General features: G+C 54.4%; 36 protein-coding genes, 5 tRNA genes, 2 pseudogenes and 1 other annotated feature. Of the genes and pseudogenes, 33 read left to right on the top strand and 10 right to left on the bottom strand.

The window, feature by feature from the left end:
- On the top strand, window positions 1–151 hold a 151-nt coding region (locus tag HA41_RS12740), incomplete at its 5' end, for a sigma factor-like helix-turn-helix DNA-binding protein (protein ID WP_143807328.1).
- 171 nt (window positions 152–322) lie between these two features.
- Here the strand turns inward: HA41_RS12740 and mutS are convergent.
- Both mutS and narL read right to left on the bottom strand, forming a co-directional pair.
- Window positions 323–2,884 (bottom strand): DNA mismatch repair protein MutS, encoded by a 2,562-nt coding sequence (mutS, locus tag HA41_RS12735; RefSeq protein ID WP_094121097.1) that lies wholly within the window; start codon window positions 2,882–2,884, stop codon window positions 323–325.
- Between the two features lie 292 nt (window positions 2,885–3,176).
- Window positions 3,177–3,824: a two-component system response regulator NarL gene (gene narL, locus HA41_RS12730; protein WP_094121096.1), complete on the bottom strand. Its 648-nt coding sequence runs from the start codon at window positions 3,822–3,824 to the stop codon at window positions 3,177–3,179.
- A gap of 315 nt (window positions 3,825–4,139) precedes the next feature.
- Between narL and HA41_RS12725 the strand changes: the two genes are divergently transcribed.
- The 7 genes and pseudogenes from HA41_RS12725 to HA41_RS12695 all read left to right on the top strand — a co-directional run bounded on the left by HA41_RS12725 (window position 4,140) and on the right by HA41_RS12695 (window position 13,979).
- Window positions 4,140–5,531, top strand: coding sequence for a NarK family nitrate/nitrite MFS transporter (locus HA41_RS12725; protein ID WP_094121095.1), 1,392 nt, complete (start codon window positions 4,140–4,142; stop codon window positions 5,529–5,531).
- Between the two features lie 101 nt (window positions 5,532–5,632).
- Window positions 5,633–9,394, top strand: a complete 3,762-nt coding sequence (locus HA41_RS12720; protein WP_094121094.1) for a nitrate reductase subunit alpha — start codon at window positions 5,633–5,635, stop codon at window positions 9,392–9,394.
- On the top strand, window positions 9,391–10,977 hold the full coding sequence (narH, locus tag HA41_RS12715; RefSeq protein WP_143807327.1) for a nitrate reductase subunit beta: 1,587 nt from the start codon (window positions 9,391–9,393) through the stop codon (window positions 10,975–10,977). The genes HA41_RS12720 and narH overlap by 4 nt, the downstream gene beginning before the upstream one ends.
- Window positions 10,931–11,659, top strand: coding sequence for a nitrate reductase molybdenum cofactor assembly chaperone (gene narJ, locus HA41_RS12710; protein ID WP_094121093.1), 729 nt, complete (start codon window positions 10,931–10,933; stop codon window positions 11,657–11,659). Before narH ends, narJ begins: the two co-directional genes overlap by 47 nt.
- A pseudogene (narI, locus tag HA41_RS12705) lies at window positions 11,656–12,332 on the top strand (respiratory nitrate reductase subunit gamma). The gene narJ and the pseudogene narI overlap by 4 nt, the downstream one beginning before the upstream one ends.
- A 148-nt stretch (window positions 12,333–12,480) precedes the next feature.
- On the top strand, window positions 12,481–13,563 hold the full coding sequence (gene mltB / locus HA41_RS12700) for a lytic murein transglycosylase B (protein WP_094121092.1): 1,083 nt from the start codon (window positions 12,481–12,483) through the stop codon (window positions 13,561–13,563).
- An 80-nt stretch (window positions 13,564–13,643) separates the two neighbouring features.
- Window positions 13,644–13,979 carry a zinc ribbon domain-containing protein YjdM gene (locus HA41_RS12695; RefSeq protein WP_094121091.1) on the top strand — a complete coding sequence of 112 codons (336 nt, stop codon included), beginning with the start codon at window positions 13,644–13,646 and terminating at the stop codon, window positions 13,977–13,979.
- Between the two features lie 34 nt (window positions 13,980–14,013).
- Here HA41_RS12695 and HA41_RS12690 read toward each other — a convergent pair whose 3' ends face one another.
- Entirely contained in the window at window positions 14,014–14,901 is an 888-nt protein-coding gene (locus HA41_RS12690; protein WP_094121090.1) for a dihydrodipicolinate synthase family protein, read from the bottom strand.
- A gap of 166 nt (window positions 14,902–15,067) precedes the next feature.
- Between HA41_RS12690 and tam the strand changes: the two genes are divergently transcribed.
- The 15 genes from tam (at window position 15,068) to luxS (ending at window position 26,533) form a co-directional block, all read left to right on the top strand.
- The gene (tam, locus tag HA41_RS12685; RefSeq protein ID WP_094121089.1) at window positions 15,068–15,844 is read left to right on the top strand and encodes a trans-aconitate 2-methyltransferase; all 777 of its coding nucleotides are present in this window, start codon (window positions 15,068–15,070) and stop codon (window positions 15,842–15,844) included.
- Window positions 15,845–15,949: 105 nt separating this feature from the next.
- Window positions 15,950–16,444: a nicotinamide-nucleotide amidase gene (pncC, locus tag HA41_RS12680; protein ID WP_094121088.1), complete on the top strand. Its 495-nt coding sequence runs from the start codon at window positions 15,950–15,952 to the stop codon at window positions 16,442–16,444.
- Between the two features lie 96 nt (window positions 16,445–16,540).
- Entirely contained in the window at window positions 16,541–17,611 is a 1,071-nt protein-coding gene (gene recA / locus HA41_RS12675; protein ID WP_094121087.1) for a recombinase RecA, read from the top strand.
- Window positions 17,612–17,738: 127 nt separating this feature from the next.
- Window positions 17,739–18,257: a regulatory protein RecX gene (locus HA41_RS12670; RefSeq protein WP_094121086.1), complete on the top strand. Its 519-nt coding sequence runs from the start codon at window positions 17,739–17,741 to the stop codon at window positions 18,255–18,257.
- Between the two features lie 133 nt (window positions 18,258–18,390).
- Window positions 18,391–21,018, top strand: coding sequence for an alanine--tRNA ligase (gene alaS / locus HA41_RS12665; RefSeq protein ID WP_094121085.1), 2,628 nt, complete (start codon window positions 18,391–18,393; stop codon window positions 21,016–21,018).
- A 250-nt stretch (window positions 21,019–21,268) separates the two neighbouring features.
- On the top strand, window positions 21,269–21,454 hold the full coding sequence (gene csrA / locus HA41_RS12660; RefSeq protein WP_008927091.1) for a carbon storage regulator CsrA: 186 nt from the start codon (window positions 21,269–21,271) through the stop codon (window positions 21,452–21,454).
- A gap of 284 nt (window positions 21,455–21,738) precedes the next feature.
- A tRNA-Ser gene (locus tag HA41_RS12655) sits at window positions 21,739–21,831 on the top strand.
- Between the two features lie 8 nt (window positions 21,832–21,839).
- Window positions 21,840–21,916 (top strand) — tRNA-Arg (locus HA41_RS12650).
- A gap of 217 nt (window positions 21,917–22,133) precedes the next feature.
- Window positions 22,134–22,210, top strand: a tRNA-Arg gene (locus tag HA41_RS12645).
- A 192-nt stretch (window positions 22,211–22,402) separates the two neighbouring features.
- Window positions 22,403–22,479: transfer RNA gene (locus HA41_RS12640), tRNA-Arg, on the top strand.
- A gap of 193 nt (window positions 22,480–22,672) precedes the next feature.
- Window positions 22,673–22,749, top strand: a tRNA-Arg gene (locus HA41_RS12635).
- Between the two features lie 487 nt (window positions 22,750–23,236).
- Entirely contained in the window at window positions 23,237–23,803 is a 567-nt protein-coding gene (gene yqaB / locus HA41_RS12630; protein ID WP_094121084.1) for a fructose-1-phosphate/6-phosphogluconate phosphatase, read from the top strand.
- On the top strand, window positions 23,800–24,228 hold the full coding sequence (locus HA41_RS12625; protein ID WP_094121083.1) for a YqaA family protein: 429 nt from the start codon (window positions 23,800–23,802) through the stop codon (window positions 24,226–24,228). The genes yqaB and HA41_RS12625 overlap by 4 nt, the downstream gene beginning before the upstream one ends.
- 31 nt (window positions 24,229–24,259) lie before the next feature.
- The gene (gene gshA, locus HA41_RS12620; RefSeq protein ID WP_094121082.1) at window positions 24,260–25,867 is read left to right on the top strand and encodes a glutamate--cysteine ligase; all 1,608 of its coding nucleotides are present in this window, start codon (window positions 24,260–24,262) and stop codon (window positions 25,865–25,867) included.
- 150 nt (window positions 25,868–26,017) lie between these two features.
- Entirely contained in the window at window positions 26,018–26,533 is a 516-nt protein-coding gene (luxS, locus tag HA41_RS12615) for an S-ribosylhomocysteine lyase (protein WP_094121081.1), read from the top strand.
- A gap of 54 nt (window positions 26,534–26,587) precedes the next feature.
- Here the strand turns inward: luxS and HA41_RS12610 are convergent, their stop codons facing one another.
- Window positions 26,588–27,874, bottom strand: a complete 1,287-nt coding sequence (locus HA41_RS12610) for an HlyC/CorC family transporter (protein ID WP_094121080.1) — start codon at window positions 27,872–27,874, stop codon at window positions 26,588–26,590.
- Window positions 27,875–27,889: 15 nt separating this feature from the next.
- Window positions 27,890–28,690, bottom strand: a complete 801-nt coding sequence (locus HA41_RS12605) for a cytochrome C assembly family protein (protein WP_094121079.1) — start codon at window positions 28,688–28,690, stop codon at window positions 27,890–27,892.
- A 165-nt stretch (window positions 28,691–28,855) separates the two neighbouring features.
- Here HA41_RS12605 and ffh point away from each other — a divergent pair, with 165 nt between their 5' ends.
- The 5 genes from ffh (at window position 28,856) to rplS (ending at window position 32,364) form a co-directional block, all read left to right on the top strand.
- Window positions 28,856–30,217, top strand: a complete 1,362-nt coding sequence (gene ffh / locus HA41_RS12600; protein ID WP_094121078.1) for a signal recognition particle protein — start codon at window positions 28,856–28,858, stop codon at window positions 30,215–30,217.
- Between the two features lie 141 nt (window positions 30,218–30,358).
- Window positions 30,359–30,607, top strand: coding sequence for a 30S ribosomal protein S16 (gene rpsP / locus HA41_RS12595; RefSeq protein WP_003849041.1), 249 nt, complete (start codon window positions 30,359–30,361; stop codon window positions 30,605–30,607).
- Window positions 30,608–30,625: 18 nt separating this feature from the next.
- The gene (gene rimM, locus HA41_RS12590) at window positions 30,626–31,174 is read left to right on the top strand and encodes a ribosome maturation factor RimM (protein WP_094121077.1); all 549 of its coding nucleotides are present in this window, start codon (window positions 30,626–30,628) and stop codon (window positions 31,172–31,174) included.
- Window positions 31,175–31,209: 35 nt separating this feature from the next.
- Entirely contained in the window at window positions 31,210–31,974 is a 765-nt protein-coding gene (gene trmD / locus HA41_RS12585) for a tRNA (guanosine(37)-N1)-methyltransferase TrmD (RefSeq protein WP_094121076.1), read from the top strand.
- A gap of 42 nt (window positions 31,975–32,016) precedes the next feature.
- Window positions 32,017–32,364: a 50S ribosomal protein L19 gene (gene rplS, locus HA41_RS12580; protein ID WP_031374778.1), complete on the top strand. Its 348-nt coding sequence runs from the start codon at window positions 32,017–32,019 to the stop codon at window positions 32,362–32,364.
- 76 nt (window positions 32,365–32,440) lie between these two features.
- Here rplS and HA41_RS12575 read toward each other — a convergent pair whose 3' ends face one another.
- Entirely contained in the window at window positions 32,441–32,998 is a 558-nt protein-coding gene (locus HA41_RS12575) for a GNAT family N-acetyltransferase (RefSeq protein ID WP_094121075.1), read from the bottom strand.
- Window positions 32,999–33,286: 288 nt separating this feature from the next.
- Here HA41_RS12575 and HA41_RS12570 point away from each other — a divergent pair, with 288 nt between their 5' ends.
- Complete coding sequence (locus tag HA41_RS12570) at window positions 33,287–34,366, top strand: 3-deoxy-7-phosphoheptulonate synthase (RefSeq protein ID WP_031374780.1); 1,080 nt, start codon at window positions 33,287–33,289, stop codon at window positions 34,364–34,366.
- Window positions 34,367–34,371: 5 nt separating this feature from the next.
- Window positions 34,372–35,493, top strand: a complete 1,122-nt coding sequence (gene tyrA / locus HA41_RS12565; RefSeq protein WP_094121074.1) for a bifunctional chorismate mutase/prephenate dehydrogenase — start codon at window positions 34,372–34,374, stop codon at window positions 35,491–35,493.
- A 51-nt stretch (window positions 35,494–35,544) separates the two neighbouring features.
- Here tyrA and pheA read toward each other — a convergent pair whose 3' ends face one another.
- The 4 genes from pheA to bamD form a co-directional block, all read right to left on the bottom strand.
- Entirely contained in the window at window positions 35,545–36,708 is a 1,164-nt protein-coding gene (gene pheA, locus HA41_RS12560; protein ID WP_094121073.1) for a bifunctional chorismate mutase/prephenate dehydratase, read from the bottom strand.
- A gap of 22 nt (window positions 36,709–36,730) precedes the next feature.
- Window positions 36,731–36,855: a sequence feature (Phe leader region), on the bottom strand.
- A complete protein-coding gene (pheL, locus tag HA41_RS21205) occupies window positions 36,807–36,854 on the bottom strand; it encodes a pheA operon leader peptide PheL (RefSeq protein WP_193387678.1) in 48 nt (15 codons plus the stop codon). (Overlaps the previous feature by 48 nt.)
- Before the next feature lie 87 nt (window positions 36,856–36,942).
- Window positions 36,943–37,278, bottom strand: a complete 336-nt coding sequence (raiA, locus tag HA41_RS12555; RefSeq protein WP_094121072.1) for a ribosome-associated translation inhibitor RaiA — start codon at window positions 37,276–37,278, stop codon at window positions 36,943–36,945.
- Window positions 37,279–37,557: 279 nt separating this feature from the next.
- The gene (gene bamD / locus HA41_RS12550; protein ID WP_094121071.1) at window positions 37,558–38,289 is read right to left on the bottom strand and encodes an outer membrane protein assembly factor BamD; all 732 of its coding nucleotides are present in this window, start codon (window positions 38,287–38,289) and stop codon (window positions 37,558–37,560) included.
- 130 nt (window positions 38,290–38,419) lie between these two features.
- On the opposite strand from bamD, the gene rluD reads away from it, so the two are divergent.
- The 3 genes and pseudogenes from rluD (at window position 38,420) to clpB (ending at window position 42,822) form a co-directional block, all read left to right on the top strand.
- Window positions 38,420–39,397 carry a 23S rRNA pseudouridine(1911/1915/1917) synthase RluD gene (gene rluD / locus HA41_RS12545; RefSeq protein ID WP_094121070.1) on the top strand — a complete coding sequence of 326 codons (978 nt, stop codon included), beginning with the start codon at window positions 38,420–38,422 and terminating at the stop codon, window positions 39,395–39,397.
- A complete protein-coding gene (gene yfiH / locus HA41_RS12540) occupies window positions 39,397–40,125 on the top strand; it encodes a purine nucleoside phosphorylase YfiH (protein WP_094121069.1) in 729 nt (242 codons plus the stop codon). The genes rluD and yfiH overlap by 1 nt, the downstream gene beginning before the upstream one ends.
- Before the next feature lie 112 nt (window positions 40,126–40,237).
- Window positions 40,238–42,822: pseudogene (gene clpB, locus HA41_RS12535) on the top strand (ATP-dependent chaperone ClpB).
- Window positions 42,823–42,960: the final 138 nt, after the last annotated feature.

Here is a 42,960-nt window from a genome sequence, read left to right as displayed (position 1 = left end):
GATTTATTCAACAAAGCCGCTTGAAGATGTAGGCCGTGAAATTGGTTTAACCCGTGAGCGTGTCCGTCAGATTCAGGTTGAAGGTTTGCGCCGTCTGCGCGAAATCCTGCAGGCGCAGGGCCTCAACATTGAAGCTCTGTTTCGGGAATAATAGCTTCGTGAATAACTGATTTAAGTGCGAAAAGCGGTGGTGAAAACCACCGCTTTTTTTATGCCTGCCGTTCAGGGAAGGCGCAGCAGAGAGCCCGCGCATCGCTGTGGCTGACAACGGCACAGGCAAAGCTCCGGCGTGCATCAGGAACTGACCCGATGCACGCGCTGTTTACACCAGCGATTTAAGACGGTAGATCCACTCCAGCGCCTGACGTGGGGTCAGGGTGTCCGGGTCCAGGGCTTCAAGCGCTTCGACCGCCGGTGAGGTCTCTTCAACCAGCAGCGGCAGTTGCGAACCATCAACCGTTGAAGTGGCGGTATGGCTGGAAACCGTCTCCAGCTCCTTCAGCTTGTTACGCGCCCGCTTGATCACTTCCTTTGGCACCCCCGCCAGTGCGGCGACGGCAAGACCATAACTCTTGCTGGCTGCGCCATCCTGTACGCTGTGCATAAAGGCGATGGTGTCGCCATGCTCCACCGCATCCAGATGAACATTGACCACGCCCTCCATTTTTTCCGGCAGGGTGGTCAGCTCAAAGTAGTGGGTGGCGAACAGCGTCATCGCCTTGATGCGGTTTGCCAGATTCTCGGCACAGGCCCAGGCCAGCGATAAGCCATCGTAGGTTGAGGTGCCGCGGCCAATTTCATCCATCAGCACCAGGCTGTTTTCGGTGGCGTTGTGCAGAATGTTGGCGGTTTCAGTCATCTCCACCATAAAGGTCGAACGGCCGGAGGCCAGATCGTCAGCCGCGCCGACGCGGGTGAAGATACGATCAAGCGGACCGATCAGCGTCTCATCCGCCGGTACAAAGCTGCCAATCCATGCCATCAGCGCAATCAGCGCGGTTTGTCGCATATAGGTACTTTTACCGCCCATATTGGGTCCGGTAATGATCAGCATCCGGCGCTGCGGTGCCAGCGAAAGCGGGTTAGCGATGAACGGCTCTTTCAGCACCTGTTCAACCACCGGATGGCGTCCACCACTGATTTTGATACCTGGCTTGTCCTGCAGTACCGGACGGCAGTAGTTCAGTGACCAGGCGCGTTCCGCCAGGTTGCTCAGTACATCCAGCTCGGCCAGCGCCGCGGCGCTCAGCTGCAAAGCTTCAAGGTGCGGTAACAGCTGGTCAAACAGCGCCTCATACAGACTTTTTTCCAGCGCCAGCGCCTTGCCTTTCGAGGTGAGGACTTTATCTTCGTACTCTTTCAGCTCCGGAATAATGTAGCGCTCGGCATTTTTCAGTGTCTGGCGGCGAACATAGTGCATTGGCACCTGATGGCTCTGACCACGGCTGACCTGAATGTAGTAGCCATGTACCGCATTAAAGCCGACCTTCAGCGTATCCAGCCCCAGCTTTTCACGCTCGCGGATCTCCAGCTTGTCGAGATAGTCGGTGGCACCGTCAGCGAGGGCGCGCCACTCATCCAGTTCCGCGTTGTAGCCGGGGGCGATCACGCCACCATCACGGATCAGCACCGGTGGCGATTCAATTACCGCCTGCTCCAGCAGCTCGCGCAGTTCGGTAAATTCGCCCATCCGGGTCCGCAGCTGTTTCAGCTGTTCCGACTCCACCTCAGCCAGCAACTGGTTCAGCTCGGGCAACTGCTGAAACGCATGGCGCATCCGGGCCAGATCGCGTGGACGTGCAGTACGCAGAGCTAAACGTGCCAGAATACGCTCCAGGTCACCGACCTGGCGCAGCACCGGTTGCAGGGTTTCACTGAGATTTTGCAGCTCGGCAATTGACGCCTGACGCTGGTTGATGATGCGGGCATCGCGCAGCGGCATATGCAGCCAGCGCTTCAGCATCCGGCTGCCCATCGGCGTGACGGTTTTATCCAGCACCGCCGCCAGGGTGTTTTCAGTTCCACCCGCCAGGTTCTGGGTAATCTCCAGGTTACGGCGGGTGGCCGCATCCATAATGATGCTGTCCTGCTGCCGCTCCATGCTCAGTGAGCGAATATGGGGCAAGGTAGTGCGCTGGGTATCTTTGACATACTGCAGCAGACAACCGGCGGCACTCAGGCCGAGGTGGGCATTTTCGACGCCGAAACCGTTGAGATCGCGGGTGCCAAACTGCAGGTTCAGCTGCTGACGTGCGGTATCAATCTCAAATTCCCACAGCGGACGACGGCGCAGGCCGCGGCGCTGATCGATCAGCGACATCGCCTGAAAATCTTCCGGATAGAGCAGCTCGGCGGGATTGGTGCGCTGTAATTCTGCCGCCATGGTTTCCGTATCGCCGGGTTCAGTCAGACGAAAACGGCCAGAACTGATATCCAGCGTGGCGTAGCCAAAGCCGCGCGGGCCCTGAACAATCGCCGCCAGCAGGTTATCATGACGCTCCTGCAGCAGCGCCTCGTCGCTGATGGTGCCGGGCGTGACGATGCGCACCACTTTGCGTTCAACCGGCCCTTTGCTCAGCGCGGGATCGCCGATCTGTTCACAAATGGCAACGGATTCGCCCAGCTGTACCAGCTTCGCCAGATAACTTTCGACAGCGTGGTAAGGTACGCCCGCCATCGGAATCGGTTCACCAGCCGACGCGCCGCGTTTTGTGAGCGAAATCTCCAGCAACTGCGAGGCGCGCTTTGCGTCGTCATAAAACAGCTCATAGAAATCGCCCATACGGTAAAACAGCAGGATGTCAGGATGTTCCGCCTTGAGTCGCAGGTACTGCTGCATCATCGGCGTATGGGATGGAAAATCCTTTTCGGTTGGCTCTTGCATAGGGTTTTAACTCATTTTCAAGGCGGTAAGATTCTGACTGCCGATGCTGGAAGAATCGAAGCGATTCAGCGTCAACGCGCAGGATAAGCTGATGATAACGAATAGGGTGGTGGATATACCAGCCTGATGCATCGCTGTGACCGTCAGCCGTTGTGACCTGAGCGGAACCCTATCAAACAGAAGACGCAACTGGCGACAGAAAAAAGCCGGTTTTTCCGCTGTTGTGCTGCGGCTGCGAGCCTGCTCGCGGATTCTGCCGCACCGGCCTGACGCCACGCGTCTCACGCCGGCGCTAGACGTGTCCGTTCTGCAGCGCCCAGACCGCCGCTTCCAGCCGTGATTTCAGGTTCATCTTCTTCAGCAGGTATTTGACATGCACTTTGACCGTGCTTTCACTGATGGCCAGTTTGCGGGCAATCGCTTTATTGGTCATTCCGGCGCTGATCAGTTGCAGAATATCGCGCTCGCGGCGCGTGAGCTGATTAATATCCCGTGCTGGTGCAGGGCGGTCTTCACGTAACCGGGCGACCAGAATCGGGGTTAAGGCTTCGCTGAGAACAGTCTGACCGGCCGCCGCCTGATGCAGTGCTTTCAGCAGGGCTTCCGGCTCCATATCTTTCAGCAGATAACCGTCGGCGCCGCGTTTCAGGGCGCTGACCACATCCTCTTCGTGATCGGAAACACTAAATACGACCACCCGGCCGGAGAGCGAAATCTCGCGCAGCCGGCTTAGGGTATCCAGACCGTTCAGGCCCGGCATATTAAGATCGAGCAGGATCAGGTCAGGATCGTGCTGCTCTGCCAGCGCCACGCCATCAAATCCGTTACCCGCTTCGGCGACCACCTGCAGCGTTTCATCCAGCGCGATCAGCTGTTTTAACCCGTTACGCAGCATGGGATGGTCGTCGATAAGTAACAGCGTAAATTTTTCCGGCGTCACGTCACTGCTCCGTTGGTTCGCGCGCAGGGCGCAATCAGATAAAGGCCTATCTTACCGGGGAAGCCGGGTCGCTATATACCCCTTCTGGACTACTTCTTTATTTCCTCTGACCGACTCGCCGATCACCCTCGTTCATCGGTTGCTTTAAAAGCCTCTGATAATTAAAGGTTATTTGCTGATTCTTCACCTACTTAACCGGGATAAACCGGCGCCAGCGGCGCAAAACTACCTGCTGCGCGGTTGATTTGTATCAAGCTGCCCGCCAGGCCGGATGCGCAGGATATGCACAATTATTATCCTGTTAATGAGAGAGTTATGACCCAATCCGCCCCACTGCAAACCGAAACGCGACGCGCGTTAATTCAGGACTGGCAGCCGGAAAATGAGGCTTTCTGGCAGGCGCAAGGTAAACGTATCGCCAGCCGTAACCTGTGGATCTCCGTCTTCTGTCTGCTGCTCGCCTTCTGCGTCTGGATGTTATTCAGTGCTGTTGCTGTCAATCTGAATAAAGTCGGATTCAACTTCACTACCGATCAACTGTTCCTGCTGACTGCGCTGCCTTCGGTTTCCGGCGCGTTGCTGCGTGTCCCTTACTCTTTTGTTATCCCGCTGGTGGGCGGCCGTCGCTGGACCGCTTTCAGTACCGGCATTCTGATGATCCCCTGCCTGTGGCTGGGTTTTGCGGTGCAGGATAGCCAGACGCCGTTCAGCACCTTTGTGATTATCTCTCTGCTGTGCGGTTTCGCCGGTGCCAATTTCGCTTCCAGCATGGGCAACATCAGCTTTTTCTTCCCGAAAGCCCGTCAGGGCGGCGCGCTTGGTATTAATGGCGGCCTGGGTAACCTTGGCGTCAGCGTGATGCAGTTTGTTGCACCGCTGGCGATCTCCTGCGCCATCTTTGGTTTTTCCGATGCCGGTCAGACCACGGTGAATGGTGAAGCGATCTGGCTGGAAAATGCCGCCTGGATCTGGCTGCCGTTGCTGGCGGTCGCCACGCTGGCCGCCTGGCTGGGAATGAACGACCTGGCGGCGGCGAAATCTTCGCTGCGCGAACAGCTCCCGGTGCTGAAACGCCCGCATCTGTGGGTGATGGCGCTGCTCTATCTGGCAACGTTTGGTTCGTTTATCGGCTTTTCTGCTGGTTTCGCCATGCTGACCAAAACCCAGTTTCCGGAGGTGGTGATCCTGCACTACGCCTTCTTTGGTCCGTTTATTGGCGCCCTGGCCCGTTCGGCGGGCGGCATTATCTCTGACCGCTTCGGTGGCACCCGCGTGACGCTGATTAACTTCGTGCTGATGGCGCTGTTTGCGGCGCTGCTGTTCCTCACCTTGCCGGGAACAGGCCACAGCGGCTCGTTTATCGCCTTCTTCGCCATCTTCATGGGGCTGTTCTTTACTGCTGGCCTGGGTAGCGGCTCAACCTATCAGATGATTGCGGTGATTTTCCGCAAGCTCACACTGGATCGTATTAAAGCAGAAGGCGGCGATGATGCGCTGGCCCTGCGCGAAGCGGGTACCGAAACCTCCGCTGCGCTGGGCTTTATCTCTGCGATAGGCGCGCTGGGCGGCTTCTTCATTCCGCAGACCTTTGGCCTGTCGCTCTCGATGACCGGTTCGCCAGCCGGTGCGATGAAGATCTTCCTGGTGTTCTACCTCTGCTGTATTGCCATTACCTGGCTGGTGTACGCACGCAAGTCCCGCGCCTGATAACGACAATGCCGGCGTGGCGCGCCGGCAATTATTCACTTTCTGCGTCATGACAGACGCAGGGTTAGCAATGTCACACTAAGCCTTCAGGAGTATTCCGGATGAGCAAGTTTCTTGATCGGTTTCGCTATTTCAAACAGCTGGCAGAGCCGTTTTCCGGCCAGCATGGCCAGACCCTGAACAGTAATCGCGACTGGGAAGATGGTTACCGCAGCCGCTGGCAGCACGATAAAATTGTTCGCTCGACCCACGGCGTTAACTGCACCGGCTCATGCAGCTGGAAAATCTATGTGAAAAACGGCCTGGTGACCTGGGAGACGCAGCAGACTGACTATCCGCGCACCCGTCCCGATCTGCCGAATCATGAACCCCGCGGCTGCCCGCGCGGCGCCAGCTACTCCTGGTATCTCTACAGCGCGAACCGGCTGAAATATCCCTTGATGCGTAAGAAGCTGATTCAGCTCTGGCGCGAGGCGAAAACGCAGCACAGCGATCCGGTCGATGCCTGGGCTTCAATCATCAGCAATCCGGAAAAAGCCAAAAGCTACAAGCAGGCACGCGGCCGCGGTGGGTTTGTGCGTTCCAGCTGGCAGGAGGTCAACGAGATGATCGCCGCCGCCAACATCTGCACCGCGAAAACCTACGGCCCGGACCGGGTGATGGGCTTCTCACCCATCCCGGCGATGTCGATGGTTTCTTATGCCGCTGGCGCGCGTTATCTGTCGCTGATTGGCGGTACCTGCCTGAGCTTCTACGACTGGTACTGCGATCTGCCACCGGCATCGCCGATGACCTGGGGTGAGCAGACCGACGTGCCGGAATCGGCCGACTGGTATAACTCCTCTTACATCATCGCCTGGGGCTCAAACGTGCCGCAGACGCGCACCCCGGATGCGCACTTCTTTACCGAAGTGCGTTACAAAGGCACCAAAACCGTGGCGGTGACGCCGGACTATGCTGAGGTTGCCAAGCTGTGCGACCAGTGGCTGAACCCGAAACAGGGCACCGACAGCGCGATGGCGCTGGCGATGGGCCACGTGATGCTGAAGGAGTTTCATCTCGATCGCGAAGTCAGCTATTTCAGTGACTACGTGCGTCGTTATACCGATATGCCAATGCTGGTGTTGCTGGAACCGCGTGAAGGTGGCTTTTACGCCGCCGGACGCCAGCTGCGCGCCAGCGATCTGATCGATGGTCTCGGTCAGGATAATAACCCTGAATGGAAAACGGTGGCGATCAACGAGGCGACCGGCCAACTGGTGGCACCGCAGGGTTCAATCGGCTTCCGCTGGGGCGAAAAGGGCAAATGGAACCTTGAGCAGCGTGACGGTGCATCACAGCAGGAAGTTGACCTGCAGCTCAGCCTGCTGGGCAGCCATGACGAGGTGGTTGAGGTCGGTTTCCCTTACTTTGGCGGGATCACCAGTGAGCATTTCAACAGCGTGGCGCTGGATGAGATCCTGCTGCATAAGCTGCCGGTAAAACGTCTGCAACTGGCCGATGGCAGCGAAGCGCTGGTCACCAGCGTCTACGATCTGACGCTGGCTAACTATGGGCTGGAGCGCGGGCTGAATGATGCCAACTGCGCGCAAACTTACGACGAGATCAAAGCATATAGCCCCGCCTGGGCGGAGCAGATTACCGGCGTATCGCGTCAGAACATCATCCGCATTGCCCGTGAGTTTGCCGAAAACGCCGAGAAGACCCGGGGTCGTTCGATGATCATCGTTGGTGCCGGTATGAACCACTGGTATCACATGGATATGAACTACCGCGGCCTGATGAACATGCTGATCTTCTGCGGCTGCGTCGGGCAGAGCGGTGGTGGCTGGGCGCACTATGTGGGCCAGGAAAAGCTGCGTCCGCAGACCGGCTGGGCACCGCTGGCGTTTGGTCTCGACTGGCAACGTCCACCACGTCAGATGAACAGCACCTCCTTTTTCTACAATCACTCCAGCCAGTGGCGTTATGAAACGCTGTCCACCAGCGAGCTGCTGTCGCCGCTGGCCGATAAAAGCCGCTACAGCGGTAGCCTGATCGATCTCAATGTGCGTTCCGAGCGTATGGGCTGGCTGCCGTCTGCGCCTCAGCTTAACGTCAACCCGTTACGCATCGCCGCCCAGGCGAAAGCCGCCGGCCAGTCGCCGCTGGATTACACCGTGGAGAGCCTGAAAAACGGCACGATGCGTTTCGCGGCAGAACAGCCAGACGATCCGCAAAACTTTCCGCGCAACTTGTTTGTCTGGCGCTCCAACCTGCTCGGCTCATCCGGTAAAGGGCATGAATACATGCTGAAGTATCTGCTGGGGACCGAAAACGGTATTCAGGGCAAAGATTTAGGTAAGCAGGGCGGCGTGAAACCGGAAGAGGTGGAGTGGCAGGATCAGGGAGCAGAAGGCAAGCTCGATCTGGTCGTTACGCTCGATTTCCGGATGTCGAGCACCTGTCTTTATTCCGATGTGGTACTGCCTACCGCCACCTGGTATGAAAAAGACGATATGAATACCTCGGATATGCATCCGTTTATTCATCCGCTCTCGGCTGCCGTTGATCCCGCCTGGGATTCAAAAAGCGACTGGGAGATTTATAAGGGCATCGCGAAAGCCTTTTCCGATCTCTGCCCTGGCCATTTAGGGAGAGAAACCGATGTGGTCACGCTGCCGGTACTGCACGATTCGCCAGCCGAACTGGCGCAGCCGTTTGACGCCAGAGACTGGAAAAAAGGCGAATGTGAGCTGATTCCGGGTAAAACCGCACCGCATATCATGGTGGTGGAACGTGATTATCCCGCCACCTGGGCGCGCTTTACCTCGCTGGGCCCGCTGCTCGATACCCTGGGTAACGGCGGCAAGGGCATCGGCTGGAATACCCAGAAAGAGGTCGATTTCCTCAGGCAGCTTAACTATGTCAAAGCGGATGGCCCGGCGGCGGGACGGCCGAATATCGATACAGCCATCGACGCGGCAGAGGTGATTCTGGCGCTGGCACCGGAAACCAACGGTCAGGTGGCGGTTAAAGCCTGGCAGGCGCTGGGTGAGATTACCGGTAGAGACCATACCCATCTGGCGCTGAACAAGGAAGATGAAAAAATTCGCTTCCGCGATATCCAGGCGCAGCCGCGCAAAATCATCTCCAGCCCAACCTGGTCCGGCCTGGAAGATGAACATGTTTCGTATAACGCCTGCTACACCAACGTGCATGAGCTGATCCCGTGGCGCACCCTGAGTGGTCGTCAGCAGCTCTATCAGGATCATGAGTGGATGCGCGCCTTTGGCGAAAGCCTGCTGGTCTATCGTCCGCCAATCGATACCCGTGCGGCGAAGCCGTTGCTGAACAGCAAACCCAACGGGAATCCGGAGAAGGCGCTGAACTTCCTGACGCCACATCAGAAGTGGGGCATCCACTCCACCTACAGCGATAACCTGCTGATGCTGACACTGTCGCGCGGCGGCCCGATTGTCTGGATGAGCGAAGAGGATGCTCGCGAACTGGGCATTGTCGATAACGACTGGATTGAGGCGTTTAACGCTAACGGTGCGCTGACTGCGCGTGCGGTGGTGAGCCAGCGTATTCCGGCTGGCATGACCATGATGTATCACGCCCAGGAGCGCATCGTGAATATCCCGGGTTCCGAGATCACCAGCCAGCGCGGCGGTATCCATAACTCCGTTACCCGTACCTGTCCGAAACCGACCCACATGATCGGCGGCTACGCGCAGCTCTCCTGGGGTTTTAACTACTACGGCACCGTCGGTTCAAACCGTGATGAGTTCGTGGTAGTGAGAAAAATGAACAACGTTAACTGGTTAGACGGGGAAGGCAACGATGCCTGTCAGGGCAGCCAGCAGGAGGTAAAACCATGAAAATTCGTTCACAGGTCGGCATGGTGCTGAATCTCGACAAATGTATTGGTTGCCACACCTGCTCGGTGACCTGCAAAAACGTCTGGACCAGCCGTGAAGGGATGGAGTACGCCTGGTTCAATAACGTCGAAAGTAAACCGGGCGTTGGCTATCCCCACGCCTGGGAAGATCAGCAGAAGTGGAAGGGCGGCTGGATTCGGAAAATCAACGGTAAGCTGGAACCGCGCATGGGTAACCGTGTTGGCCTGCTGTCAAAAATCTTCGCCAACCCGGACGTGCCGGCGCTGGATGATTACTACGAGCCGTTCGATTTTGATTATCAGCATCTGCATAACGCACCGGCCGGTAAGCACCAGCCGATCGCGCGTCCGCGTTCGCTGATCACCGGTCAGCGGATGAAGAAAATTGAAAATGGCCCGAACTGGGAAGAGATCCTCGGCGGTGAATTTGCCAAACGCTCGCAGGATAAGAACTTCGATAATATCCAGAAGGATATTTACGGCCAGTTCGAACACACCTTCATGATGTACCTGCCGCGCCTGTGTGAGCATTGCCTCAACCCGGCTTGCGTGGCGACTTGCCCGAGTGGCGCCATCTACAAACGTGGCGAAGATGGCATCGTACTGATTGATCAGGATAAATGCCGTGGCTGGCGTATGTGCCTCACCGGCTGTCCTTACAAAAAGATCTACTTCAACTGGAAGAGCGGCAAATCAGAGAAATGTATTTTCTGTTATCCGCGTATTGAAGCCGGTCAGCCGACCGTCTGCTCGGAAACCTGTGTGGGCCGTATCCGCTATCTCGGCGTGCTGCTGTATGACGCTGACCGCATCGAACAGGCCGCCTCGGCGGAGAATGAAAAAGATCTCTATCAAAGCCAGCTGGATATCTTCCTTGATCCCAACGATCCGGCGGTGATCGCCCAGGCGCTGAAAGATGGCGTGGCGCAAAGCGTGATCGACGCGGCGCAGCGTTCACCGGTGTACAAAATGGCGATGGAGTGGAAGCTGGCGCTGCCGCTGCACCCTGAATATCGCACTCTGCCGATGGTGTGGTATGTGCCGCCACTGTCGCCAATCCAGTCGGCCGTTGACGGCGGCGCGCTGGCACACACCGGCGTGCTGCCAGATGTCGAAAGTCTGCGCATTCCGGTTGAGTATCTGGCGAACCTGCTGACCGCCGGTGATACCGCACCGGTGCTGCTGGCGCTGAAACGGATGCTGGCGATGCGTCACTACAAGCGGGCGGAAAGCGTCGAAGGTGAACGGGATGTCCGGGCGCTGGAGCAGGTCGGTCTGAGCGAAGCGCAGGCACAGGAGATGTACCGTTATCTGGCGATTGCTAACTATGAAGATCGCTTCGTGGTGCCGTCCAGCCATCGTGAACTGGCGCGTGAAGCGTTTCCGGAAAGCAAAGGCTGCGGCTTTAGCTTCGGTGATGGTTGCCACGGCAGTGACAGCAAATTCAACCTGTTTAACAGCCGCCGTATTGATGCCATCGACATCACTAAAAAACCGTACGTCCGGAGGATGCATCATGATCGCATTACGTGTGCTGTCGCGCCTGCTGGATTACCCGGATGAGGCGCTGTTTACTCATCATCAGGCGCTGATTGAGGCGCTGGAAGGCGCCAGTGAACTTAACCTGCAGCAGAGCGCAAAGCTGGTGTGCTTTATCAACCAGCTCTGCGCCCGGCCACTGCTCGACGTGCAGGCTGACTACTGCGAGTTGTTTGATCGCGGCCGTGCCACCTCGCTGTTGCTGTTTGAACATGTGCATGGTGAGTCACGCGATCGCGGTCAGGCGATGGTCGATTTACTGGCGCAATATCGGGCCGACGGGCTGGAGCTGGACAGTAAAGAGCTACCTGATTATCTGCCGCTTTATCTCGAATACCTCGCCTGTAAAACCGCTGAGGACGCGCGTCAGGGACTGGAGGATATTGCGCCGATCCTGGCGCTGCTGGCGGCGCGTCTGGTGGAGCGCCAGAGTCCTTATGCCGATCTGTTCAGCGCACTGTTAGCGCTTTCGGGCACCGCGATCCAGCCTGATGCGTTACGGCCGCAAGTGGCGCAGGAAGCGCGCGACGATACCCCGGCGGCGCTGGATGCGGTCTGGGAAGAGGAGCAGGTTAAATTTCTCGGCGAACAGGGTTGTGCCTCGGCGCAGCAGGCGGCGCATCAGCGCCGTTTCGCCGACGCGGTTGCGCCGCAGTATCTGGATGTTGCTCAGGCGACAACGCGCGCCACAGGAGAATCAGCATGAATTTTATCAACACTTTCTTCTTTGATATTTACCCTTATCTTGCCGGAACGGTATTTCTGGTCGGCAGCTGGCTGCGCTATGACTACGGACAGTACAGCTGGCGCGCCGGCTCCAGTCAGATGCTGGACAAAAAGGGATGCGTCTCGCGTCCAACCTGTTCCATATTGGCATCATTGGCATTTTTTTCGGTCATATCGTCGGGATGCTGACGCCGCACTGGATGTATGAATCCTTTCTGCCGATTGACGTTAAACAGAAGCTGGCGATGATTGCCGGTGGCCTGTTTGGTGCAATGACGCTGGCGGGCGGTGCACTGCTGCTGAAACGCCGTCTGATGAATCCACGGGTGCGGGCCACCAGCAGCGTTGGCGATATTCTTATCCTGAGCTTGCTGGTGGCGCAGGCGACGCTTGGCTTGCTGACCATTCCCTTCTCGGCACAACACATGGATGGCAGTGAGATGATGAAGCTGGTGGGCTGGGCACAGGCAGTGGTCACCTTCCACGGTGGTGCATCACAGCATCTTGACGGCGTGGCGCTGATTTACCGCATCCACATGGTGCTGGGTATGACGCTGTTTCTGCTGTTTCCGTTCTGCCGGCTGGTCCATATCTGGAGTGCGCCGGTGGAATATCTGACCCGTCGCTATCAGCTGGTAAGAAACCGCCGCTGACGAGACCACGGCCACCGGAACCGTGCCTCCGGTGGCTGTTTTTCTGGCTGCTGGCTTGACGTTTTTTTAAGAATTTGACCTGTATGTCGTTACGCTGAACGACTACTATTAGCGCATCTGAATTTACCCCCTCGTTTATGGATAACCGATGCGTCTCAAGCTAGCTCTCCTTGCGTTCATCCCGTTACTGGCCTCCTGCAGCAGCAAACCTGAGGTTCCTCAACAGCAAAAAATGCTGGCGGCGCCGCAGGGTGGATTTTTACTTCAGCCGTCGCACAGCGGATCGGCGATGTTTGGCGACTTCGCCGGTAACCCCGCTGCAGAACAATTTATCGATCAGATGGTGGAGAAGCATGGCTTCGATCGCCAGCAACTACACAACATCATTGGTCAGGCGAAACGGCTGGACTATGTCCTGCGTCTGATGGATCGCCAGGCGCCGAGCTACACGCCCGCACCGGGTCCGAACGGTGCATGGATTCGCTATCGCAATAAGTTTATTACCCCGGATAACATCCAGAACGGCGTAGCGTTCTGGGATCAGTATCAGGATGCGCTGCAACGCGCGCAGCAGATTTATGGCGTTCCGCCTGAAATCATCGTCGGTATCATTGGCGTTGAAACCCGCTGGGGCCGCGTGATGGGCAAAACGCGTATTCTCGATGCGCTCGCCACCTTATCCTTCAACTATCCACGTCGCGCAGCTTACTTCAGCAGCGAACTGGAAACCTTTCTGTTGATGGCGCGTAACGAGCAGGACGATCCGCTGGCGCTTAAAGGCTCCTTTGCCGGGGCGATGGGTTACGGGCAGTTCATGCCATCCTCTTACAAAGAGTATGCGGTTGACTTCAACGGTGACGGCCATGCCAACCTGTGGGACCCGGTTGATGCCATCGGCAGCGTCGCGCACTACTTCCAGCAGCACGGCTGGCGCAGCGGTGAAAATATTGCGGTCCCGGCCAGTGGCCAGGCACCGTTGCTTGAGGATGGTTTCAAAACCCGCTACAGCACCACTATGCTGGCAGCCTCAGGCCTCTCTCCACAGGGATCGCTCAACGGCAACGATGAAGTGAGCCTGTTACGGCTTGATTTGGGTACCAGCTACCAGTACTGGTACGGCTTACCCAATTTTTATGTCATTACCCGTTATAACCACAGTACCCATTACGCCATGGCGGTGTGGCAGTTAGGTGAGGCGGTCAGTAAGGCACGGCAGGGCGGTCTGTTATAAAGGCTATCCTTATTAACAGTATGGTTATATGATGACGCCCTTTTTCAGACCTATCCACCACTGTTATCTCTGGAGTCGTTATGTCTTTACCTGCCTGCCCAGCCTGTCACGCCGATTATACCTGGCAAGACGGCGAGAACCTTAACTGTCCTTCCTGTGGTCATATCTGGACGGAGGCGGAAAGCGAGAGCAGTAATCAAACGCTGGAAGTGCGCGATGCTAACGGTAATCTGCTGGCAGATGGCGACAGCGTGACAGTGATTAAAGATCTTAAAGTGAAGGGCAGCTCTTCCTCCCTGAAGATTGGCACCAAAGTGAAAAGCATTCGTCTGGTGGAAGGGGATCACAACATCGATTGTAAGATCGACGGTTTTGGCCCAATGAAATTAAAATCAGAGTTCGTGAAAAAGAACTGAGTTGACGGGCGCAGGGACGCGCCCGTGATGCGGGTTAGCTAAACAGCCGATCCAGCGCCGCGCACTGCTGCGTATCTAAGCTACCGCCATAATTACGCGACGCGCTTCCCATCGAGTCATAGCGACGCGACACCGCCGTTTTAATGGTGGTCACAAAATCATCTCCGATACTGTAAATCGCCATCATCCGGCCAATCTGCTGCTGGAGACGGGTCAGCTCAGCCAGATTGCCGTCACGCCACGCCTGCATCATCTGCGCAAAATATTCTGGCACAATATTATTCAGCCCCGAAATGACACCAGCACCGCCCGCCAGCAAGTTAGGCAGCAGATATTCGTCATAGCCCGACAGCACCGCAAAATCACTGCGCACCGCCTTCGTCTCTTCTATCATTGCCCGGTTGTGCGACAGGCAGTCCACCGTATCTTTGATGCCGACGAAATTTGGCAAATTTGCGGCTAACGCAGCGACCAGCGTCGGGGTCAGATCGCAGCCGGTACGCGCCGGAAAGTTATAGGCAAACCACTTACCGCCTAACTGTTGATCAAGCGCTTCAAAATAGTGCATCAGCTGCGCCTGCGTCTGGCCATAATAGTAGGGCGGCAGCACCATAACCGCGTCGTAACCACTTTTCCATGCCGCGTCCGCCAGCGTCAGCATATCGGGAATACAGGTGGCAGAGACGTTAGCCACCATCTTCAACGGCGATAATGGCCGGGCTTCTTTAATCAGCTGTAAGCGTTCCTGCTGCGTCAGTGAGGCGAACTCGCCAATGCTGCCCATGATCAGTAAGGTATCAATGCCTGAAGTGTTAAGGCGGGAAAAATGGCGTCCGAGCGCATCGATATCAATGTCACCCTGCGCATTAAACGGGGTAACAGAGGGGCACCAGACACCGGCAAAGGCAGAGACTGCAGTCATGACTCACTCCTGAATACGTTTCGGAAAAATGAAACAATGTTTTAATTTAATTACTCATCCTGACCCCTGCCAGTATTCGATTCAGAATTGAGCAATGGGTCGCACTTTTGCGCTTTTGAAGCGTCTTAACAAGCGGTCATGTCAGATAACGCAACCGGAGGTGAGCATGAAAGAGTGGGATCCTGTGTTGTATCGTAAGTTTGAGGCGGAACGCACTCGTCCGGCACGCGAGCTGCTGGCGCGCATCAGCCTCGAAGAGGTTGAGCAGGTCACCGACCTGGGCTGCGGTCCGGGCAACAGCACTGAGCTGCTGACTGAAGCCTGGCCGCTGGCAAACGTGAGCGGTCTCGACAGTTCTGCCGCGATGTTAGCCCAGGCGCGCGAACGGTTACCGCATTGCCGCTTTGTACAGGCGGATATCCGCAGCTGGCAGGCAGAAACGCCTCAGCAGGTGATTTACGCCAATGCCTCTTTGCAATGGCTGGATAACCATGCGGCGCTGTTTCCCCATCTGGTCAGACAGCTGGCGCCCGGTGGCGTGCTGGCAGTGCAGATGCCCGATAACCTCAATGAACCCTCGCATCGGTTAATGCGCGAAGTGGCGGCGACTGAGCCCTGGCGTGCGCGTATCGGTGCGGAGACGGCGGACCGAAAACCGCTGCTCTCCAGCGGGGAATATTATGATCTGCTGACTCAGGCGGGTTGTGAGGTGGATATCTGGCGTACTACCTACTATCACGTGATGGCTGATGCCCAGGCGATTATCAGCTGGCTCCAGGCGACCGGTCTGCGCCCGTTTCTGGCTTCACTGGATGATGCCGCACAGACAGATTTTCTGGCCGATTATCATCAGCGGCTGCTTACTGCCTATCCGGCGCAGCGCGACGGTCAGGTTCTGCTCGCATTCCCGCGTCTTTTTATTGTGGCGGTGAAAAAAAACTGATCTCCAGGGAAAGCAGGCCGCAAAAAGCGCGCAATACTGGATAGAGGGCTTGAAAACGTGATGATATTACTCCACGTTCCACTCACGACCTGAGGGAGAAACGCAATGGATGATCAGCAGTTGCAGGCGCTTAGCGCGCAGATAGGTGAGAAGCTTAAACAGCAGAACGCCACCGTGACCTGTGCCGAATCCTGCACCGGCGGGTGGATTGCGAAGGTGTTTACTGACATCAGCGGCAGCTCCGCCTGGTTTGAACGTGGCTTCGTGACCTACAGTAATGACGCTAAGCAACAGCTGGTAGGCGTGCAGGCCACCTCGCTGGAACAGTACGGTGCGGTCAGTGAAGCCGTAGTGCGTGAAATGGCGCTGGGCGCCCGACACGCGGCCCAGGCGGACTATGCCATCTCGGTAAGCGGTATTGCCGGGCCGGATGGCGGCAGTGCAGAGAAACCGGTCGGTACCGTCTGGTTTGGTTTTGCCGGTCCGCAAGGTAAAACCCTGACTTTTCAACAGCATTTCGCCGGTGACCGTGAGGCGGTACGTCGCCAGTCCGTTGGCTGGGCATTGCAGCAGCTGTATGGCGAATTTCTGACAAATTAAACTTGATACTGTATGACTATACAGTATAATTGTCGGCAACAGAAAGAGTGCAGGCACCCATGAGTGCGTGTTTACCCGGCTTGATTAGGAGTTAAAATGGCGATTGATGAAAACAAACAAAAGGCTTTAGCTGCCGCGCTGGGCCAGATTGAGAAGCAATTTGGTAAAGGCTCCATCATGCGCTTGGGTGAAGACCGCTCAATGGATGTTGAAACCATCTCTACCGGTTCGCTGTCACTGGATATTGCGTTAGGTGCAGGCGGTCTGCCAATGGGCCGTATCGTTGAGATTTACGGACCAGAGTCATCGGGTAAAACCACGCTGACCCTGCAGGTGATCGCGTCGGCACAGCGTAAAGGTAAAACCTGTGCTTTTATCGATGCGGAACATGCGCTGGATCCGGTTTACGCCAAGAAGCTGGGCGTAGATATTGATAACCTGCTCTGTTCACAGCCCGATACCGGTGAGCAGGCGCTGGAGATTTGTGATGCGCTGGCACGGTCAGGCGCGGTTGACGTCATCATCGTCGACTCCGTTGCGGCCCTGACGCCGAAAGCGGAAATCGAAGGTGAAATCGGTGACTCTCACATGGGCCTTGCGGCACGTATGATGAGCCAGGCGATGCGTAAGCTGGCCGGTAACCTGAAACAGTCCAACACCCTGCTGATCTTCATTAACCAGATCCGTATGAAAATTGGTGTGATGTTTGGTAACCCGGAAACCACCACCGGGGGTAACGCGCTGAAGTTCTACGCCTCTGTCCGTCTTGATATCCGCCGTATCGGTGCCATCAAAGAGGGCGATAACGTAGTCGGCAGTGAGACCCGCGTTAAAGTGGTGAAAAACAAAATCGCCGCGCCATTCAAACAGGCTGAGTTCCAGATCATGTACGGCGAAGGCATCAACACCTTCGGCGAGCTGGTCGACCTGGGCGTGAAGCACAAGCTGATTGAAAAAGCAGGTGCATGGTACAGCTACAATGGCGATAAGATTGGTCAGGGTAAATCGAATGCCGGCAACTTCCTGAAAGAGAATGCGGCTGTGGCAAACGAAATCGATATGAAGTTACGTGAGATGCTGCTGAACGGCGCTGACGATAAACTGGCAGCAGAGCAGTCTGCTGACAAAGTTGAAAACGCAGCGAGCGAAGCGAACGAAGATTTCTAATCACTGACGCGGGGGTGGCGCTATCCACTCCCGCTGTTTTATTTTACCTGACATCCTGCCTTTCTTACCTTCCTTCTCTGCCGTTCTGTCGCCATAATCCTCCTCCCGTTTGTACAAGGTGCGCAGTATGACTGAACAACCCCAGCCTCAACCCAACGTTGTCTCCTTTTCTCGTCTGCTCGACCGCGCGATGCGCATTCTTGGCCAGCGCGATCACAGCCGAGCGGAATTAGCACGCAAGCTGCAACAGTCGGCGCAGCGTGCCGCATGGGCGCAGCAGAAAGAGCCGGAAATCGTCACCGAAGAACTGCTGGAAAAAGTGCTGAACTGGTGTCAGGAAAATGGCTGGCTAAACGACGAGCGTTTCACCGAACGTTTTATTCAGAGCCGCAGTCGCAAAGGTTTTGGTTCTCAACGGGTGCGTATGGAACTGGCGCAAAAAGGGATAGAGCGCGAAGCAATTGATATTGCGATGGAAGAGACTGAAGTTGACTGGTCTGCCTGCGCTGCCCAGCTGGCTGAGCGTAAATTTGGTCATCCGTTACCGAAAGAATGGAAAGAGAAAGCCAAAGTCCTGCGCTATCTTCAGTCCAAAGGCTTCATGAGCGAAGATATTCAGTCTGTTTTCAGAAATTTTGACGACTAAAAGCCGATGTAATTTTACTTCCCACTGAAGAAAATTTATCTTATTCCCACTTTTTGTTCCTCTCATCAGGCGCCGCCAGGATGTGGCATCGCGGAGAAGATGGAACGTTCGTTAGCGTGATTCCAGGATATATATGAGCAAGAGCACTGCTGAGATCCGTCAAGCGTTTCTCGACTTTTTTCATAGCAAGGGACATCAGGTTGTAACCAGCAGCTCCCTCGTACCGAATAACGATCCGACGTTGCTGTTTACCAACGCCGGAATGAACCAGTTCAAAGATGTATTCCTCGGCCAGGACAAGCGTGATTACTCACGTGCGACCACTTCACAACGCTGTGTGCGCGCCGGTGGTAAACACAACGATCTTGAAAATGTCGGCTACACCGCACGTCACCACACTTTCTTTGAAATGCTGGGAAATTTCAGCTTCGGTGACTACTTCAAGAAAGAGGCCATTGCTTTTGCCTGGGAACTGTTGACGAGCGACCAGTGGTTCGGCCTGCCAAAAGAGCGTCTGTGGGTCACGATATATGAAACCGATGACGAGGCTTATGCCATCTGGGCCAACGAGATTGGCGTGCCGCACGAGCGCATTATTCGTATCGGCGACAACAAAGGCGGTGCTTACGCGTCAGATAACTTCTGGCAGATGGGCGATACCGGTCCTTGTGGTCCCTGCAGCGAAATTTTCTACGATCACGGCGATCACATCTGGGGTGGACCACCGGGCAGCCCGGAAGAGGATGGCGACCGCTACATAGAGATCTGGAACATCGTCTTTATGCAGTTTAATCGTCAGGCGGATGGCACCATGCTGCCGCTGCCGAAACCGTCGGTTGATACCGGTATGGGTCTTGAGCGCATTTCTGCCGTGCTGCAGCACGTCAACTCTAACTATGAAATTGACCTGTTCCAGAAACTGATTCAGGCGGTGGCTCAGGTGACCGGCGCCACCGATCTCAGTAACAAGTCGCTGCGCGTCATTGCCGACCATATTCGTTCCTGTGCTTTCCTGATTGCCGATGGGGTAATTCCGTCGAATGAGAACCGTGGCTACGTGCTGCGTCGCATCATTCGTCGTGCCGTACGTCATGGCAACATGCTGGGTGCGAAAGACGCATTCTTCTATAAGCTGGTCGCGCCACTGGTTGAGGTGATGGGATCTGCAGGTGAAGAGTTACAGCGTCAGCAGACTCAGGTTGAACAGGTACTGAAAAACGAAGAAGAGCAGTTCGCGAAGACCCTGGAGCGTGGCTTAGCGCTGCTGGACGAAGAGCTGGCGAAACTGCAGGGCGATACGCTGGATGGCGAAACGGTCTTCCGTCTGTATGACACCTTTGGCTTCCCGGCTGACCTGACGGCAGACGTTTGCCGCGAGCGCAACCTGAAGATTGACGAAGCGGGCTTCGAGCAGGCGATGGAACAACAACGCCAGCGTGCACGTGAAGCGAGTGGTTTCGGGGCGGATTACAGCAATGTGATTCGTATCGATGCGGCGTCTTCTTTCAAAGGTTATGACCAGCTGGATTTAGCAGCCACGGTGAAAGCCCTCTATGTGGCGGGCGAGGCGGTAAATGAAGTCACCGCAGGCCAGGACGCGGTTGTGGTACTGGATGAAACGCCATTTTATGGTGAATCAGGCGGCCAGGTGGGTGATACCGGCGTGCTGACAGGGAAGAATGCTGAATTTAGCGTGCAGGATACACAAAAATATGGTCAGGCGATTGGTCATATCGGTAAGCTGACGTCAGGGCAATTACGTATCGGCGATCGCCTTGAGGCTGTAGTTGATGCGGCACGCCGGGCGCGTATCCGTCTTAACCACTCCGCTACTCACTTATTACATGCCGCACTGCGTCAGGTATTGGGTGATCATGTGGCACAGAAAGGGTCACTGGTTAACGACAAATACCTGCGTTTCGACTTCTCGCATTTCGAAGCGATGAAACCTCAGGAGATTCGTCAGGTCGAAGATATCGTCAACGCGCAGATTCGCCGCAACTTGCCGGTTGAAACTGAAGTGATGGATCTTGACGCGGCGAAATCCAAAGGTGCCATGGCGCTGTTTGGTGAGAAATACGATCAGCGCGTACGCGTGCTGACCATGGGGGATTTCTCGGTTGAACTGTGCGGCGGGACTCACGCGGCACGTACCGGCGACATCGGCCTGTTCCGTATTCAGGCGGAGTCAGGCACTGCAGCCGGTATTCGTCGTATTGAAGCCATTACCGGTGAGGGTGCGCTGGCTCAGGTTAACGCCCAGAGCAGTCAGCTACAGGATCTGGCGCAGCTGGTGAAAGCCAACAGCAGCAACCTGAATGAGAAAGTACGCGGTCTGGTTGATCACGTGCGGGCGCTTGAGAAAGAGTTGCAGCAACTGCGCGATCAGCAAGCTGCGCAGGAGAGTGCTTCACTGAGCAGCAATGCCATTGACGTAAAAGGCGTGAAGCTGCTGGTTAGTGAGCTAAATAACGTCGAGCCGAAAATGTTACGTACCATGGTTGATGATCTGAAAAACCAGCTGGGTTCCGCCATTATTGTGTTAGCGACGGTGACGGAAGGTAAAGTGTCGTTAATTGCGGGCGTGACCAAAGATCTGACTGATCGGGTTAAAGCCGGTGAGCTGATTGCAGGTCTGGCGCAGCAGGTTGGCGGTAAAGGTGGCGGTCGACCGGATATGGCTCAGGCAGGCGGTACTGATGCAGGTGCCCTCAAAGGCGCATTAGCAGGGGTTGAGGACTGGGTCAGCAGCCGTCTGTAAGTGAATTAAAACAAGGCATCGTATAAAGCGTCAGAACAGTTGTTCCGGCGCTTTTTAATAGGATGTCAGAGCAGCAAATGACAAAGTCAGGTTGATGTAGTGTATTTCGGCTAAACTAACTATCAGCAGAATGTATTGGCGCATCGAAGTGCATTGGTGTATTTCTCATACTCAATGTGCAGCGTTAAATGATGGATAATGCCGGGAGCCTGTACAAGCCCGACTCTTTTAATCTTTCAAGGAGCAAAGAATGCTTATTCTAACTCGTCGAGTTGGTGAAACCCTCATGATCGGTGATGAGGTGACTGTAACGGTGCTGGGTGTTAAGGGTAACCAGGTTCGCATTGGGGTTAACGCTCCGAAAGAAGTGTCTGTGCATCGCGAAGAGATCTATCAACGCATCCAGGCTGAAAAAACGCAACAAACCAGCGTTTAACGGATTCAGCGTCTCGCACCTGTGCGAGGCGCTACCGCTTTTTTAAATAAATTCCTCATTTTCATTTCTCCCGTTAATTCCCTTATTTGTTAACTCCATCATCTTTCATTGTTGATAATTCACTCTTTTTGTCGCCATTTTGTCCCAATTGTGTGTGATTTGCTCAATCAAACAAAGTTTCGGAAAAATTGTTTGACTTAAAAGTCCGGGAAAGTAATATGTGCGCCACGCAGTGCCGATGAGCGGAAACAAAGTTCAGCGGCGCAGTTCGGAAGAACGCGTAAGGTGAGGTGGCCGAGAGGCTGAAGGCGCTCCCCTGCTAAGGGAGTATACGGTCAAAAGCTGTATCGAGGGTTCGAATCCCTCCCTCACCGCCATTTCCGATGCATCCATAGCTCAGCTGGATAGAGTACTCGGCTACGAACCGAGCGGTCGGAGGTTCGAATCCTCCTGGATGCACCATATTTTTGAATATGGAGAAGTGCTCGGTGTGACATGACGCATTAGCGTTCAGGCCGCACTAAGGAGGATAACGTTGCATCAGCAACGGCCCGCAGGGCGAAGCGAAAGCTGAGTAATCCTTCTGGATGCACCATCGGAATAAAAGAAGTAAAGTGAACTAGCCGTTCCTTTCATGGTGAGTAGTTAGCACCCTGCGTTGTACAAGAATTAAACCAATGCATCCATAGCTCAGCTGGATAGAGTACTCGGCTACGAACCGAGCGGTCGGAGGTTCGAATCCTCCTGGATGCACCATATTTTCGAATATGGATAAGTGCCTCAGTGTGTCATAGCGTGAAAATCGTCAGACTGCACTAAGGAGGATAACGTTGCTTCCGCAACGGCCCGCAGGGCGAAGCGAAAGCTGAGTAATCCTCCTGGATGCACCATTCTTCGTATCATTCCCAGGTTGATTTCTGTAAGTCCATAAAAAAGTTATTCCTCAATGCATCCATAGCTCAGCTGGATAGAGTACTCGGCTACGAACCGAGCGGTCGGAGGTTCGAATCCTCCTGGATGCACCATATTTTCGAATATGGATAAGTGCCTCAGTGTGTCATAGCGTGAAAATCGTCAGACTGCACTAAGGAGGATAACGTTGCTTCAGCAACGGCCCGCAGGGCGAAGCGAAAGCTGAGTAATCCTCCTGGATACACCCTCTCTTCGTATCATCCCCGGATTGATTTCAGTAAGTCCATAAAAAAGATATTCCTCAATGCATCCATAGCTCAGCTGGATAGAGTACTCGGCTACGAACCGAGCGGTCGGAGGTTCGAATCCTCCTGGATGCACCATATCTTCGAATATGGAGAAGTGCCTCGGTGTGTCATAGCGTGAAAATCGTCAGACTGCACTAAGGAGGATAACGTTGCTTCAGCAACGACCCACAGGGCGAAGCGAAAGCTGAGTAATCCTCCTGGATGCACCATCTGCATTTCTTTCTGTACTTCTTACTTTACTTCTCCCCATGCTGTCTCCGTTACGCCACCGCTTTGTCGAACCCGCTGAAATGCTGTCAGCTCTCTCTCTGTTCTGACTGTAATTGATCAAATCCGGTTTTCTGTTGTTCGCGATTCATTAATGCCTGGCGATCAGCATGGGTCACCAGCGGGTAAAAAACGCAGCAATTTCGTACTGTTATTGCCGGTCGCAGGCGATCACCTTTATCTGAAAAGAAAAATTGCTAATGCTTTCAAAGCATTTGCTGTTCATCCCCCCTGGCGACAACCTGTGCACATTAGGCTAAAGTAATGTCTCTTTTGCTGGAGGTCCGGAGTGACAATGTACGATCAATACGATGCCCTGATTTTCGATATGGATGGTACTATTCTCGATACTGAGCCAACACATCGAAAAGCGTGGCGTCAGGTACTGGCGCGTTATGGAATGACGCTGGATGAAGCGCGTATTGTTGGCTTCAATGGTGCTCCAACCTGGCGACTGGCGCAGTTCATTATTGAAACTAACCAGTCGTCTCACGATCCTCATCGTCTTGCCGCCGAAAAGACCGCCGCTGTGAAAGCGATGTTACTGGAAAATGTTCAGCCACTTCCGCTGATGGAGGTGGTGAAGGCGTACCACGGCCGTCGTCCGATGGCAGTGGGCACCGGCAGTGAACACAGCATGGCGGATGCGTTACTGACCCAGCTAGGCGTGCGAGAGTTGTTCTCTGCGGTTGTCGGTGCTGATGACGTAGAGCGGCACAAACCTGAACCGGATACCTTCTTACGCTGCGCCGAGCTGATGGGCGTGGCGCCAGAGCGCTGTGTGGTTTTTGAAGATGCAGATTTTGGCGTTCAGGCGGCGAAAGCGGCAGGAATGGATGTCGTGGACGTCCGCTTACTGTGAGTGACTCGCTCGCTTATGCCTCACTGTTTGGCAGCAGTTTTTTAAGTGCGACGCTCCTGCCGGGAAGCTCTGAAGCACTGCTGATAGCACTAGTAATTGCAAAAAAGACGTCAGTTTACGGGTTGCTTTTGGCCGCATCACTGGGGAACACCTTGGGCGGCTTAACCAACATTTTTCTTGGTCGCTTGCTGCCGTTAAAACGTCAGGGGCGATGGCATGACACAGCAATGACGTGGTTGCACCGATTGGGTCCTGCAGCACTGTTATTTAGCTGGTTGCCGGTGGTAGGTGATCTGCTCTGCGTGCTTGCAGGCTGGTTACGCTTCGCCTGGTTACCTGCGATGTTGTTTCTCGCTGTCGGTAAAACACTGCGTTATATCGTTATCGCGACCGCCACTTTACAGGGAATGCAATGGTGGCATTGATTCGCACAGATTCGAGGCTACGGTTAACATTATGCTGAACAAAAATAAATTATTCTCACAGCGGGAGGTTAATGTGATCCCGGACGTATCTAAAGCGCTCTCCTGGCTGGAAGCGCATCCTGATGCCCTCAAGGGTATCGGCCGTGGCATCGAACGTGAAACGTTGCGCGTGCAGGCAGACGGTAAACTGGCGGAAAGCGGCCATCCCGAATCACTCGGATCGGCGCTGAAGCATGACTGGATCACCACCGACTTTGCCGAAACCCTGCTGGAGTTTATTACCCCAGTGGATCACAGCATTGATCACATGCTGGCATTCCTGCGTGATATTCATCGTCATGTCGCCCGTGAACTCGGTGAAGAGCGTATGTGGCCCTTTAGCATGCCGTGCGAGATTGTCGATGCGGATAAAATTGAACTGGCGCAGTACGGCAAATCGAATATCGGTCAGATGAAAACGCTGTACCGTGAAGGGCTGAAGAACCGCTACGGCGCGCTGATGCAGACCATCTCCGGCATTCACTATAACTTCTCGCTGCCGCTCTCTTTCTGGCAGGAGTGGGCCGATGTGAAAGATCAGGAAAGCGGTAAAGAGACCATCTCTGCCGGCTATCTGCGACTGATCCGCAACTATTACCGTTTTGGCTGGGTGATCCCCTATCTGTTTGGCGCATCGCCTGCCATCAGTTCCAGCTTCCTGCAGGGCCGCGAGAGCGCGCTGCCATTCGAAACCAACGATAAAGATACGATGTGGCTGCCGTATGCCACCTCGCTGCGTCTGAGTGATTTAGGCTACACCAACAAATCCCAGAGCTCGCTGGGCATTACCTTTAACTCACTGGAAGGTTATGTCACGGCGCTGAAGAAAGCGATCAAGACCCCGTCAGAAGAATTTGCTGAAATGGGCACCAAAGATGCCGACGGAAACTGGCTCCAGCTCAATACCAATGTACTGCAGATTGAAAATGAGCTCTATGCACCTATCCGGCCGAAGCGCGTCACACGCTCAGGAGAAGCGCCTTCTGATGCGCTGCTGCGTGGCGGTATTGAGTACATTGAAGTGCGTTCGCTGGATATCAACCCGTTCTCGGCAATTGGTGTTGACGAGAACCAGGTTCGCTTCCTCGACCTGTTCCTGATCTGGTGTACGCTGGCAGACGCGCCGGAAATGAGCGCTGACGAGCTGCAGTGTACCCGCAAAAACTGGAACCGGGTGGTGCTGGAAGGGCGCAAACCCGATCAGAAAATCGCGGTGGGCTGTGGTGAAGCGGAGCATTCGCTGGTTGAAGTCGGCAAAACATTGTTTGCCGATCTGCGTCGGGTTGCGGAAGTATTAGACAGCAACAACCAGGGCAGCACGCAATATCAACAAGTTTGCGATCAACTGGTGGCATCGTTCGACGATCCTGAGCTAACCTATTCGGCGCGCATCCTTCAGGCGATGAAGGACAATGGTGTAACCGATACCGGCGTGGCGTTAGCTGAACAGTATCGCCACCTGCTTTGCGAAGAGCCGCTGGAAGTACTGACCGAAGACGATTTCAGCCGTCAGGCGCAGGAATCAGTAGCGGCACAGCAGGCGCTTGAAGCAAGTGATAGTCTGGATTTAGAAGCCTATCTGGCGAGCCGGGAAGGGTAGAAAAGAAAAAGGCCACATCAATGTGGCCAAATTAACATCTCTGTTGTCAGGGATGATGATAACAAATGCGCGTCTTTCATATATTCAGACGTTGGGCGAACAGAAAAGTTTCATCGTTTCAAAAAAAATTCTTAAAACAGGAGGTGACGTATGCCACTACTGGACAGTTTTACCGTTGATCACACTATCATGGCCGCACCCGCCGTACGCGTTGCGAAAACCATGAAGACTCCGCATGGCGATACGATTACCGTTTTTGACCTGCGTTTTTGCCGCCCGAACATTGATATCCTCACTGAGCGTGGCATTCATACGCTGGAGCACCTGTTTGCCGGTTTCATGCGTAACCATCTGAACGGTGACGGCGTAGAAATCGTTGATATTTCGCCAATGGGTTGCCGCACTGGCTTCTACATGAGCCTGATCGGTACGCCAGACGAGCAGCGCGTCGCAAAAGCGTGGAAAGGGGCGATGGAAGACGTTCTGAAAGTAAAAGATCAGAATCAAATCCCAGAGCTGAACGAATACCAGTGCGGCAGCTACAAGCTACACTCGCTGGAAGAAGCGCAGCAGATCGCCCGCAATGTGCTGGCACATGAGATCGGTGTAAACCACAACGATGATCTGAAACTGCCTGCTGAAAAGCTGAAAGAACTGCACATCTAGTCAGGACTTATCTGCTAAAAAAAACGCCGCATTATCGCGGCGTTTTTTTATGGCTTAAGAGCCGATAGATTTCTTTAACGGCGTGGTTGGTGTGATACGGACCTGCTTGATCATGTTGTCCTGCACATCGAGGATGTCGATATTGTACTGACTGATTTGCACCCGGGTCTCTCTCTCAGGGATCTCTTCCAGCACCTCCAGCAGCATGCCATTGATGGTGCGGGCCTCCTGCTCTGGCAGATGCCAGTTAAACGCCTTGTTGATTTCACGCACGTTAGCGCTGCCTTCAACCAGCACCGAGCCATCATTCTGCGGCATCACTTCTTCAGCCAGCGACGGTGACATCGAGGTGGTAAAATCACCCACGATCTCTTCCAGAATATCTTCTATCGTCACCAGTCCTTTGATATCGCCATACTCATCGACCACCAATCCGGCTTTCTTCTTATTACGCTGGAACTTCACCAGTTGGGTGTTAAGCGGTGTGCCCTCCGGGATGTAATAGATCTCATCCGCAGCGCGCAGCAGCGTCTCTTTGGTGAACTCTTTTTTCTCGGTCATCATGCGCCAGGCTTCACGCACCCGCAGCATCCCGACGCAGTCGTCCAGCGAATCACGGAACAGCACGATGCGACCGTGCGGCGAATGACTTAACTGACGCACCACCGACTTCCAGTCATCGTTGATGTTAATACCGACGATCTCATTACGCGGCACCATGATGTCATCCACGCTGACCTTCTCCAGATCGAGCACCGATAGCAGCATGTCCTGATTACGGCGTGATATCAGATTACGTGACTCGTAAACGATGGTGCGCAGCTCTTCTTTGCTCAGCGCGGAGTTGACCGATCCATCGGTGCGAATGCCGACCAGCCGCATCAACAGCCGGGTAATGGTGTTCAGCAACCAGACCAGCGGCAGCATAACGTACTGCAACGGACCCAGCAGGAAACTACTGGGATAGGCGACCTTCTCCGGATAGAGCGCGGCTATGGTTTTCGGTAACACTTCGGCAAACACCAGCACCACGAAGGTCAGCACGCCGGTGGCGATAGCGACGCCGGCATCGCCATAGAGGCGCATCCCGACGATGGTGCTAAGGGCAGAGGCAAGAATGTTGACCAGGTTATTGCCAATCAGCACCAGGCTGATCAGGCGGTCAGGGCGACGCAGCAACTTTTCGACGCGACGGGCAGCGCGGTGGCCATTTTTAGCCTGATGGCGCAGCTTGTAGCGATTGAGGGTCATCATGCCGGTTTCGGAGCCAGAAAAATAAGCCGAAACCAGCACCATGATGATCAGCGTAACAATCAGCGTGGTGGTTGAAACATGTTCCAACGCAGAACTTCCTTTTTAACGAGAGGTAGGGATAAGCAGGTGCTGTAAGATGCGACTGCCAAAGTAGGCCATGGTTAACAACAACGCGCCGCTGCAGTTAAACCACACCACACGACGCCCACGCCAACCTTCATGATAGTGTCCCCACAGCAAAACGATATAAACAAACCAGGCGATGATCGAGAGCACCGCTTTATCGACGTTTTCCGCGCTGAACAGATCCTGCATGTAAAACAGGCCAGTACAGAGTACCAGCGTCAGCAGCACCACGCCGACCTGCGTAATATGAAACATCTTACGCTCAATCGTCAGCAGCGGTGGCATATCCTGGGTAAAGGCCAGCCGTTTGTTTTTCAGCTGATAATCGATCCACGCCAGCTGCAGCGCATAGAGTGCCGCAATAATCAGCGTGGCATAGGCAAACAGCGACAGGCCGATATGAATCATCATGCCTGGGGTGGTTTCCAGATGGGTGATGAACGCATTGGGCACAAAAGTGGCAAAGGCGAGGTTGATCAGGGCGAAACTATAAACAATCGGCAGCAGTAACCAGCCACGGTTGCGGGACGCCACAATGGTCATGATGGCACAGATCAACAGACTAACCAGTGAGCCGATATTCAGCAGGCTGAGGTTTTGTCCGCTATCGACGGCAAAAATACGTTGCTGCAAAGCCACCGCGTGCGTAATCAGCGCCACGCAGGCAGAAAGCATCGCCATTCGCCGCCAGCCGCCGTTACGTTTCAACAGGCTGGGAACGATCAGTGCAAGACTAAGGGAGTAGGCTAACAGCGCCACTATCGCGAAAACGAACATAGATCCTTTCGGGTATCAGTCAGATAAGGAAAACAGCAGTATAGCGCCAGCGGCAGCTGGCACCAAACGATCTCAGGGGCAATTGCAGAGATCGCTGAGCCTTCGTGTTATAATCCGCCGCATTCTGCCGATCAGGCGCCTCGCGATCTTTTTAAGTGAGAGACCATGTTTGATAATTTAACCGATCGTTTATCGCAAACCCTGAAAAATATCAGCGGCCGCGGAAGGCTGACTGAAGAGAACATCAAAGAGACCCTGCGTGAAGTTCGCATGGCACTGCTTGAGGCTGACGTTGCGCTGCCGGTCGTGCGTGACTTCATAAATCGCGTGAAAGAGAGCGCGGTTGGGCACGATGTGAATAAAAGTCTGACGCCGGGTCAGGAGTTCATCAAGATTGTCCGTAACGAACTGGTTACGGCGATGGGTGCAGAAAACAACGCGCTGGATCTGGCGTCACAGCCACCGGCCGTGGTGCTGATGGCGGGTCTGCAGGGTGCGGGTAAAACCACCAGCGTCGGTAAGCTGGGTAAATTCCTGCGCGAAAAGCACAAAAAGAAAGTATTAGTGGTGTCTGCCGACGTCTATCGTCCGGCGGCGATTAAACAGCTGGAAACGCTGGCGCAACAGGTCGGCGTTGACTTCTGTCCGTCCGATCTGAGCCAGAAACCGGTCGACATTGTGAACAATGCGCTGCGCGAAGCGCGCCTGAAGTTCTACGATGTGCTGCTGGTGGATACTGCGGGTCGTCTGCACGTAGACGAAGCGATGATGGACGAAATCAAACAGGTTCATGCCGCGATTAATCCGGTAGAAACCCTGTTTGTCGTCGATGCCATGACCGGCCAGGATGCGGCGAATACTGCCAAAGCCTTTAACGAAGCACTGCCGCTCACCGGGGTTATCCTGACCAAAGTGGATGGTGATGCACGCGGTGGTGCGGCGCTGTCGATTCGTCATATCACCGGCAAGCCGATTAAGTTCATGGGTGTCGGTGAGAAGACCGAAGCCCTGGAGCCGTTCTACCCGGAGCGTATCGCCTCACGTATCCTCGGCATGGGCGATGTGCTGTCGCTTATCGAAGATATTGAAAGCAAGGTTGACCGCGAGCAGGCGGAAAAGCTGGCGAAGAAGTTAAAAACCGGTGACGGTTTCGATCTTAATGACTTCCTTGAGCAGCTGAAGCAGATGCGTAACATGGGCGGGATGGCCAGCCTGATGGGCAAACTGCCTGGCATGGGACAGCTGCCGGACAACGTAAAGTCACAGATGGATGATAAAGTGCTGGTGCGCATGGAAGCGATCATCAACTCGATGACGCGTAAAGAGCGCGAAAAGCCAGAAATCATCAAAGGCTCACGCAAGCGCCGTATTGCAACCGGCTCCGGTATGCAGGTGCAGGACGTTAACCGCTTACTGAAGCAGTTCGACGACATGCAGCGTATGATGAAGAAAATGAAGAAGGGCGGAATGGCGAAAATGATGCGCGGCATGAAAGGCATGATGCCGCCAGGTTTCCCTGGACGCTAAGTGTTCCACAAAAAAGCCCGAAAGGACGCGGTTTAGGTTGCTTTTTGCGCCAAAATGAGTAAAATTTTCGGGCTTTTTATACAGCACCCGGACCCCGTTCCTCGATGGGGGCCGGGTGTTTTATTAACTGAAGAGGATGTTATGGTAACAATTCGTTTGGCACGTCACGGCGCTAAAAAGCGTCCGTTCTATCAGGTCGTCGTTACTGACAGCCGCAATGCACGCAACGGTCGTTTCATCGAGCGCGTTGGTTTCTTCAACCCGATCGCATCTGGTCAGGCTGAAGGTCTGCGTCTGGATCTGGATCGTATCGAGCACTGGGTTGGCCAGGGCGCAACGCTTTCTGATCGCGTTAACGCGCTGGTCAAAGAAGCTAAGAAAGCAGCTTAATCTGTCACGGTGGTAAGCATGAGCAGACAACTTGCCGCACAGCCTCCTGTTAACCCGCTGGTGTTGGGTAAAATGGGAGCCGCCTACGGTATTCGCGGCTGGCTCAAAGTGTTTTCCTCCACTGAAGACGCTGAAAGCATCTTCGACTACCAACCCTGGTTTATCCAGCGCGCCGGTAAATGGCAGCAGATCGAACTGGAGGGTTGGAAGCACCACAATCAGGACCTGATCATCAAAGTCAGAGGCGTTGACGATCGGGATGCGGCGGCTCAGTTAACCAATTGCGAAATTCAGGTTGACTCGACGCAGTTGCCATCGCTGGAAGCGGGTGACTATTACTGGAAAGACCTTATGGGTTGCCAGGTGGTTAACCTCGACGGCTACGAGATGGGCAAAGTCATCGATATGATGGAAACCGGCTCGAACGACGTTCTCGTCGTTAAGGCAAACCTGAAGGATGCGTTCGGTGTGCAGGAGCGGTTAATTCCGTTTCTTGATGAACAGGTTATCAGGAAAGTCGATCTCTCTACTGGCGTCATTGAAGTAGATTGGGATCCTGGTTTTTGATCTCCGAATCGAACGGTAACGTAACGGCGAAGACAATGTGGATTGGTGTAATTAGCCTGTTTCCAGAAATGTTTCGCGCTATTACCGATTACGGGGTAACTGGCCGGGCAGTAAAAAACGGTCTGCTCAGCATTCAAAGCTGGAGTCCGCGTGACTTCACGCACGACCGGCACCGTACCGTGGATGATCGTCCTTACGGCGGCGGACCGGGAATGCTGATGATGGTACAACCCTTACGGGATGCTATCTCCGCAGCGAAAGCAGCGGCAGGTGATGGGGCCAGGGTGATATATCTTTCACCTCAGGGGCGCAAACTGGACCAACAGGGCGTTTGCGAACTGGCGGCACGGGACAAGTTAATTCTGGTCTGTGGCCGTTATGAAGGGATAGATGAGCGCGTAATACACGCCGAAATTGATGAAGAATGGTCAATCGGTGATTACGTTCTCAGCGGCGGGGAACTGCCAGCGATGACGATGATTGACGCGGTCGCCCGGTTTATTCCCGGCGTACTCGGCAAGCAGGCGTCAGCCGACGAGGATTCGTTCTCTGATGGGCTGCTGGACTGTCCGCACTATACCCGACCTGAAGTGTTAGACGGCGTGGAGGTTCCGGCAGTATTACTGTCAGGCAACCATGCTGATATTCGCCGTTGGCGCCTGAAGCAGTCGCTAGGCCGTACCTGGCTAAGAAGACCTGAACTTCTGGAAAACCTGGCTCTGACTGAAGAGCAAGCAAGGTTGCTAAGTGAGTTCCAGCGGGAATTTCACCAGCAACAAAACGATGATGTGGAAGAGTGATCTTCCCCGACTATCAGTTTACCCAGGATATGAGATTTAATTATGAGCAACATTATCAAGCAAATTGAACAAGAGCAGATGAAACAGGACGTACCTTCCTTCCGCCCGGGTGATTCCGTGGAAGTGAAAGTATGGGTCGTTGAAGGTTCTAAAAAACGTCTGCAGGCATTCGAGGGCGTGGTTATCGCTATTCGTAACCGCGGTCTGCACTCTGCATTCACTGTTCGCAAAATTTCTAACGGCGAAGGCGTTGAGCGTGTATTCCAGACTCACTCACCTGTAATTGACAGCATCACTGTCAAACGTCGTGGCGCTGTGCGTAAAGCCAAACTGTACTACCTGCGTGAGCGTACTGGTAAGTCTGCTCGTATTAAAGAGCGTCTTAACTAAGGTATCGCTAACGCGACATCTAAAAGTTAATAGCAAACAAGGGGTTGGCGTGAAGCCAGCCCCTTTTTTTATCTTATCATCCGGTCAATGGCGACGAACCTGTGGCATCAGGTCGCTGGAAATGATAAATCGCGCTATTTACTGGTCCGCTCTCCAGCACAATCAGCCCGTAGCGGCAGCCAATAAACTCACCACCACATTTCTCTGCTACTGCCCGACTGGCCAGGTTGTCTTCCGCCGCCAGAATCTCTATGCCGCGTGTTTCAGGACGGGAGAAGCCCAGCGACAGCAACGCGATCACGGCGCGGCTGGCGATACCCTGACGCTGTGCATCGCTACGTACCCAATAGCCCAGGGCGCTAAAATCGCCGGGATGACGGGCGAACCGAATACCTGCGCCGCCCAGCAGCCGATCGCGCTGATCCACAATCGCAAACTCTTCTGCTTCACCTTTCAGACGTTGCCAGTGCGTAAACCGTATCCAGCTTTCCGCCTCATGCGGCTGATAATCCGCGTGCGCCCAGACCATCCAGGGCAACAGACTCTCCAGCGAGGCGTTAACTGCTTCAGTAAACGCAGCGATATCGTTAAGCGTGAAAGGGCGGAGGCGAAGGTTGGCGCAAGTCTGAGTCATGGCTCGCTCAAAAGGATTAGGATGACTATTTATTCTGACAGCGACAGGCAGGAAAACAACAATCAGTACTGTAAAGTAATATGTACATGTTGGCGTGGTAAGGTTTTCGGTGTTAACTTATTATTTTATTGTTATATAAGTATATTTTTAATTTATCTTCGCCTGGTTCTTTTCGGTGGTAATAAAAGTGTACGCATTATGTTGTGTTATGTATTTCCTGTGATACAGTGTGCTCCATCCTCCATGAGGATCCCATGACCGCAAATACGAGCAAAAAGGATCGCCACCATGCAAAAAGACGCGCTGAACAATGTGCATATCGCCGACGAACAGGTACTGATTACCCCGGAAGAGCTGAAAGCAAAATTTCCGCTGACCGCTGAGCAACAGGCTCAGGTTGCTGCCTCTCGTCAGACTATCTCTGACATCATTGCCGGCCGCGATCCACGCCTGCTGGTGGTGTGCGGACCTTGTTCAATCCACGATACCGAAGCGGCTCTGGATTATGCTCGTCGTTTGCAAACCCTCTCTGAACAGTTGAAGGATCAGCTGTATCTCGTCATGCGCGTCTACTTTGAAAAACCCCGTACCACCGTCGGCTGGAAAGGGTTGATCAACGATCCCTACATGGATAACTCCTTCGATATGGAAGCGGGCCTGCACATTGCCCGTAAGCTGCTGGTAAATCTGGTTGAGATGGGGTTACCGCTGGCGACAGAAGCGCTGGACCCTAACAGCCCGCAGTACCTCGGCGATCTGTTCAGCTGGTCAGCCATCGGCGCACGCACTACCGAATCGCAGACCCACCGTGAAATGGCCTCGGGTCTGTCAATGCCAGTGGGCTTCAAAAATGGCACCGACGGCAGTCTGGGTACCGCGATTAACGCGATGCGCGCGGCGTCAATGCCACACCGCTTTGTTGGCATCAATCAGGCCGGGCAGGTTTGTCTGTTACAGACACAGGGAAATCCTGATGGGCACGTGATTCTGCGCGGCGGTAAAGCGCCTAACTACGGTCCGGAAGATGTTACGCAATGTGAAAAAGAGATGCTCAAGGCGGGACTGCGTCCAGCCTTAATGATAGATTGCAGCCATGGTAACTCTAATAAAGACTACCGCCGTCAGCCTGGCGTAGCGGAATCCGCTATTGCCCAGATCAAAGATGGAAACCGTTCAATTATTGGTTTGATGCTGGAAAGCCACATCAATGAAGGTAACCAGTCTTCTGAGCAGCCACGCAGTGAAATGAAGTATGGCGTTTCCGTCACCGATGCCTGCATCAACTGGGACGTCACCGAAACGTTGCTGCGTGAGATGCATCAGGATCTGCAGGGAGTGCTGTCGGCGCGTCTGTCACACGAGGTGTAAGAGCAATGGTGGCTGAACTAAGCGCGTTACGCGATCAAATTGATAGTGTCGATAAGGCGCTGCTTGACCTGCTGGCCAGACGGCTTGAACTGGTCGCCGAAGTAGGAGAAGTTAAGAGCCGTTATGGACTGCCGATTTATGTCCCTGAGCGTGAGGCCTCAATGCTGGCCTCGCGCCGTAAAGAAGCTGAAACGCTCGGCGTACCGCCGGATCTGATTGAGGATGTGCTGCGTCGGGTGATGCGCGAGTCCTATACCAGCGAGAACGATAAAGGTTTCAAAACGTTGTGTCCGGAACTGCGTCCGGTAGTGATCGTGGGCGGTAATGGGCAGATGGGGCGGCTGTTTGAGAAAATGCTGCGGCTGTCGGGCTATACGGTGAAAACGCTGGATAAAGATGACTGGTTACAGGCGGAGAATTTACTCAGCGATGCCGGTATGGTGGTCATCAGCGTGCCGATTCACTTAACTGAACAGGTCATTGCCCAACTGCCACCGTTGCCAGAGGATTGTATCCTTGTCGATCTGGCGTCAGTGAAGAACCGACCTTTGCAGGCGATGCTGGCGGCGCATAACGGTCCGGTACTGGGCCTGCATCCGATGTTTGGCCCGGACAGCGGCAGCCTGGCAAAACAGGTGGTGGTCTGGTGTGATGGTCGTCAGCCCGAAGCCTATCAGTGGTTTCTGGAGCAGATTCAGGTCTGGGGCGCGCGCTTACACCGTATCAGTGCGGTTGAGCACGATCAGAATATGGCGTTCATTCAGGCATTACGCCACTTCGCCACCTTTGCTTACGGACTGCATTTAGCGGAAGAGAACGTGAACCTCGATCAGCTGCTGGCGTTGTCGTCACCGATCTACCGGCTGGAACTGGCGATGGTCGGAAGACTATTTGCTCAGGACCCGCAGCTCTATGCTGACATCATCATGTCGTCAGAGAGCAACCTGGCGCTGATTAAGCGTTATTACCAGCGCTTCGGTGAGGCGATTGCCTTGCTGGAACAGGGGGATAAGCAGGCCTTTATCGCCAGCTTCAACCGGGTTGAACACTGGTTTGGCGATCACGCGAAACGCTTCCTGGTCGAAAGTCGCAGCTTATTGCGCTCGGCAAATGACAGTCGTCCTTAAAATCGCAGTGGTCCTGAAACAGAAAGGCATCCCACGGGATGCCTTTCTTGTCTACTCGCCCGGTTCCACCGGCACCACATTCTCACTGGGATAGCAGCCCAGCACCTTCAGTGAACGGGTCATGGTCTGCAACTCCTGCAGCGCCTGCTGCATTCTTTCCGACTGCAGGTTGCCCTGAACATCAATATAAAACATCTCTTCCCACGGATTGCCGTTAATCGGGCGCGACTCCAGCTTACTCATGATCAGATTATGCTGGCGCAGCACCAGTAAGGCATCGACCAGCGCGCCCGCCTGCTGGCCAGTAGCCATGATCAGCGTCGTTTTGGCGGGTACCTGATCCGAAACCTCGATGGCTTTGCGGGCCAGTACGATAAAGCGGGTATGGTTTTGCTGCTGATTCGCCAGGTTACGCTCCAGCACCTGTAGCTGATAGAGCTCGCCACCGGCCTCACTGCCCAGCGCCGCCACCTTCGGTGAGTTAAGCGCCGCCACTTTCTCCATGGCCGCTGCGGTGCTTTCGGTATATTCAATTTTCCAGTGCGGGAATCGGTTAATGAACTGGCTGCACTGCTGGAACGGCTGAGGATGGCTGTACACCATCTCAATCTGCTGCAGGTCAGTCGGGCCATTGACCAGCACGCAGTGGTCAATGGGCAGCGTCATCTCCCCGACGATCGATAAGCTGGTCTGCTGCAGCAAATCGTAGACATCATTGATCGAGCCTGAGCTGGTGTTCTCTATAGGCATCACTGCGTAATCTGCCGCACCGGTCTCCACCTGCCTGATGATGTCGTGGAATTTCAGGCAACCGCATTCAACCATGTTATCGAAATGACGGGCGGCATATTTGCGCGCCGCCAGATGTGAATAAGATCCCTTGGGGCCGAGAAAGGCGATACGGGCCGCATGGGCATGAGGATGGTTAAGGTTTTTTTGCAACAGGGCTTGCTGGGTTAATACCGAGTCTTCAATCACCAGCTGAAATAACCGGGTGATGTAGTGCGCATCCAGATTATGCGCTTTGCCCAGCACTATCAGGTTTTCCAGCAGCGCGCGCTCACGTTCAACATCGCGAATCGGCCGGTGGGTGGCCAGTTTGGCCTGCGCTACTTCCACTGCCAGCAGGCGGCGTTCCGCTAAAAGTGTCAGGAGTTTTTTATCAACTGCGCTGATTTTATCGCGTAGCGCCAGCAGTGGATTGTCGGGATTCATAAGGCTCACCTGTAAGCTGTCCAATAAAAAAGCCTCCCGTTTGGGAGGCTTTGTTGTTCGTCTTCGCTTTCGTTTTCACACGACGAATGGCCTCCCGTTCAGGGGAAGGTAAAAAAGAAAGCGAAGAAAAACAGGTCATGTTTCATAGGTATGTCCGTAAAGGGAGTGCTTTGAGAGTAACCGTACGGGTTAAAAGCTGTCAATAAAAAACGCGCCCGCAGGCGCGTTAACCGATCAGGACTCTTCGTCGGCGGGGATAATGTCTTTTACGCTGGCACTGGCGCGGCGCGCTTCCGATTTATGCTGTACTTTATTTAGCTGGCGCTCGAGCTTGGCGATCAGATCGTTGATAGCGGTATACATATCTTCGTGTTTGGCACTGGCCACCAGTGTCCCATTCGGCGTATTAATCGTAGCATCAGCCACAAATTCTTTGGGCTCTTTGGACAGGACGATGTGGGGGTTAATCAGGTCAGTTTGCCATTTTTCAAGCTTGGCGAGACGGTCTTCAACATGGCTGCGGATAGCTGCAGTGATTTCCATTTGTTTGCTGGTAATGTTCAGGATCATCAATCTTACCTCTCTGTCATTTCCGTCTTGGTAAGTCCAGCATAGCGCGATAAAGGGTTAATTGCGTGATTTTGATCACGAAAAAATGTCACTTTTTGTCAAGCCAGACAATTTGTGAGAAAGGCAGAGAATGTGGCCGAAAAGCCTTGAAGCGAAGCGATTCTCGCGGCATTCTTGATGAGTTAACCTGCCAGCAAATATCTGTAACTGGCCAGCTAATAAGTAAAAAAAAGCAGCCCATTCAGGCTGCTTTTTTTATGGCCGACAATCAACAGACGATCAGTGACGGTTCGCAGCAATGATTTTCGCCACTTTATCTGCTTCAGCGTTCAGCTGCAGATTGCGGTAAGCATTTTCCATCAACGGCAGCGCATCGTGTGTCGCCTGCGTATCCGGATAATCGCGCATCATACCTTCAACCCGGTTAACAACCGCGACATAAGCCTCACGCTTAGTATAGAATTGCGCCACTGAAAGCTCATATTTGGCCAGACGATCTTTCAGGTAGACCAGACGTTTCTGAGCATCAGCCGCATACTGGCTGTTCGGGTAACCGCGCAGCAGCTGAGAGAAGTCGCGGAAAGCATCACGAGCGTGCGTCGGATCGCGGTCAGACCGATCGATACCAAAGAAGCCCTGCAGCGCCGAGTCATCCAGCGCCATATCCGTCAGACCTTTCATGTAGATGACATAGTCAATGTTCGGATGCGTCGGATTCAGGCGCATAAAGCGGGCAATGGCAGCCTGCGCCAGGGGCAGATCGGCATTTTTATAGTACGCGTAGATTAAATCCAGCTGAACCTGCTGCGAATAAGGACCGAACGGATAACGATTATCCAGCGCTTCCAGTTGCTTAATCGCGGCTTTAAAGTTACCGTCCTGCAGCTTTTGCTGCGCTGTAGCATAAATTTCAGAAGGCGGGCTGTCCGGTACCGCGTCATTTGAGCCGGAACAACCCACAAGTGCCAGGCTCAGTGTGGCAGCAGCCACCAGATGTTTCATACGCGTCATGACGAAGTGATTATCCTCAAAATGTTATGGCGGAAGCTGTCCGTATAGCTCCCGGTAATGACCAGGTACGATAGCACATTATATTAAACGGCATCGCCGTGAAAACCCAACGTTAACGAAGAAGCTGTATATGGCACAACAAGTTCAACTCACCGCAACGGTATCCGAATCACAACTCGGACAACGCTTAGATCAATCTTTGGCGGAATTGTTCCCTGATTATTCACGTTCTCGCATAAAAGAATGGATCCTCGATCGTCGCGTCACCGTAAATGGCGTCATGGTTGATACACCGAAGGAAAAAGTGTTGGGCGGCGAGCTGGTCGCCATTAACGCTGAGATCGAAGAAGAGCAGCGCTGGGAACCGCAGGCTCTGCCGCTCGACATCGTTTATGAAGATGAAGACATTATTGTCATCAACAAGCCGCGTGACTTTGTCGTTCATCCCGGCGCCGGTAATCCGGACGGTACCGTATTAAATGCCTTACTTCACCACTATCCGGCGATTATGGATGTGCCGCGCGCCGGCATCGTTCACCGCCTGGATAAAGATACCACCGGTTTAATGGTGGTGGCGAAGACCGTACCGGCTCAGACGCACCTGGTGGAATCGCTGCAGAGGCGTGAAATCACCCGTGAATATGAAGCGGTGGCGATTGGCAACATGACGGCGGGCGGTACGGTTGATGAACCTATCAGCCGCCACTCGACCAAGCGTACCCATATGGCGGTGCACCCAATGGGTAAGCCGGCGGTGACGCATTACCGCATCATGGAGCATTTCCGCGCGCATACCCGTCTGCGTCTGCGTCTGGAAACCGGTCGTACTCACCAGATCCGTGTGCATATGTCGCACATCAACCATCCGCTGGTGGGCGATCCGCTCTATGGTGGCCGCCCACGTCCGCCGAAAGGCGCATCGGATGCGTTCATTGCCACCTTGCGCGGTTTTGATCGTCAGGCGCTGCATGCCACCATGCTGCGTCTGTACCATCCAATCAGCGGGATCGAGATGGAATTCCATGCCGCCATTCCGCAGGATATGGTCGATCTGATCGCAGCGCTGAAAGCCGATACTGAGACCTTCAAAGACCAGATGGACTGGTGATGCAGATGATTATTCCCCAATGGCCGGCACCGGCGCGCGTCCGGGCCTGCTCGACGCAGCGGCAGGGTGGCGTCAGCCTGGCGCCCTGGGATGCACTTAATCTCGGCGGGCATGTGGGGGATAAGCCAGAGCACGTTGCACAGAACCGGCAACGCCTGGTTGAACAGGCGGGTCTGCCGGCGATGCCGCAATGGCTGGAGCAGGTGCATGCCACCGATGTAGCGCGTCTGACATCGAATGGCACGCTGCCGCTGCGTGCTGATGCCTGTATTACCTCTGAGAGTGGCGTGGTCTGTGCAGTCATGACGGCTGACTGTCTGCCTGTGCTGTTCTGTTCCGATGATGGAAAGGAGGTTGCTGCGGCGCACGCTGGCTGGCGCGGACTCTGTGCCGGAGTGCTGGAAAATACCCTGGCGCAGTTCCGCTCGCCGCCGCACCAGATTCACGCCTGGCTGGGACCGGCGATTGGGCCGGATGCGTTTGAGGTCGGTGCGGAGGTGCGTCATGCGTTTATGGCACAGGACCCGCGCGCGGCAGAGGCCTTTCGTCCTTCAGGTGAGAAGTTTTATGCCGATATCTGGCAACTGGCACGCTTACGTCTGCAGGCCACAGGCGTACAATCCATCACTGCTGACAGCCGTTGCACCTTCACGGAAGGCGACGATTTCTTCTCTTTCCGCCGCGATGGGATTACCGGGCGTATGGCAACTTTGATCTGGCTGTTATAACCTTACGCATAAGACGGTCCAGTTAGCGTGTTTTTCACTCAAATCTCAGGTCATTAACCTTGAAATTTTGAGGGATGACCTCATTTAATCTCCAGTAGCATTTTGACCTGTAATGGGAGGAATTATGCGTCTGGATCGTCTTACTAATAAATTCCAACTGGCTCTCGCGACGCGCAGTCCCTGGCTCTGGGACACGACAACCAATTCATTGAACCTCTGCACCTGATGAGCGCACTGCTGAAACAGGAAGGCGGCTCGGTTTCACCTTTACTGACGTCCGCGGGTATCGACGTGGCTTCTTTGCGCACCCAGGTTGAGCAGGCTATCGATCGTCTGCCGCAGGTAGAAGGCAGCGAAGGGGATGTGCAGCCTTCATCAGATCTGGTTCGGGTATTGAACCTGTGCGACAAACTGGCGCAGAAGCGCAATGACAACTTTATATCATCCGAATTATTTGTTCTGGCGGCCCTCGACTCGCGAGGTTCACTGGCCGATCTGCTTAAAGCGACAGGGGCAACCAGTGAAAAACTCACCAGGGCTATTGAACAAATGCGTGGAGGGGATAGCGTGAACGATCAGGGGGCTGAAGATCAGCGCCAGGCATTAAAGAAATACACTATCGATCTGACCGAGCGTGCTGAAAAGGGCAAGCTCGACCCGGTGATTGGCCGTGACGAAGAGATTCGTCGCACCATTCAGGTTTTGCAGCGCCGGACGAAAAATAACCCGGTACTGATTGGTGAACCCGGTGTGGGTAAAACCGCCATTGTGGAAGGACTGGCGCAGCGCATTATTAATGGCGAAGTGCCTGAAGGCCTGAAAGGGCGTCGGGTACTGGCACTGGATATGGGTGCGCTGGTGGCCGGTGCCAAATATCGCGGTGAGTTTGAAGAGCGTCTGAAAGGCGTGCTGAATGATCTGTCGAAACAGGAAGGCAACGTCATTCTGTTTATCGACGAATTGCACACCATGGTCGGTGCCGGTAAAGCGGACGGCGCGATGGATGCCGGTAACATGCTCAAGCCAGCACTGGCACGCGGTGAACTGCACTGTGTGGGTGCCACCACGCTCGACGAATACCGTCAGTACATTGAAAAAGATGCGGCGCTGGAGCGGCGTTTCCAGAAAGTCTATGTGGCTGAACCCACAGTGGAAGATACCATCGCCATCCTGCGTGGTCTGAAAGAGCGTTATGAACTGCATCACCATGTGCAGATTACTGACCCGGCCATTGTGGCGGCCGCGACCTTGTCGCATCGCTATATTGCCGATCGTCAGTTGCCAGATAAAGCGATTGACCTGATCGACGAGGCAGCTTCCAGCATTCGTATGCAGATTGACTCGAAGCCGGAAGCGCTCGATCGGCTGGAACGCCGGATTATCCAGCTTAAACTGGAGCAGCAGGCGCTGAAGAAAGAGGCGGACGACGCCAGCATTAAGCGACTTGAGATGCTGGAAAGCGAGCTTGACCAGAAAGAGCGTGAATACGCCGAACTGGAAGATGAGTGGAAAACGGAGAAAGCCTCGCTGTCTGGCACGCAGAACATCAAAGCCGAGCTGGAACAGGCGCGCCTCAATTTAGAACAGGCACGTCGCCTGGGTGATCTCGCCCGGATGTCTGAGTTGCAGTACGGTAAAATTCCGGCGCTGGAAAAACAGCTGGCTGCAGCCACGCAGGCGGAAGGCAAAACCATGAAGTTACTGCGTAACCGGGTAACCGACGTGGAGATTGCCGACGTGCTGGCGCGCTGGACCGGTATTCCGGTAGCACGCATGATGGAAGGTGAGCGCGATAAACTGCTGCGTATGGAGCAGGATCTGCATGGCCGGGTAATTGGACAGGATGAAGCGGTTGAGGCGGTATCGAATGCGATTCGTCGTAGCCGTGCAGGTTTGTCAGATCCTAACCGACCTATCGGTTCATTCCTGTTCCTGGGGCCAACCGGTGTCGGTAAGACCGAGCTCTGTAAGGCGCTAGCTAACTTCCTGTTCGACAGCGATGACGCGATGGTGCGTATCGATATGTCGGAGTTTATGGAGAAACATTCGGTCTCACGGCTGGTGGGTGCACCTCCGGGTTATGTCGGATATGAAGAGGGCGGTTATCTGACCGAAGCCGTTCGCCGTCGTCCTTATTCAGTAATCCTGCTGGATGAGGTAGAGAAAGCGCATCCGGATGTTTTCAACATCCTGCTGCAGGTACTGGATGATGGTCGCCTGACGGATGGACAGGGCCGCACGGTCGACTTCCGTAACAGTGTGGTCATCATGACCTCTAACCTGGGATCGGATTTGATTCAGGAACGGTTTGGCGATCTGAACTATGCCGAGATGAAAGAGATTGTCATGGGCGTGGTCGGTCATCATTTCCGTCCTGAGTTCGTTAACCGTATTGATGAGGTGGTGGTGTTCCATCCGCTGGCGGAGAAACACATCGCATCGATTGCCCAGATTCAGCTGCAGCGGTTGTACAAACGTCTGGAAGATCGCGGCTATCAGCTGCATATCTCGGACGCTGCGATCAAGCTGCTGGGTGAGAACGGTTATGATCCGGTATATGGCGCGCGGCCGCTGAAACGTGCGATACAGCAGCAGATCGAGAACCCGCTGGCACAGCAGATTCTCTCTGGCACACTGGTCCCGGGCAAAACCATCGAAATGGATGTAGAAAACGATGTTATTACCGCGCATCAGTAATTCAGCATAAACAAAAACGGGCCTCTGGCCCGTTTTTGTTCGATTTATGCACTGCATTGCATAGTTAACCGGCTAATTGTTTGCAAAGTGAGCGGTCGGTTAAAAAGTTGAAATTAGCACTTGTCAGCTTCTGAGAAC

It is taken from the genome of Pantoea conspicua (assembly GCF_002095315.1).
Lineage (GTDB): Bacteria > Pseudomonadota > Gammaproteobacteria > Enterobacterales > Enterobacteriaceae > Pantoea > Pantoea conspicua.
Note: the sequence above shows the minus strand (reverse complement) of the source record. Positions and strands in the feature narration are given on the sequence as shown.

Bases quoted from the DNA above. Each gene is read 5' to 3' on its own strand.
- mutS (WP_094121097.1), bottom strand. From the start codon at position 2,884: ATGCAAGAGCCAACCGAAAAGGATTTTCCATCCCATACGCCGATGATG.
- yfiH (WP_094121069.1), top strand. From the start codon at position 39,397: ATGCAGATGATTATTCCCCAATGGCCGGCACCGGCGCGCGTCCGGGCC.
- yqaB (WP_094121084.1), top strand. From the start codon at position 23,237: ATGTACGATCAATACGATGCCCTGATTTTCGATATGGATGGTACTATT.
- HA41_RS12690 (WP_094121090.1), bottom strand. From the start codon at position 14,901: ATGACTGCAGTCTCTGCCTTTGCCGGTGTCTGGTGCCCCTCTGTTACC.
- rimM (WP_094121077.1), top strand. From the start codon at position 30,626: ATGAGCAGACAACTTGCCGCACAGCCTCCTGTTAACCCGCTGGTGTTG.
- trmD (WP_094121076.1), top strand. From the start codon at position 31,210: ATGTGGATTGGTGTAATTAGCCTGTTTCCAGAAATGTTTCGCGCTATT.
- HA41_RS12605 (WP_094121079.1), bottom strand. From the start codon at position 28,690: ATGTTCGTTTTCGCGATAGTGGCGCTGTTAGCCTACTCCCTTAGTCTT.
- raiA (WP_094121072.1), bottom strand. From the start codon at position 37,278: ATGATCCTGAACATTACCAGCAAACAAATGGAAATCACTGCAGCTATC.
- tyrA (WP_094121074.1), top strand. From the start codon at position 34,372: ATGGTGGCTGAACTAAGCGCGTTACGCGATCAAATTGATAGTGTCGAT.
- rluD (WP_094121070.1), top strand. From the start codon at position 38,420: ATGGCACAACAAGTTCAACTCACCGCAACGGTATCCGAATCACAACTC.
- rplS (WP_031374778.1), top strand. From the start codon at position 32,017: ATGAGCAACATTATCAAGCAAATTGAACAAGAGCAGATGAAACAGGAC.
- gshA (WP_094121082.1), top strand. From the start codon at position 24,260: ATGCTGAACAAAAATAAATTATTCTCACAGCGGGAGGTTAATGTGATC.
- HA41_RS12670 (WP_094121086.1), top strand. From the start codon at position 17,739: ATGACTGAACAACCCCAGCCTCAACCCAACGTTGTCTCCTTTTCTCGT.
- pncC (WP_094121088.1), top strand. From the start codon at position 15,950: ATGGATGATCAGCAGTTGCAGGCGCTTAGCGCGCAGATAGGTGAGAAG.
- narH (WP_143807327.1), top strand. From the start codon at position 9,391: ATGAAAATTCGTTCACAGGTCGGCATGGTGCTGAATCTCGACAAATGT.
- alaS (WP_094121085.1), top strand. From the start codon at position 18,391: ATGAGCAAGAGCACTGCTGAGATCCGTCAAGCGTTTCTCGACTTTTTT.
- HA41_RS12720 (WP_094121094.1), top strand. From the start codon at position 5,633: ATGAGCAAGTTTCTTGATCGGTTTCGCTATTTCAAACAGCTGGCAGAG.
- ffh (WP_094121078.1), top strand. From the start codon at position 28,856: ATGTTTGATAATTTAACCGATCGTTTATCGCAAACCCTGAAAAATATC.
- HA41_RS12695 (WP_094121091.1), top strand. From the start codon at position 13,644: ATGTCTTTACCTGCCTGCCCAGCCTGTCACGCCGATTATACCTGGCAA.
- luxS (WP_094121081.1), top strand. From the start codon at position 26,018: ATGCCACTACTGGACAGTTTTACCGTTGATCACACTATCATGGCCGCA.
- rpsP (WP_003849041.1), top strand. From the start codon at position 30,359: ATGGTAACAATTCGTTTGGCACGTCACGGCGCTAAAAAGCGTCCGTTC.
- narJ (WP_094121093.1), top strand. From the start codon at position 10,931: ATGATCGCATTACGTGTGCTGTCGCGCCTGCTGGATTACCCGGATGAG.
- HA41_RS12575 (WP_094121075.1), bottom strand. From the start codon at position 32,998: ATGACTCAGACTTGCGCCAACCTTCGCCTCCGCCCTTTCACGCTTAAC.
- csrA (WP_008927091.1), top strand. From the start codon at position 21,269: ATGCTTATTCTAACTCGTCGAGTTGGTGAAACCCTCATGATCGGTGAT.
- tam (WP_094121089.1), top strand. From the start codon at position 15,068: ATGAAAGAGTGGGATCCTGTGTTGTATCGTAAGTTTGAGGCGGAACGC.
- HA41_RS12570 (WP_031374780.1), top strand. From the start codon at position 33,287: ATGCAAAAAGACGCGCTGAACAATGTGCATATCGCCGACGAACAGGTA.
- bamD (WP_094121071.1), bottom strand. From the start codon at position 38,289: ATGACGCGTATGAAACATCTGGTGGCTGCTGCCACACTGAGCCTGGCA.
- HA41_RS12725 (WP_094121095.1), top strand. From the start codon at position 4,140: ATGACCCAATCCGCCCCACTGCAAACCGAAACGCGACGCGCGTTAATT.
- mltB (WP_094121092.1), top strand. From the start codon at position 12,481: ATGCGTCTCAAGCTAGCTCTCCTTGCGTTCATCCCGTTACTGGCCTCC.
- recA (WP_094121087.1), top strand. From the start codon at position 16,541: ATGGCGATTGATGAAAACAAACAAAAGGCTTTAGCTGCCGCGCTGGGC.
- pheA (WP_094121073.1), bottom strand. From the start codon at position 36,708: ATGAATCCCGACAATCCACTGCTGGCGCTACGCGATAAAATCAGCGCA.